This window comes from Terrabacter sp. 05T424, from assembly GCF_056396225.1.
Map to the genome: position 1 here is coordinate 1 of NZ_JBFTLB010000005.1, position 56,529 is coordinate 56,529.

At 71.1% G+C, this 56,529-nt stretch carries 47 protein-coding genes (1 of these 47 only partly in view); 22 read left to right on the plus strand and 25 right to left on the minus strand.

Going from position 1 to position 56,529, the window contains the following annotated elements; genetic code table 11:
* Positions 1 to 183 precede the first annotated feature (183 nt).
* The 7 genes from galE to AC1DE0_RS12240 are packed head-to-tail and all read right to left on the minus strand — an operon-like array spanning position 184 to position 8,566.
* Complete coding sequence (gene galE, locus AC1DE0_RS12210; protein ID WP_478100804.1) at positions 184 to 1,197, minus strand: UDP-glucose 4-epimerase GalE; 1,014 nt, start codon at positions 1,195 to 1,197, stop codon at positions 184 to 186.
* A gap of 33 nt (positions 1,198 to 1,230) precedes the next feature.
* Positions 1,231 to 2,127 carry a M56 family metallopeptidase gene (locus AC1DE0_RS12215; protein WP_478100806.1) on the minus strand — a complete coding sequence of 299 codons (897 nt, stop codon included), beginning with the start codon at positions 2,125 to 2,127 and terminating at the stop codon, positions 1,231 to 1,233.
* A 3-nt stretch (positions 2,128 to 2,130) separates the two neighbouring features.
* The gene (locus AC1DE0_RS12220) at positions 2,131 to 2,544 is read right to left on the minus strand and encodes a BlaI/MecI/CopY family transcriptional regulator (RefSeq protein ID WP_478100808.1); all 414 of its coding nucleotides are present in this window, start codon (positions 2,542 to 2,544) and stop codon (positions 2,131 to 2,133) included.
* Between the two features lie 12 nt (positions 2,545 to 2,556).
* Positions 2,557 to 4,329, minus strand: coding sequence for a thiol reductant ABC exporter subunit CydC (cydC, locus tag AC1DE0_RS12225; protein WP_478100810.1), 1,773 nt, complete (start codon positions 4,327 to 4,329; stop codon positions 2,557 to 2,559).
* Positions 4,326 to 6,005, minus strand: a complete 1,680-nt coding sequence (cydD, locus tag AC1DE0_RS12230; protein WP_478100812.1) for a thiol reductant ABC exporter subunit CydD — start codon at positions 6,003 to 6,005, stop codon at positions 4,326 to 4,328. Before cydD ends, cydC begins: the two co-directional genes overlap by 4 nt.
* Before the next feature lie 19 nt (positions 6,006 to 6,024).
* Positions 6,025 to 7,074: a cytochrome d ubiquinol oxidase subunit II gene (gene cydB, locus AC1DE0_RS12235; protein ID WP_478100816.1), complete on the minus strand. Its 1,050-nt coding sequence runs from the start codon at positions 7,072 to 7,074 to the stop codon at positions 6,025 to 6,027.
* A 16-nt stretch (positions 7,075 to 7,090) separates the two neighbouring features.
* Positions 7,091 to 8,566, minus strand: a complete 1,476-nt coding sequence (locus AC1DE0_RS12240) for a cytochrome ubiquinol oxidase subunit I (protein ID WP_478100819.1) — start codon at positions 8,564 to 8,566, stop codon at positions 7,091 to 7,093.
* A gap of 129 nt (positions 8,567 to 8,695) precedes the next feature.
* On the opposite strand from AC1DE0_RS12240, the gene AC1DE0_RS12245 reads away from it, so the two are divergent.
* Positions 8,696 to 9,088, plus strand: coding sequence for a GntR family transcriptional regulator (locus AC1DE0_RS12245; RefSeq protein WP_478100821.1), 393 nt, complete (start codon positions 8,696 to 8,698; stop codon positions 9,086 to 9,088).
* 547 nt (positions 9,089 to 9,635) lie between these two features.
* On the opposite strand, the gene AC1DE0_RS12250 is transcribed toward AC1DE0_RS12245, so the two are convergent.
* The 5 genes from AC1DE0_RS12250 to AC1DE0_RS12270 all read right to left on the minus strand — a co-directional run bounded on the left by AC1DE0_RS12250 (position 9,636) and on the right by AC1DE0_RS12270 (position 14,368).
* Positions 9,636 to 10,070: a nitroreductase/quinone reductase family protein gene (locus tag AC1DE0_RS12250; RefSeq protein ID WP_478100823.1), complete on the minus strand. Its 435-nt coding sequence runs from the start codon at positions 10,068 to 10,070 to the stop codon at positions 9,636 to 9,638.
* Between the two features lie 116 nt (positions 10,071 to 10,186).
* Positions 10,187 to 11,491 carry a phenylacetate--CoA ligase PaaK gene (gene paaK, locus AC1DE0_RS12255; RefSeq protein WP_478100825.1) on the minus strand — a complete coding sequence of 435 codons (1,305 nt, stop codon included), beginning with the start codon at positions 11,489 to 11,491 and terminating at the stop codon, positions 10,187 to 10,189.
* 110 nt (positions 11,492 to 11,601) lie between these two features.
* A complete protein-coding gene (locus AC1DE0_RS12260; RefSeq protein WP_478100827.1) occupies positions 11,602 to 12,480 on the minus strand; it encodes an amino acid ABC transporter ATP-binding protein in 879 nt (292 codons plus the stop codon).
* A complete protein-coding gene (locus AC1DE0_RS12265) occupies positions 12,480 to 13,454 on the minus strand; it encodes an amino acid ABC transporter permease (protein ID WP_478100829.1) in 975 nt (324 codons plus the stop codon). Before AC1DE0_RS12265 ends, AC1DE0_RS12260 begins: the two co-directional genes overlap by 1 nt.
* The gene (locus AC1DE0_RS12270; RefSeq protein ID WP_478100831.1) at positions 13,454 to 14,368 is read right to left on the minus strand and encodes an ABC transporter substrate-binding protein; all 915 of its coding nucleotides are present in this window, start codon (positions 14,366 to 14,368) and stop codon (positions 13,454 to 13,456) included. Before AC1DE0_RS12270 ends, AC1DE0_RS12265 begins: the two co-directional genes overlap by 1 nt.
* 336 nt (positions 14,369 to 14,704) lie before the next feature.
* On the opposite strand from AC1DE0_RS12270, the gene AC1DE0_RS12275 reads away from it, so the two are divergent.
* The gene (locus AC1DE0_RS12275) at positions 14,705 to 16,342 is read left to right on the plus strand and encodes a DEAD/DEAH box helicase (RefSeq protein ID WP_478100833.1); all 1,638 of its coding nucleotides are present in this window, start codon (positions 14,705 to 14,707) and stop codon (positions 16,340 to 16,342) included.
* A gap of 132 nt (positions 16,343 to 16,474) precedes the next feature.
* Here the strand turns inward: AC1DE0_RS12275 and paaI are convergent, their stop codons facing one another.
* Both paaI and AC1DE0_RS12285 read right to left on the minus strand, forming a co-directional pair.
* The gene (gene paaI / locus AC1DE0_RS12280; protein ID WP_478100836.1) at positions 16,475 to 16,966 is read right to left on the minus strand and encodes a hydroxyphenylacetyl-CoA thioesterase PaaI; all 492 of its coding nucleotides are present in this window, start codon (positions 16,964 to 16,966) and stop codon (positions 16,475 to 16,477) included.
* Positions 16,963 to 18,195 carry a 3-hydroxyacyl-CoA dehydrogenase NAD-binding domain-containing protein gene (locus tag AC1DE0_RS12285; protein ID WP_478100839.1) on the minus strand — a complete coding sequence of 411 codons (1,233 nt, stop codon included), beginning with the start codon at positions 18,193 to 18,195 and terminating at the stop codon, positions 16,963 to 16,965. The genes paaI and AC1DE0_RS12285 overlap by 4 nt, the downstream gene beginning before the upstream one ends.
* 81 nt (positions 18,196 to 18,276) lie before the next feature.
* Between AC1DE0_RS12285 and paaN the strand changes: the two genes are divergently transcribed.
* On the plus strand, positions 18,277 to 20,001 hold the full coding sequence (gene paaN, locus AC1DE0_RS12290) for a phenylacetic acid degradation protein PaaN (protein ID WP_478100841.1): 1,725 nt from the start codon (positions 18,277 to 18,279) through the stop codon (positions 19,999 to 20,001).
* A gap of 54 nt (positions 20,002 to 20,055) precedes the next feature.
* Entirely contained in the window at positions 20,056 to 21,366 is a 1,311-nt protein-coding gene (locus tag AC1DE0_RS12295) for an MFS transporter (protein ID WP_478100843.1), read from the plus strand.
* 14 nt (positions 21,367 to 21,380) lie between these two features.
* Here the strand turns inward: AC1DE0_RS12295 and AC1DE0_RS12300 are convergent, their stop codons facing one another.
* The 5 genes from AC1DE0_RS12300 to AC1DE0_RS12320 form a co-directional block, all read right to left on the minus strand.
* Positions 21,381 to 21,677 (minus strand): DUF1304 domain-containing protein, encoded by a 297-nt coding sequence (locus AC1DE0_RS12300; RefSeq protein ID WP_478100845.1) that lies wholly within the window; start codon positions 21,675 to 21,677, stop codon positions 21,381 to 21,383.
* Positions 21,678 to 21,774: 97 nt separating this feature from the next.
* On the minus strand, positions 21,775 to 24,768 hold the full coding sequence (locus AC1DE0_RS12305) for an AAA family ATPase (RefSeq protein WP_478100847.1): 2,994 nt from the start codon (positions 24,766 to 24,768) through the stop codon (positions 21,775 to 21,777).
* Between the two features lies 1 nt (position 24,769).
* Positions 24,770 to 25,966, minus strand: coding sequence for an exonuclease SbcCD subunit D (locus AC1DE0_RS12310; protein ID WP_478100849.1), 1,197 nt, complete (start codon positions 25,964 to 25,966; stop codon positions 24,770 to 24,772).
* Between the two features lie 144 nt (positions 25,967 to 26,110).
* A complete protein-coding gene (locus tag AC1DE0_RS12315) occupies positions 26,111 to 26,488 on the minus strand; it encodes a phage holin family protein (RefSeq protein ID WP_478100851.1) in 378 nt (125 codons plus the stop codon).
* A 4-nt stretch (positions 26,489 to 26,492) separates the two neighbouring features.
* The gene (locus AC1DE0_RS12320) at positions 26,493 to 27,581 is read right to left on the minus strand and encodes a 6-phosphofructokinase (RefSeq protein ID WP_478100853.1); all 1,089 of its coding nucleotides are present in this window, start codon (positions 27,579 to 27,581) and stop codon (positions 26,493 to 26,495) included.
* A 148-nt stretch (positions 27,582 to 27,729) separates the two neighbouring features.
* On the opposite strand from AC1DE0_RS12320, the gene hisC reads away from it, so the two are divergent.
* From hisC to AC1DE0_RS12350, 6 genes are all read left to right on the plus strand, one after another.
* Positions 27,730 to 28,818, plus strand: coding sequence for a histidinol-phosphate transaminase (gene hisC / locus AC1DE0_RS12325; protein WP_478100855.1), 1,089 nt, complete (start codon positions 27,730 to 27,732; stop codon positions 28,816 to 28,818).
* A 51-nt stretch (positions 28,819 to 28,869) separates the two neighbouring features.
* Positions 28,870 to 29,598, plus strand: a complete 729-nt coding sequence (locus AC1DE0_RS12330; RefSeq protein ID WP_478100857.1) for a hypothetical protein — start codon at positions 28,870 to 28,872, stop codon at positions 29,596 to 29,598.
* Positions 29,595 to 30,416 (plus strand): hypothetical protein, encoded by an 822-nt coding sequence (locus tag AC1DE0_RS12335; RefSeq protein WP_478100859.1) that lies wholly within the window; start codon positions 29,595 to 29,597, stop codon positions 30,414 to 30,416. The genes AC1DE0_RS12330 and AC1DE0_RS12335 overlap by 4 nt, the downstream gene beginning before the upstream one ends.
* A complete protein-coding gene (locus AC1DE0_RS12340) occupies positions 30,413 to 31,093 on the plus strand; it encodes a hypothetical protein (RefSeq protein ID WP_478100861.1) in 681 nt (226 codons plus the stop codon). Before AC1DE0_RS12335 ends, AC1DE0_RS12340 begins: the two co-directional genes overlap by 4 nt.
* A gap of 58 nt (positions 31,094 to 31,151) precedes the next feature.
* Positions 31,152 to 31,565, plus strand: coding sequence for a VOC family protein (locus AC1DE0_RS12345; RefSeq protein ID WP_478100863.1), 414 nt, complete (start codon positions 31,152 to 31,154; stop codon positions 31,563 to 31,565).
* Positions 31,566 to 31,726: 161 nt separating this feature from the next.
* Positions 31,727 to 33,124: an AAA family ATPase gene (locus AC1DE0_RS12350; protein WP_478100865.1), complete on the plus strand. Its 1,398-nt coding sequence runs from the start codon at positions 31,727 to 31,729 to the stop codon at positions 33,122 to 33,124.
* Positions 33,125 to 33,183: 59 nt separating this feature from the next.
* Here the strand turns inward: AC1DE0_RS12350 and AC1DE0_RS12355 are convergent, their stop codons facing one another.
* A complete protein-coding gene (locus AC1DE0_RS12355; protein ID WP_478100867.1) occupies positions 33,184 to 33,693 on the minus strand; it encodes an SRPBCC family protein in 510 nt (169 codons plus the stop codon).
* A gap of 96 nt (positions 33,694 to 33,789) precedes the next feature.
* Between AC1DE0_RS12355 and AC1DE0_RS12360 the strand changes: the two genes are divergently transcribed.
* The 4 genes from AC1DE0_RS12360 (at position 33,790) to AC1DE0_RS12375 (ending at position 38,108) form a co-directional block, all read left to right on the plus strand.
* On the plus strand, positions 33,790 to 34,272 hold the full coding sequence (locus AC1DE0_RS12360; RefSeq protein WP_478100869.1) for a winged helix-turn-helix transcriptional regulator: 483 nt from the start codon (positions 33,790 to 33,792) through the stop codon (positions 34,270 to 34,272).
* 237 nt (positions 34,273 to 34,509) lie between these two features.
* Positions 34,510 to 35,664, plus strand: coding sequence for a pyruvate dehydrogenase (acetyl-transferring) E1 component subunit alpha (gene pdhA, locus AC1DE0_RS12365; RefSeq protein WP_478100871.1), 1,155 nt, complete (start codon positions 34,510 to 34,512; stop codon positions 35,662 to 35,664).
* On the plus strand, positions 35,664 to 36,650 hold the full coding sequence (locus AC1DE0_RS12370) for an alpha-ketoacid dehydrogenase subunit beta (RefSeq protein ID WP_478100873.1): 987 nt from the start codon (positions 35,664 to 35,666) through the stop codon (positions 36,648 to 36,650). Before pdhA ends, AC1DE0_RS12370 begins: the two co-directional genes overlap by 1 nt.
* Before the next feature lie 15 nt (positions 36,651 to 36,665).
* Positions 36,666 to 38,108 carry a dihydrolipoamide acetyltransferase family protein gene (locus AC1DE0_RS12375; RefSeq protein WP_478100875.1) on the plus strand — a complete coding sequence of 481 codons (1,443 nt, stop codon included), beginning with the start codon at positions 36,666 to 36,668 and terminating at the stop codon, positions 38,106 to 38,108.
* A 138-nt stretch (positions 38,109 to 38,246) separates the two neighbouring features.
* On the opposite strand, the gene AC1DE0_RS12380 is transcribed toward AC1DE0_RS12375, so the two are convergent.
* A complete protein-coding gene (locus tag AC1DE0_RS12380; protein ID WP_478100877.1) occupies positions 38,247 to 39,068 on the minus strand; it encodes an oxidoreductase in 822 nt (273 codons plus the stop codon).
* A 154-nt stretch (positions 39,069 to 39,222) separates the two neighbouring features.
* Positions 39,223 to 41,346: an MDR family MFS transporter gene (locus AC1DE0_RS12385; RefSeq protein WP_478100879.1), complete on the minus strand. Its 2,124-nt coding sequence runs from the start codon at positions 41,344 to 41,346 to the stop codon at positions 39,223 to 39,225.
* A gap of 73 nt (positions 41,347 to 41,419) precedes the next feature.
* Here AC1DE0_RS12385 and AC1DE0_RS12390 point away from each other — a divergent pair, with 73 nt between their 5' ends.
* Positions 41,420 to 42,028, plus strand: a complete 609-nt coding sequence (locus AC1DE0_RS12390) for a TetR family transcriptional regulator (protein ID WP_478100881.1) — start codon at positions 41,420 to 41,422, stop codon at positions 42,026 to 42,028.
* A 42-nt stretch (positions 42,029 to 42,070) separates the two neighbouring features.
* On the opposite strand, the gene AC1DE0_RS12395 is transcribed toward AC1DE0_RS12390, so the two are convergent.
* On the minus strand, positions 42,071 to 42,427 hold the full coding sequence (locus AC1DE0_RS12395) for an AsnC family transcriptional regulator (protein ID WP_478100883.1): 357 nt from the start codon (positions 42,425 to 42,427) through the stop codon (positions 42,071 to 42,073).
* Between the two features lie 303 nt (positions 42,428 to 42,730).
* Here AC1DE0_RS12395 and AC1DE0_RS12400 point away from each other — a divergent pair, with 303 nt between their 5' ends.
* Complete coding sequence (locus AC1DE0_RS12400) at positions 42,731 to 47,437, plus strand: multicopper oxidase domain-containing protein (RefSeq protein ID WP_478100885.1); 4,707 nt, start codon at positions 42,731 to 42,733, stop codon at positions 47,435 to 47,437.
* An 89-nt stretch (positions 47,438 to 47,526) separates the two neighbouring features.
* Here AC1DE0_RS12400 and AC1DE0_RS12405 read toward each other — a convergent pair whose 3' ends face one another.
* Positions 47,527 to 47,886 (minus strand): TraR/DksA family transcriptional regulator, encoded by a 360-nt coding sequence (locus tag AC1DE0_RS12405; protein ID WP_478100887.1) that lies wholly within the window; start codon positions 47,884 to 47,886, stop codon positions 47,527 to 47,529.
* A 73-nt stretch (positions 47,887 to 47,959) separates the two neighbouring features.
* Here AC1DE0_RS12405 and AC1DE0_RS12410 point away from each other — a divergent pair, with 73 nt between their 5' ends.
* Positions 47,960 to 49,423 (plus strand): hypothetical protein, encoded by a 1,464-nt coding sequence (locus AC1DE0_RS12410; protein ID WP_478100889.1) that lies wholly within the window; start codon positions 47,960 to 47,962, stop codon positions 49,421 to 49,423.
* 101 nt (positions 49,424 to 49,524) lie between these two features.
* Complete coding sequence (locus tag AC1DE0_RS12415; protein ID WP_478100891.1) at positions 49,525 to 50,784, plus strand: Nramp family divalent metal transporter; 1,260 nt, start codon at positions 49,525 to 49,527, stop codon at positions 50,782 to 50,784.
* Positions 50,785 to 51,256: 472 nt separating this feature from the next.
* Here AC1DE0_RS12415 and AC1DE0_RS12420 read toward each other — a convergent pair whose 3' ends face one another.
* Positions 51,257 to 52,288, minus strand: coding sequence for a phytanoyl-CoA dioxygenase family protein (locus AC1DE0_RS12420; RefSeq protein WP_478100893.1), 1,032 nt, complete (start codon positions 52,286 to 52,288; stop codon positions 51,257 to 51,259).
* 219 nt (positions 52,289 to 52,507) lie between these two features.
* On the opposite strand from AC1DE0_RS12420, the gene AC1DE0_RS12425 reads away from it, so the two are divergent.
* The 4 genes from AC1DE0_RS12425 to AC1DE0_RS12440 all read left to right on the plus strand — a co-directional run.
* A complete protein-coding gene (locus AC1DE0_RS12425) occupies positions 52,508 to 53,656 on the plus strand; it encodes an acyl-CoA dehydrogenase family protein (protein WP_478100895.1) in 1,149 nt (382 codons plus the stop codon).
* On the plus strand, positions 53,656 to 54,765 hold the full coding sequence (locus tag AC1DE0_RS12430; protein WP_478100897.1) for an acyl-CoA dehydrogenase family protein: 1,110 nt from the start codon (positions 53,656 to 53,658) through the stop codon (positions 54,763 to 54,765). Before AC1DE0_RS12425 ends, AC1DE0_RS12430 begins: the two co-directional genes overlap by 1 nt.
* Positions 54,762 to 55,499, plus strand: coding sequence for an enoyl-CoA hydratase-related protein (locus AC1DE0_RS12435; protein ID WP_478100899.1), 738 nt, complete (start codon positions 54,762 to 54,764; stop codon positions 55,497 to 55,499). Before AC1DE0_RS12430 ends, AC1DE0_RS12435 begins: the two co-directional genes overlap by 4 nt.
* A 94-nt stretch (positions 55,500 to 55,593) precedes the next feature.
* On the plus strand, positions 55,594 to 56,529 hold the 5' portion of the coding sequence (locus tag AC1DE0_RS12440) for an MFS transporter (RefSeq protein WP_478100901.1). It continues 264 nt past the right edge of the window; 936 of the gene's 1,200 nt are visible here — the first part of the coding sequence; it begins with the start codon at positions 55,594 to 55,596; its stop codon lies beyond the right edge, outside the window.

Below are 56,529 nucleotides of genomic sequence, written 5' to 3' on the forward strand. Positions count from 1 at the left end.
GTCGAGTGCCCACTTTCCGATGCCCCTGCCTTGGTCGAGTGCCCAGTTCCCGACGGGGTGGGTGCGGGAAAGTGAGCACTCGACGGGAGGTTGCGTCGGGCTGTTCCCGTCGAGTGCCCACTTCCCGACGGGCCTGCCTTGGTCGAGTGCCCASTTCCCGACGGGGTGGGCTGGGCTGGGCGGTCAGTCGGGGTAGCCGGTGGGGTTGGCCTGCTGCCAGCGCCACGTGTCGGCGCACATGTCGTCGATGGTGCGTGTCGCGGCCCAGCCGAGCTCACGGTTCGCCTTGGCCGGGTCGGCGAACGAGACCGCCACGTCACCCGGTCGGCGGTCGACGACGCGGTAGGGCAGCTCGCGACCCACGGCGCGCTCGAACGCGTGCAGCATCTCGAGCACGGACGTGCCCTGGCCGGTGCCGAGGTTCCACGTGCCGACGGGCTCGTCCATGGTGCCGAGGCGGGTGAGGGCGGCGAGGTGGCCGGCGGCGAGGTCCTCGACGTGGATGTAGTCGCGCTGGCCGGTGCCGTCGGGGGTGGGGTAGTCGTCGCCGTAGACCGACAGGAACTCACGGCGACCGACGGCGACCTGCGCGATGTAGGGCACGAGGTTGTTCGGGATGCCCTGCGGGTCCTCGCCGATGGTGCCCGACGCGTGGGCGCCGATCGGGTTGAAGTAGCGCAGCAGCGCGACGCGGATGGACGGGTCGGCGACGGCGACATCGCGCAGGATCTGCTCCTGCATCACCTTGGTCCAGCCGTACGGGTTGGTCGCGAAGGTCGGGCGCTCCTCGGTCGCAGCCTCCTGGTCGGTGCCGTAGACGGTGGCCGACGAGCTGAAGACGAGCTTGGTCACGCCGTGGCGGCGCATCGCACGCACGAGCGAGAAGGTCGACCCGAGGTTGTTCTCGTAGTACTCCAGGGGCAGCTCGACGCTCTCGCCGACGGCCTTGAGGCCCGCGAAGTGGATGACCGCGTCGATCGGCTCGTTCGCGAAGAGGTGCTCGGTCTTGTCGTGGTCGGTGAGGTCGAACGAGTGCACCGGCAGGTGCCGGCCGGTGAGGGCCTCGAGGCGGTTGACGACGCTCGGCTTGCTGTTGCCGAAGTTGTCGACGATGAGCACGTCGTGCCCCGCCGCGACGAGCTGGACCACGGTGTGCGAGCCGATGTAACCGGTTCCGCCACTGACGAGTACGCGCATGCGCTCACCCTATCGAGGGCGGCGCCGGGGGCGTCACACGAGCGACAGCTCGGTGATCGCGAGTCCGTAGAGCACGAGGGGAGCGGCGACGAGGAGGGTCGACACGGCATACATGGCTGCGGCGACGACGGCGATGGGCAGGCCTGCGATGCGTTGGGCGTCGAGCAGCTGGATGCGGGCGCTCGCGACCCGGGTGCTGTCGGCCATCGCCATGGCGCCGACCGGCTTGGGGCCGCCGGCCATCGCGACGATCGCGCGCCCTGTGTTGACCGCGCCGGCACGGCGCACGGCGGCCCGGTCGGCGAGCACCTCGATGAGCAGGTGCACCTCGCGCAGCGCGGCCTCGGAGCGCAGGAACGGCGGCATCGCCTCATGCACGACCGTGAAGAACTCCATGACGAGGTCGTGGCGGGCAGCGAGGTGGGCGCGTTCGTGGGCGAGCACGGCGGTCAGCTCGTCGGGACCGAGGCGGTCGAGGGTGCCCTGGGTGAGCACGACGCGGCGTCGCACGCCGGGCACGCAGTATGCCGTCGGGGTCGTGTGCTCGAGGACGCGCATGTGGCGGTCGGCGCCCTCTCCGGGCGTGCCGAGCAGGTCGACGAGGTCGCGGTGGCGGCGCCGGGCGGCGCGCAGGTTGCGGCCGACGCGGTCGCCGGACAGCAGGAGCCGGATCGCGACGACGGCGCTGAGGAGAGCGGCGACGGTCACGGTCGGCCAGCTCTGCGACAGCCGCACCTGCTGCCCGAGCAGTGCCGGCAGGGCTGCAGGCGCGGCGAGGAGGGCGGCGAGCACTGCGGCCACGGCGGTGGACTGCCAGAGCACGAGCGCTGCCCGGGGGGCGCGTCGCAGGCTGGTCACCCGGGCGAGGGCGCGGGGGACCGGCCAAGCCAGCAGGACCGCCAGGGCGACGAGTCCCGCGACGACGAGCACGGGTCAGGCTCTGCGGTCGTCGGGTCGGCGGGCCTCGAGCTCGGCGAGCGCTGCCTTGAGCTCGTCGATCTCCTGCGGTGTGGACTCGCCGAGGAAGTGCAGCAGCGCCGACCGGCGGGTGTCACCGGCGAGCTCGCCGAGCGTGTGGTGGAGCGACTCGGACGTCAGCTCGGCGCGGCTCGACGCGGGCCGGTAGCGCCAGGCGCGGCCGTCGCGCTCCCGCTCCACGAGGTCCTTCTTCGCCATGCGGTCGAGCACTGTCATGAGGGTCGTGTAGGCGAGGCCCCGCTCGACACCGATGGAGTCGTGGACCTCACGCACCGTGCGGCCCTCCGGGTGGGCGTCGGCGGTGCCCCAGAGCTCCTCCATGACGGCGCGCTCGAGATCGCCGAGGCGGTTGCGTGGTGTGCTGGGCATGGCAGTTCCAATCTATCGGCCCTGCCGACGCTGTCGGCCGGCTTCGTGCGTGCGGTCGTCCGGCTGGGTGACCGCGGTGGGAGCCATCGTCGCCGATGGCCGGCGCCGCACCTCGACGACACGGTCGAACAGGTCGGCCCCGTCGTCGCGGTGCGTCACCATGATGATCGTCCGGGCGTTGCCGTTGGTGCCCGTCCCGTCGGTGAGTGACGTGAGGTCCTCGACGACGGCGCGCGCCGTGGGTGGGTCGAGGTGGGCGACCGGCTCGTCGAGGAGCACGAGCGGCCGCGCGCTGAGGTGCGCCCGGGCGATGCCGAGACGGGCGCGCTCCCCACCGGAGAGGCCACGGCCGCCGGCGCCGAGAACCGTGTCGAGGCCTTCGGTGAGCTCCTGTCGGAAGTCGCCCAGGCCAGCCGCCACGAGCGCGCGGTCGACGGCGTCGTCGGGGGCCTCGGGGCTGGCCAGGACGAGGTTGTTGCGCAGGCTGGTGGCGAGAACATGCGTCTCGTCGTCGACGACCGCCACCTGCGAACGTGCCTGCGACAGAGGAAGGTCGAGGGCATCGTCGCCGTTCAGGTGGTAGCTCCCGTTGGTGGGGTCGAGGTGCCTGGCGAGCACGGCCAGCAGGGTCGACTTGCCGCTCCCGTTCGCGCCGGTGACGGCGATCGCGGTGCCGGGCTCGACGGTGAGGTCGGTGGGCGAGAGGTCGGTGCGCTCCCCGGTCCACGACGCCGTGACGTCGCGCAGGTCGACGACACCGCAGGCGTATGCCGTCGGGCCGGGGCGCGCGCTTGCAGCGGGCTGGGTGCCGCGCTCGTCGGTGGTCTCCGTGGCTGCGGGCCGATCGGCGACGGCCGGGATCAGGCCGAGCAGGGCGTCGATGCGGCGCTCGCTGCCGTTGGCCCGCGCCAGCGCGCGCATCGCGTCGACGAGTGGGGTGACGGCGTCCGAGACGGCGACCGGCGTCAGCACGAGCAGGGCCTTGACCGGTGTGGCGACGTCGAGGTCGCGCGCGATGACCGCGGTGGCCGCGACGGCGGCTCCCACGGCGACGAGGTAGAGCGATGCCGCCACGGAGCGCCCTGCGCTGATGCGGCGCGTGCTGCGGGCGAGGGTGGCGTGGGCGCCGTCCAGCCAGGTCATGGCCGTCGCCCAGCCGCCGACAGCACGCAGCTCGGTGGCCTGGCTCGCGACGAGCTCACTCACCCGGTTCACCTCGGCTCGCGCAGCGAGCAGCTCTGGGAGGGAGCGGGACTCGAGCCTCGCGGCAAGGGCGCTGACCAGGGTGACGGCGACGCCCAGGGCGAGCATGACGAGGCCGACCGGCATCGAGAGGGCCATCGTCAGGGCGATCACGAGGCTGCCGGCGATAGCGGTGGAGATGACGGGCACGGTGACGCGCACCTGCGCGTCGACGGCGTCCGTCAGGTCGTCGACGACTCCGGTCAGCACGTCCGACCGACGCCGCCGGCCGAGCCGCGCGGGCGTCAGGGGGATGAGGGACTCGTACGTCGAGGCCCTGCGACCGGCGAGCAGGCGCAGGGCGGCGTCGTGGCTGACGAGGCGCTCCCAGTAGCGGAACACCGGCCGGGCGATGCCGAACGCGCGGACCAGGACGATCGCCGTCAGCAGGGTGAGGATGACCGGGCGCTCCGCCGCGCGGACGATGAGCCAGCCCGACGTCGCGGTGAGGGCCATGCCGGAGGCGGTCGCGACGCCACCGAGCAGGCCGCCACGCAGGGTGCCCGAGGTGGGCCACCAGACGGGACGGGTGTCGGCGCTCATCGCACGGCCTCCTCGACGTCGTGGGCGCTCGAGCCGGAGGCGGCTGGGCGACGCACCTCGACGTGCTGGTCGGCGTAGGCCAGCAGCTCGTCACGGTGGGTGACCGCGATGACGGTGCGTCGCTCGGCGAGCTCGGCGACGACGTGGGCGACGTGTGCGGCCCCCTCGGGGTCGAGGTGCGCGGTCGGCTCGTCCAGGAGCAGGACGGTCTCGGGGGCGAGCCACGCCCGGGCGAGCGCGAGGCGCTGCCGCTGGCCGGCCGAGAGGCCGAAGCCGTCGTCGCCGAGGTCGGCTGACAGCCCGCTCGGCAGGGAGGCGACGACGCCGTCGACACCGATGGCGCGCAGTGCCTCCCAGAGCTGCTCGTCCGTGGCCGGGTGGCCGATGGTCAGAGCCTCGCGCACCGATCCGGTGGCGAGGAAGGGTCGCTGGGTCACGTAGTGGGCGGCGGGCGCCGTCGCGGTGCCCGATGCCGGGCGCCGGAGACCCGCGACGAGATCGAGCACGGTGGACTTGCCGGCACCCGACGGGCCGGTCACCACGGTGAGCCCGGGCCCGGCCGCGAGCGTGAGGTCACGGATCACGGGAACGGGCGATCCGGCATACGCGTACGTGACGCCATCGAGCCGAACCTCCCCACCCAGCCGTCCCGACTCACCCGCACCGAACGCGGCGTTCGATCGCGAACTCAGTGTTCTAACAGCGCGTTCGGCGTCGAACGCGGCGTTCGGTGGCGGAGAGGGGTGGTCGAGCTCGGCGAGGATCGCGTCGAGGGCGACGGCCCCGTCGGCCGCGGAGTGGTACTCGGCGCCGACCCGACGCACGGGCCAGTACGCCTCGGGCGCGAGGAGGATCGCGACGAGCCCGGCGCCCAGCGCCATCGACCCGTGCGACAGGCGGAGCCCGACCGTCACGGCCACGATGGCGACCGAGATCGTGGCGAGCAGCTCGAGCGCGGCCGACGACAGGAAGGCGATCTTCAGCGTCTCCATCGTCGCGCGGCGGTGTCGGTCGCTCACCGCCCGCACCGTCTCGACCTGACGGCGGGCTCGGTCGTAGGTGACGAGCGTGGGCAGGCCGCGCACGACGTCGAGGAAGTGGCCGGAGAGCGCGGCCAAGGCGGCCCAGCGGCGCTCGGTCGAGTCCTCGGTGGCGCGCCCGATGAGGGCAGCGAAGACCGGGAGGAGAGGCAGGGTGAGGGCTACGACAAGAGCACTCGGCCAGTCGACGACCACGAGCGTGCCGATGGCGAGGGCCGGCACCACCGCGGCGTGCACGAGCGTCGGGAGGTAACGCGCGGCATACGGCTCGACGGCGGATGCGCCCGCCGTGGCGAGCGACACGGCCGTGCCGGGGTCGGGGCGCGAGTCAGCGTCGCGGGCTCCCCATGTCCGCAGCAGCCCGGCGCGCAGCGCCGATGAGACGGAGACTCCAGCCCAGGCGCCCACCCACTCGGTGGTGGCGGCGAGGACCGCCCTGAAGGCGAAGAGTACGAGGAGCCACAGAGCCGGCCGCGTGAGGTCGCCGCGCTCGACCACTGCCACGACCACCGCCGACAGCGCGAACGCCGTGGCGATGGTCGCGACGCCCGTCAGCACGCCAGTGGCAGCGAGCACGCCGACGGGCCTCCGGGCGGCGGGGACCGTCCGGAGGAGTCGTGGGTCGAAGGGCTTCATCGGGTGGCCTCGGGCATCGTCAGCGGTGGGCGGTCTCGAGTGGCGAGTCGTCGGGGATGTGCTTGGTGCCCAGACGCTTCCGGAACACCCAGTACGTCCAGCCCTGGTAGAGCAGGACGATCGGTGTGAAGACGAGCGCGACGATCGTCATGACCTTGAGCGTGTAGTCGGTGCTCGACGCGTTGTCGACGGTGAGGCTCCACGCCGGGTTGGTCGACGACGGCATGACGTTCGGGAAGAGCACGAGGAAGTACGTCGCGACGGCCATGCCGATCGTGATCGCGGTCCCGATGAACGCCCAGCCCTCTCGGCCGGCGCGGTTGGCCGCGAGCCCACCAAGGAGGGCGACGGCCGCGACGGCCGTCGTGACCCACGACGCCGCCTTTCCGTCGGTGAACCCGAGCCAGAGCAGCAGGGCCACGGCGAGCACTGCGGCCAGGGTGCCCACACGCTCGGCGATGGCGCGGGCCTCCAAGCGGATCCGGCCCTCGGTCTTCAGGGCGACGAAGATGGCGCCGTGCGTGAGGAAGAGCGCGACGAAGACGAATCCACCGAGCAGCCCGGCCGGGTTGAGCAGGGTGAAGACGTTCCCGGTGAACTCCTTGCTCGCGTCGATCGGCACGCCCCGCACGATGTTGGTCAGGGCCACGCCCCAGAGGAACGCCGGCACGACCGACCCCCAGAAGATCGCGAGGTCCCACCGCGCCTTCCACGATGCCTCGGGACGCTTGTGGCGGTACTCGAAGCCGAGGTTGCGCAGGATGAGGGCGACGAGGATGACGAGCAGCGGCAGGTAGAAACCGCTGAAGAGCGTTGCGTACCAGTGCGGGAACGCCGCGAACGTGGCGCCGCCGGCGGTGAGCACCCACACCTCGTTGCCGTCCCAGACGGGGCCGATCGTGTTGAGCAGCACGCGACGACGCTTCTCGGCGTCCGCTGCGTCGGTGGCGTACCGCTTGCCGCCGAGGACGGGCAGCAGCATGCCGACTCCGAAGTCGAAGCCCTCGAGCACGAAGTACCCCGTCCACAGGATGCCGAGGACGATGAACCAGAACGTTGCGAGATCCATTGCGGTCCAGTGCCTTTCAGTAGGCGAAGGCGAGGGGGGCGTCCTCGTCACGGTCGGCGGGGTCCTGCGGCTGCTCGAAGAGCTCGGCGCCCTTGCGCACGTAGTGCAGGAAGAGCTTGATCTCGACGACGGCGAGCGCGCCGTAGAGCAGGGTGAAGACCGTCATCGAGGTGATGACCTCCCCGATCGAGACGCTGGGCGAGACGCCGCTGGCGGTGGTCATGAGGCCGAAGACGAGCCAGGGTTGGCGGCCGACCTCGGTGAAGATCCAGCCGAAGCTGTTGGCGAAGATCGGCAGGAACGGGGCGAGGATTGCGGCCCAGAGCAGCCAGCGTGCCGTCGGGGTGCGGCCCTTACGGGTCAGCCAGAGCACGGCGATCGAGATGGCGGCGCCGGCCATGCCGAGCCCGATCATGAGACGGAAGGTCCAGTAGGTGGTCGGGATGTTCGGCGCGTATCCCGTCGCCGAGGCGACGAGCGGGTTGCCGCTCGCGCCGTACGTGTCGGCGTACAGGGCCTTGAGGTCGTTGATGCCCTTGACCGCGCCGTCGAAGTTGCCGGTCGCGAGGAAGCTGAGCAGGCCGGGGACCTCGATGATGGCGTTCGCGTGCGAGCCGTCCAGGGAGCCGACCGACAGCACCGAGAAGGGGGCGCCCTCGCCGGCGGGGACCGACTCGTAGAGGGCCTCGGCGGCGGCCATCTTCATCGGCTGGACCTCGGTCATGATCTTGCCCTGGACATCACCGGTGACGGAGACGCCGAGCGCTGCGACGAGCGTCACGAGGGCGGCGATGCGGGTCGCGCGACGGTACATCGGGGCGTCGCTGCGTGCGAGGTCTTCACCGGCGTCCTTGGCGCGCAAGGCTTCTCGTCTCATGCACCACAGCGCGACACCCATGACGACGGCGCCGCCCGCCATGTAGGCGGCGAGGAGGACGTGGGGGAACGTGACGAGCTGCACCTTGTTGGTCAGCACGGCGAAGAAGTCGGTGAGCTCGGCGCGGCCGGTCGCCTTGTTGTACGTGAAGCCGACGGGGTGCTGCATGAACGAGTTGGCCGACAGGATGAAGTACGCCGACAGGATCGTCCCGATGTGCACGATCCACATCGTCGCGGCGTGGAGCTTCTCCGGTATGCGTCCCCACCCGAAGATCCAAAGGCCGAGGAAGGTGGACTCGAGGAAGAAGGCGAGCAGGGCCTCGATCGCGAGCGGCGCCCCGAAGATGTCGCCGACGAAGCGCGAGTAGTCGCTCCAGTTCATGCCGAACTGAAACTCCTGCACGATGCCGGTCACGAGGCCGAGCGCGAAGTTGATGAGGAAGAGCTTGCCGAAGAACTTGGCCAGCCGGAGCCACTGCTCGTTGTGCGTGCGCACCCAGGCGGTGTGGAAGTAGGCGACGATCGCGGACATGCCGATCGTGATCGGCACGAAGAGGTAGTGGTACACCGTGGTGATGGCGAACTGCCACCGGGCCAGGTCCGTCGCGTCCATCGAGGCTCCCGGAAGGGTCAGCGGAACTACAGGTCGTAGTAGATACTACACGATGTAGTTGACGCTGCTTCCCGGGGCCGCCGGGCCGTGCGCATTGACAGCCGTGACGTCCGATGGGTCAATCGCGGGATGACCGACCATCCGCGCGTCGTCGACGTCGCCGGCGACCTCGTCGTGCACCACGACTCGGGCGAGTCGCCCTTCGAGCAGGTGCGCGCGCAGCTCGAGGCGCGTATCCGTGACGGTCGGCTCCTGCCGGGAGACAAGCTGCCCACCGTTCGTGGCCTGGCCGGAGAGCTCGGGCTCGCGGCCAACACGGTCGCGCGTGCCTACAAGATGCTCGAGGCCGCGGGGCTTGTCGAGGCGCACAGCCGCGCCGGTACGACCGTCGCGTCGGGTGCCCACGCGGCCGAGGCGGCGCTCGCGGCGCTCGCCGCCCGGTTCGTGGAGGAGTCCCGTCAGGCCGGCCTCGACGACACGGACGCCGTGGCGCTCGTGCGGGAGGCCCAGCGCGCCGGCTGAAGCACGACGCCGACGCCGCGCCGCGACCGGTCGCGACGCTGGGTCGCCGCCTCGGTCGACGGCGCCGGTGCCCACCGTCCTGCGTGGACCGGCCAGGTGCCGGCGAGGCGGGCTGCGTGCGGAGGAATGCCCATGGCGTGCTCCTCGTGCTCTCTCGGGTCTCAGGACCGTTTCGGCCCATGGTTCAGAGGCCCTCGCCGCACCGCTGATACGTCGAACCACGCGGACGGCCGGGCGTCGCGCAGGTCCGGCACCGTCCACGACGAGTCGGGCCGCCACCGCGTCCACGCCTGCTCGAAGGGCCAGTCACGGGCAGCGAAGGACGCTCGCCCGTGCTCGGCGTTGAGCCGGATCGCGGACATCTGGTCGCCGACGAACTCTCAGGCGTCCTGGTTGGACGGGTCGGCCGGGTCGAGGCCGCCGGGCACGTCCCAGAACAGCCACACGGACGGCATACGGCGCCGGCACGGGCGACCCGGTGGGCGGCGGGGCATCGGGCATCAGCAGGGCCTCCGGCATCGGGCCACCTGATGGCGCCGGGGGGGCCTCAGCCTGTGGGTGTCAGTCTGGCGACGGCGATGCGGCGACCCGACTTCGTCTCGTAGGCCGCGAAGAACGGGGCGCTCGCCACGACGAGATCTCGCCAGATGCTGTCGCGCTCGCCGCCCCTGAGGACCTCGACGGTGACCGGGTGCTGCGTGCGGCCGATCTGCACCGTCGCCGTCGCGCTGGAGCGGAGATTGCGGATCCACTGCGGCTCCTTGGGTTGCCCGCCCGCCGAGGCCGCGAGGTAGTAGGCGCCACCCTGTTCGAAGTAGCCGACCGGAGTCGTGTGCATCGCGCCGGTCCGGCGCCCGGCGACGGTGAGGAGCAGGACGGGGACGCCCCGCACCCGTCCACCCAGCTTGCCGCCGGTTCCCCGGTAGACCCACACCGACGCCATGTTGCCGGCCTTCCACAGGCGCTGCCCGATCGATGCCATGAAGTGCTCCCTCGCATGCGGCATGTCCGGTCGCGGCCGGACCCAACGCTCCGAGTCAAGCACTCACTGGCCACAGGGGACCGCGGAACGGCCGGGACGGCGTACGCCTGCGGGCCCTAGGCCTTGGGGCGCTCGTCGACGATGCGGCGGGCCTTGCCGATGGATCGCTCGATCGACCCGGGTCCGCGCACCTCGACCCGGCACGACGTGCCGATGCGCCGCTTGATCGTCGCCTCGAGCGCCCGGGCGATCTGGTCGGCCTCGCCGGCGCCGAGCGGGGCCAGCGGCTCGACGAGCACGGTGAGCTCGACCATGCGGCCAGGCTGCGTCAGCACGCACTGGAAGTACGGAGACAGGCGCGGCTCGGCGAGCACGTGCTCCTCGATCTGGGTCGGGAAGACGTTGACGCCGCGGATGATCATCATGTCGTCCGTGCGACCGGTGATCTTCTCCATCCGCCGCATCGACGGGACAGCCGTGCCAGGCAGGAGGCGCGTGAGATCCCTTGTGCGGTAACGGATCACGGGCATGGCCTGCTTCGTCAGGGAGGTGAAGACGAGCTCGCCGACCTCCCCGTCGGGCAGCACCTCCTCGGTGACCGGGTCGATGATCTCGGGGTAGAAGTGGTCCTCCCAGATGTGCAGCCCGTCCTTCGTCGTGGCCGCCTCCTGCGCGACGCCGGGGCCCATCACCTCGGACAGGCCGTAGATGTCGACGGCGTCCATGCCGGTGCGCCGCTCGATCTCCTGGCGCATCGACTCGGTCCACGGCTCGGCGCCGAAGATCCCGACCTTGAGGGTCGTCGTGGCCGGGTCGACCCCCGAGCGCTCCATCTCGTCGAGCAGGCTGAGGAAGTAGGACGGCGTCACCATGATGACCCGCGGCCCGAAGTCCTGGATGAGCTGGACCTGCCGCTCGGTCATGCCGCCGCTCACGGGCACCACTGTGGCGCCGAGCCGCTCGACGCCGTAGTGCGCGCCCAGGCCTCCGGTGAACAGGCCGTAGCCGTACGCCACGTGGACGATGTCGCCGGGGCGGCCGCCCGCGAGCCGGATCGAGCGCGCCATGAGGTCGGCCCACGTGTCGATGTCGTCCTTCGTGTAGCCGACCACGGTCGGCCGGCCCGTGGTCCCCGAGCTGGCGTGCACGCGTACGACCTGCTCGCGGGGCACCGCGAACATCCCGAACGGGTAGTTGGCGCGCAGGTCCGCCTTGGTCGTGAACGGCATACGGCCCACGTCGTCGAGCGACTGCAGGTCGTCGGGGTGGAAGCCCTTCGCGTCGAACGCCTCGCGGTAGTGAGGGACGTGGTCGTATGCCGCCCGCACCGTCCGCTGGAGCCGCTCGAGCTGCGTCGCCCGCAGCTCGTCGACCTCGATGGTCGGGATCTCGTGGTCGGGCAGCCGTGACTCCGTCGTCATGGGCCCATCATGCCCGCACGCCCCGGGCCACGAGTGTGGGCCGGGGCGTGCGGGGACGTGCTGGGGGTGGCGCGGCTGGTGGGCGAGCGTCGCCCGCAGCACACTCCCGGTCAGGCGGTCGGCGCTCCGTCGGGTTCGACCTGGACCGGCTCCGACGCGCGGGACTGTTCCTGCTCCTCCTGGCGCATCCGACGCAGGAACGACCTGGTGCGTTCTTGCTGGGGGTTGCCGATGACGTCGGCGGGCTTGCCCTCCTCGACGACGACCCCGCCGTCCATGAAGACGACGTGGTCGGCGACCTCGCGCGCGAAGCTCATCTCGTGCGTCACCACGATCATCGTCATCCCGCCCTCGGCGAGCTCGCGCATGACGCGAAGCACCTCGCCGACGAGCTCGGGGTCGAGCGCCGACGTCGGCTCGTCGAAGAGCATCAGCTTCGGATCCATCGCCAACGCCCTCGCGATGGCCACTCGCTGCTGCTGGCCACCCGAGAGCGCGCCGGGGTAGGCACTCGGCTTGTCGCCGAGCCCGACCTGCTGGAGCAGGGCGAGCGCCCGCTCGCGGGCCTCCTTCTTCCCGACGCCCTTGACCTGGGTCGGCGCCTCCATGATGTTCTCGAGCGCGGTCTTGTGCGGGAAGAGGTTGAAGCGCTGGAAGACCATGCCGATCTCGCGCCGCTGGGCGGCGACCTGCTTGTCGGTCAGGTGGTGCAGCGTTCCGTTGGCGTCCTCGCGGTAGCCGACGAGGTCGCTGTCGACCCAGATGCGTCCGCCGTCGATCGACTCGAGCTGGTTGATGCAGCGCAGGAACGTCGTCTTGCCCGATCCGGAGGGGCCGAGGAGCACGACGACCTCACCGCGGTGCACCTCGAGGTCGATCCCCTTGAGCACCTCGTTGCCGTGGAAGCTCTTGCCCACGTTGAGCGCTCGGACCAGGGGCTGCGTCTCACCCGTGCGCGAGCGGGACGTGTTGTCCGTCGTGGTGGTCATCAGGCTCCTCCCATCCCGCCGTCTCGGGCGAAGCGCTTGTTCTTGGCGCCCTTGGCCTGGTTGCGTGGCTGGCCGAAGCCCCGGCCGAAGTACCGCTCGAGGTAGAACTGCCCGACCATGAGCACCGAGCAGACCACGAGGTACCAGCCGACCGCGGCGATGAGCGACGGCATGATCTGCAGCGTGCGCGTGCCGACGATGCGGGTCTGGTTGAACAGCTCCACCTGCACCGGGATGGCCGTCAGGAGCGAGGTGTCCTTGACCATCGCGATCGTCTCGTTGCCGGTCGGCGGCACGATGACGCGCATCGCCTGGGGCAGCACGATGCGGCGCATCGTCTTGCCCGAGCTCATGCCCAGGGCCTGTGCGGCCTCCGCCTGACCCTTGTCGACCGACAGGATGCCGGCTCGCGCGATCTCGGCCATGTACGCCGCCTCGGACAGTCCGAGGCCGAGGATGCCGAGGATCAGGGCTGAGGTGACACCCGTGCTGATCCGGTTGATGTCGAGGGTCGCGAACGTCAGGTCGGTGCTCAGGCCGAGCGCCCCCGCGAGCTGCTGGCCGAAGGGCAGGCCCAGGGCCAGCTGCGGGTAGAGGTAGCCGATGCTGCCCATCAGGACGAGCAGGACGTAGCGGGGCATGGCCCGGAAGAACCACGTGTAGACGAACGAGACCCCCCGCAGCACGGGGTTCGACGACAGGCGCATGACCGCGACGAGCACACCGAGCCCGATGCCGAGCACCATGGCGCCCAGGGTGCCGATGAGCGTGCCCTTGATGAGCCCCTCGAGCACGGGGTTGAACCGCATGACCCGCAGGGCCTGCGGGAAGTTCCAGCTCGGGTTCGTGATGAACGAGCTCACGACCATCGCGACGACGACGGCGATGACGGCGAGCGCGACCCAACGCCAAGGGTGCCGGACGGGCCGGGCGCTGATGGCGCCCGGCCGCTCAGTGGTGCCCGGGCTGGACATCAGGGGTTGACGGCGAAGGAGCTGATGCCGCCACTCTCGTTGCCCCACTTCGTGAGAGCTGCGTCGTAGGCGCCGTCGGCCTTGATCGCGGTGAGGGCGTCGGCGATGGCCTGCGCGAAGTCGGCCTGCTTCTTGGGCACGACGAAGCCGTACGGCGCGGCGTCGTAGATCTTGCCGATGGCCTCGAGCTGCCCACTCGTCTGCTTGACCGCGTAGAGGCCGATGGGCGAGTCGGCGAGCATGGCGTCGGTCTTGCCGGACACGAGGTCGGCGGTGACCTGGTCCTGCTTCTCCTGCGCGACGGAGGTGATCGGCGCCTTGCCGGCGTCGGTGCACTTCTTGGAGCGGGCGGGCAGGTCGTCGGTGTCCTGCACCGTGCCCTTCTGCACGCCGATGGTGAGGCCGCACGCGTTGTCGGGGTCGACCTTCTTCGGGTTGCCGGCCTTGGCGACCCACTGCGTGCCCGCGTTGAAGTAGCTGACCATGTTGACCTCGGCCTTGCGCTTCGGGTTGATCGTGAAGCTCGAGACGCCGATGTCGTACTTGCCGCCGTTGACGCCCAGGATGATCGTGTCGAAGCCGGCGTTCTGGTAGTCGACCGTGAGGCCGAACTTGGCCGCGACCGCGTTGAACAGGTCGACGTCCATGCCTTCGACCGTCTTGCCGTCGGTCGCGACGAACTCGTTCGGCGCGTAGCTCGCGTCGACGCCGACGACGAGCTTGCCGGCGGCCTTGATCTTTGCCGGGACCTTGGCGACGAGTGCCGGGTCAGCGGCACCAGTGGTCTGCGAGCCGGCGCTGCTGCTCGAGGAGCCGGACGACGAGCCGGGTTCCAAGGTGTCGGAGCCGCACGCGGTGAGCGTGAGTCCGAGGACGACGGCGCCGCTGACGGCGACGAGGGACATGCGACGCATGTTGCTGGGTCCTTCCGGGCGTTCAAACGATCGGGCGCAACGGTGCGCCGGGCTGATTCGCCGATCCTGCCATCTTTCGCCACGGGTGCCCACGACAACGACGGAACCGTTAGCGAGGTGTGGCCAAGGCCTCCGCGAACCGCACGTTTAGGGGTTGACGGCACCTCTCCGGTAGTCTGTCCGCAGTGGCCCGCCCAGTTCTGCCTCGGGCCGCTTCTTCTTGGCCTGGCAGTCGCTCGCCGGCCCCGTCGATTCGCTCTTGCGCCGCGACCCCTCGCCGTTGAGGCCCCTCGCGCCGGGCAGAACGACCGCATCCACTTTTTGGAGTACCCACCTGTGTCCACTGACACGAACTTCGCCGTTCTCGGTGTGCCCGCCGACCTCGTCACGATCCTCGAGGGCCTCGGCATCACCACCCCGACCCCCATCCAGGCCGCGACGCTGCCCGATTCCATCGCCGGGCGCGACGTCCTCGGCCGTGGCCGCACCGGCTCCGGCAAGACGTACGCCTTCCTGCTCCCGCTGCTGACCCGGTTGTCGCAGTCGCGCCGGAGCCGTCTGGCCCGCCGCCCGCGCGCCCTGATCCTGGCCCCGACCCGCGAGCTCGTCACGCAGATCGACACCGCGATGGCCCCGCTCGCCAAGGCGCTCGGCCTCAACTCGCAGACCATCTTCGGCGGCGTCGGCCAGAACCCGCAGGTCCAGGGCCTCCGGGGCGGCGTCGACGTCGTGGTCGCCTGCCCGGGTCGCCTCGAGGACCTCATGCAGCAGGGCCACGTCAACCTCGACAGCATCGAGGTGACGATCCTCGACGAGGCCGACCACATGGCCGACCTCGGCTTCTTGCCCGGTGTGCGCCGCATCATGGAGAAGACGCCCCGCGACAGCCAGCGCCTGCTCTTCTCGGCGACGCTCGACGGCGCCATCAACGTGCTCGTCAACAAGTTCCTGCACCAGCCCGTGACGCACGAGGCCGACTCGGCGCAGTCGCCCGTCTCGACGATGAGCCACCACGTGCTCCACGTCGACAACGGCTCGCACCTGTCCGTCATCCTCGACCTCACCGCGGCCCCCGGCCGCAAGGTCGTCTTCACGCGGACCAAGCACCGCGCCAAGAAGCTTGCCAAGCAGCTCAACGCCTCGGGAGTTCCGGCCGTCGAGCTGCACGGCAACCTCAGCCAGAACGCGCGCACGCGCAACATGGACGACTTCCACTCGGGCCGCGCTCAGACGCTCGTCGCGACCGACATCGCCGCCCGCGGCATCCACGTCGACGACGTCGCGCTCGTCATCCACGCCGACCCGCCCGTCGAGCACAAGGCCTACCTCCACCGATCGGGCCGCACCGCCCGCGCCGGCAACGACGGCATCGTCGTCACGATGATGCTCGACGAGCAGGTGCGCGACGTCCGCGACCTGACCCGCAAGGCCGGTATCAAGCCGACGACGACGCGCGTCCAGATCGGGCACCCCCTCCTGACCGAGCTCGCCCCCGGCGAGAGGTCGTATGCCGGTGGCCTCGTCCGCGAGGACGTCCCGGCTCGCTCGGGCTCCGGCTCGAACTCCGCGTCCGGCGGCTCCGGCCGTGGTCGCGGTCGTGGAGGCAGCGGTGGCGCTTCCGGCGGTGGCCGGGGTGCCGGCGCCGCTCGCCCGGCTGCGGAGCACGGTCGCGGGCCGGGTGACGGTGGTCGCGGTCGAGGCCGCGGCGACCAGGGATCGGACGCGCAGGGCGGTGGCGCCCGTGGCGCCGGCCGCTCCGGTGGTCGCGGCTCCGGCCGCCGTCGCTCAGCCCAGGGCGCCGAGGCCCAGACCACCGGTCGTCGCAACAGCGGTGCGGCTGGTTCGGGCCGGTCCGGCGGCTCCGGCGGCTCGGGCCGTCGCGGTGGCTCGTCGACCGTCTACTCCACGAGCAGCAGCGGCAGCGCCGCGTCGTTCTCCGCCGGCACCCGTGCCGGCAGCCGCCGCGCCCGCTGACCCAAAACCCTCCTCAACCGTCGAGAGGCCAACGTTTGCGGCCTCTGACACGTCGAGAGGCCAACATTCGTGACGAACGTTGGCCTCTCGACGGTGAGCACCCGCAAACGTTGGCCTCTCGACGGTGCAGGGTCAGCCGCGCTTGAGGGAGCGGCTGCGGCCGCGGAACTCTGCGATGATCTGGCCATCGGACTCGCGCTTGACCGTCACGTCGGTGATGCCGCTGCGCCCGAACGCCGAGCGCACCCGTGCCTCGGCGACCAGGACGTCACCGAGCCGGCCCGGCGCGGTGAAGGAGATGTCGGCCCCGGCCGCCACCGTGAGGCGCCCCCGCGAATTGCAGGCGAGCGCGAAGCACGAGTCGGCCAGGGTGAAGATGTAGCCGCCGTGGCAGATGGCGTGGCCGTTGACCATGTCGTCGCGGATCTCCATCCGCACGACCGCGTGGTCCTGCTCGATCACGGTGGCGCCCATGCCGAGCCGGCGCGAGGCCTCGTCGTCGGCCCACATCTGCCGAGCGAACGCGACGCCCTCCTCGGTCGGGCCGGCCTCGTGGCCCAAGGCAGCGGCGTCCTCGCCACCGACGGCATACCTTCCCATCTGCGGCTCGTCGGTGTCGCTCACGCGAGGCTCCCGTCGGTGAGGGCCGGGCTCGGTCGATAGCGCCCACCGGGGTAGGCGGCGTCGAGCTCGGCGAGCTGCGCGGCCACCACGTCGAAGCCGATGTCGCGGCCCCACTCGATGGGTCCGCGCGGGTAGCGGGTGCCCAGACGCATGGCGGTGTCGACGTCCTCCGCGCTCGCTTCGCCGCGTGCCACGAGGTCGACGGCTTCGTTCACGAGCATCGCCAGCGTGCGGGCCAACGGGTCGGTCTCGACCGGCCCGCCCACGAGCCGCTCGGCGAGTCCGAGGTCGGGCTCGGCCCCCTCGGCCTCGCCGTCAGCGGCATACGCGAAGACACCCGAGCCCGACTTGCGGCCCAGCCGGCCCGCCTCGACGAGGCTGCGCTGGAAGTCGGTCGGCGCGTACCGCTCGTCGTGGTCGGTCTGCTCCCACACCGACGTGCCKACGGCGAGGTTGACGTCCTGGCCGATGAAGTCGGTGAGCTCGAGCGGCCCCATCGGGAAGCCGCCCTTCTCGCGGAGGATCCAGTCGACCGTGGCGGCGTCGGCGATCCCGGCCTCGACGATGCGCTGCGCCTCTCCGTAGAACGGGCGGGCCACCCGGTTGACGATGAAGCCCGGCGTCGAGCTGCACCGCACCGGGGTCTTGCCCCAGGCCTCCATGAGCGTGGTCGCGTGCTCGACGTACGCCTTCGCGGTGCGCTTGCCGTGCACCACCTCGACGAGGGCCATGACGGGCGGCGGGTTGAAGAAGTGCAGCCCGAGCACGCGCTCCGGGTCGGCCACGTCGTCGGCGATCTCGTCGATGTCGATGCTCGACGTGTTCGTGGCGAGGACCGTCGTCGAGGGCTGGTGATCGGCGAGCTCGGCGAAGATCCCCCGCTTGATCGCGAGGTTCTCGGGCACGGCCTCGATGACGAGACCGCACCCGGGCAGCTCGTCGAGGGCCTCCGCCGGCGTGATGCGGGCGAGAGCGGCGGACGCGTCGTCCTGCGACAGGCGGCCCTTCTCGACCAGGCGGGTCAGGGCGGTGCCGATCTTCTCGATGGCGGCCGCTGCCGCACCCGCCACGGGGTCGACGATCGTCACTCCGTGGCCAGCGGTCGCCGCCACTTGCGCGATCCCGGCGCCCATCGCGCCTGCGCCGACGATGCCGACGGGTCCGAACGTCGACTCGCCCGCGCCCTCGTCGCGTGGTGCTGCACCGGCCTCGGGGGTGTCCGTGTCCATGCCCGCCATCCTGCCGGGTCGGGGCGCCCGCGTGCTCACCGGGCGGTCAAGGAGCACCTCCGCCGGGGCTAGCATCGTTGCGTGACTGCACCGGCAACGACGCCCACCCACGCCCTCCTCGACGCGCACGCCGGGGTCCTCGACGAGATCCGTCAGGCCCTCACGACGCGTTCCTGGTACTCCCGCTACCCCGAGTCGCCCAGCCCGCGCGTCTACGGCGAGACGGCTGCGGCGGAGGGCCTGACCGCCTACGAAGCGCATCTCGGGCAGCCGTATGCCGCCCTGTCGAGCCAGCCGACCGACGGCACCTTCGTCGGCAGTGAGGTGTCGCCCTACGGGCCGACGCTCGGTGCGACCTACCCGGCTCTCGACGTCGACGCCGCGTTCGAGGCGGCCCGGGCGGCCATCCCCGCCTGGCGCGACGCCGGTCCGCAGGTGCGCGCCGCGGTGTGCGTCGAGATCGTCGACCGCATCAACAAGCGCAGCTTCGAGATCGCCAACGCCGTGATGCACACGTCGGGGCAGCCGTTCGTCATGTCGTTCCAGGCCGGCGGTCCGCACGCGCAGGACCGCGCCGTCGAGGCGGTTGCCGCTGCGCTCGTCGAGCAGGAGCGCGTGCCGGCCTCGGTCGTGTGGGAGAAGCCGGGGCGCGACCGCGAGGGCAACCCCGCGCCGACCCGGATGCAGAAGGACTACCGCATCGTCCCTCGGGGCATCGCGCTCGTCATCGGCTGCAACACGTTCCCGACGTGGAATGCCTACCCGGGCATCTTCGCCTCGCTCGCCACGGGCAACCCGGTCGTCGTGAAGCCGCACCCGCGTGCCGTGCTGCCGCTCGCGATCTCCGTCGAGGTGGCCCGCGAGGTGCTCGTCGAGGCGGGTTTCGACGCCGCGCTCGTGCAGCTCGCCGCCGAAGGTGACGGTCAGGGCCTCGCGAAGACGCTCGCCGAGCGTGACGACGTCGCGATCATCGACTACACGGGCGGCCCGACGTTCGGTTCCTGGCTCGAGCAGCAGGCCGGCGCCCACGGCGCCCTCGTCTACACCGAGAAGGCCGGCATCAACTCGATCGTCATCGACTCGACCGACAACCTCAAGGGCATGCTCGGCAACCTCGCCTTCAGCCTGACCCTCTACTCGGGGCAGATGTGCACGGCCCCGCAGAACCTCTACGTGCCGGCCGACGGCATCGACACCGACCAGGGCCACCTCTCCTTCGACGACTTCGGCGACAAGCTCGCGGGCGCCGTGGGCCGGCTCACCGGAGACGACGCCAAGGCCGTCGAGCTGCTCGGCGCGACCGTCAACGACCAGGTCCGCACGAACGCCGACTCGCTGGGCCAGCTCGCCTCCGACGCGGACGGCCGGGTCGTGCTCGACTCGCGTCGCGTCACCCACCCGGCGTACGCCGACGCGGTCGTCCGCGCCCCCGGCCTCGTCGCGCTCGACGTCGCCCGCGAGGACGTCTACACGCAGGAGTGCTTCGGGCCGGTCGGCTTCCTCATCCGCACCGCCTCGACCGAGCAGTCCCTGGCCCAGCTCGCCGACACCGTGCACGAGCACGGCGCCATGACGGCTGCCGTCTACTCGACGAGCGACGACGTGCTCGATGCGGCGCGTGACGCGGCGGCCACGGGCGGGGTCGCCCTGTCCGAGAACCTCACCGGCCAGATCTTCGTCAACCAGACGGCTGCGTTCTCCGACCTGCACGGCACCGGCGCCAACCCCGCGGCCAACGCGGCCTACACCGACGCCGCGTTCGTCGCGAACCGCTTCCGCGTCATCACGTCACGCCGTCACGTCTGACGTCTCGTGGTCCTCGCTCCAGCCACACTTGACCGGGATGCCCTGCAGCGCAGGGTGATTCGCACGCTCGTCGGCTCACAGGTGCTCGGCGGTGTCGGCATGGCCTGCGGCATCGCGGTGGGCGCGCTGCTCGCCGAGGACCTCAGCGGCACCGAGGCCCTCGCCGGCGTCGGCACCACCGCGCAGGTCCTCGGCACGGCCCTCATCACCATCCCGGTGGCGCGGGCGACGGCCGCGCGCGGACGTCGGGTGGGGCTCCGCCTCGGCCTGGCTCTCGCCTTCGTCGGCGCGGCGGTCGTCCTCGTCGCGGCGGTGGTGCGCTCGTTCCCGCTCTTCGTCGTCGGCATGTTCCTCTTCGGCGGCGGCACCACCGCCAACAACCAGACGAGGTATGCCGCCGCCGACCTCGCGATCCCAGCCCGCCGCGGGCGCGACCTGAGCATCGTCGTCTGGGCGACGACCATCGGGTCGGTCGCCGGTCCCAACCTCGTCGGGCCGGGCAAGGCCGTGGCACACAATCTCGGAGTGCCGGAGCTGTCGGGCGTCTTCGTCTTCTCACTCGCCGGCTTCGTGCTGGCGTGGGTCGTCGTCGACCGGCTGTTGCGGCCAGACCCGCTCCTCGCGGCGCGAGCCCTGGACGCTCAGGACCGGCAGGTCGCTGTCGAGCAGCGACGGGCAGATGCCGTCGCCGCGGGCTCCGGTGGCGACGACGCGATATCCGGGTCGGTCGCCGACGCCCCCAACCACGACGGCTCGATGCGGCGCGGCCTGGCAGTCGTGCGCTCGAACCCGGCTGCGCTGCAAGGAATGCTCATCATGGCGCTCGGCCACCTCGTGATGGTGAGTGTCATGGTGATGACCCCGATCCACATGAAGCACGGCCACGCCGAGCTCGAGGTGATCGGCTTCGTCATCTCGGTCCACATCATGGGGATGTTCGCGCTGTCGCCCCTCGTCGGCATGGCCGTCGACCGCTGGGGAGGGCAGGCCGTGGGGACGACCGGTGGGGCGGTGCTGGCGTTCGCCGCCGTGCTCGCCTCCCGCTCGCAGGCCGGCTGGTCGGGGCTGCTCCTCGTCGCGCTCTTCCTCCTCGGAGTCGGCTGGTCGTGCACGCTCGTCTCCGGGTCGACCCTGCTCACCTCGGCGGTCTCCACCGACGAGCGACCCGCCACCCAGGGCCTCGCCGACGTGGTGATGGGCCTCGCCGGTGCGGGCGGTGGCGTCGCCGCTGGAGTCGTCGTCGGGACCTCCGGCTACGGCATGCTCGCGCTCGGTTCGGCCGTCGTCGGTGTGGTCGTGCTCGTCATCGGCGCCACTCGCGGACCTGGTCGCGGCAGCGACGCGGACCTCGCCACCCCAGCCTGACGCTCCTCCGCCGCCTACTCCTCCCTGTCGAGTGGGCACTTTGCTGACGGCAAAGTGCCCATGAGGGTCTTGCCGACCTCGTGGTGTCCCGTCCACCAGAGCACGATGCCGAGCGCCGCGCCGAGGCCGAGGAAGAGGTTGTAGAAGCCCTGGTTGTACGCCATCGGCTTCGTCACGTCGGCCGCGGCCTGGTCGGCCACCCCGAAGCGACGCCAGATGTCGGGTCGGGTCCAGCCGACGCTCTCCATCCAGAAGATGTAGACGTGGAGGAGGGCGGCCAGACCGACGAACACGCTCGCGACGACGCTCATGCCCGGATCCTAGGGCGCGCCCATCGACTGCGCGCGAGAGCAGACCCGACGGAGTGTTCTCTCGATCGACGGGAGGCCGTTTGGCGCCGCTCGCTGGTCAGGCGGTGATGCGGAGGGTGCTGGTGCGGTCGGGCCTGACGAGCACCTCGATGCGGTCGGCGACGCGTGACTTCAGCTCGGTGACGTGGCTGACGATGCCGACGGTGCGCCCGCCCTCGCGCAGCCCCTCGAGCGTGTGCATGACGTCGTCGAGCACGTCGGGGTCGAGGGTGCCGAAACCCTCGTCGACGAAGAGCGTGCCGAGGTCGACGCCACCGGACTCGGCGCGCACGACCTCGGCCAGCGCCAGCGCCAGCGACAGGGACACGTAGAAGGTCTCACCGCCAGACAGTGTGCCGACGTCACGGACCTGGTTGGTGTGCATGTCATGGACGCGCACGCCGAGGCCCGACTTCGCGTTGCCCTTCTTCGCGTCGGTGTGCTCGAGCGTGTAGCGGCCACCGGAGAAGCGGCCGAGCTCGGTGTTGGCGGCGGACAGCACCTCGGTGAACCGGCGGATGAGGACGTACTTCGCGAGGTCGAGGTTGAGCTGGTTGTCGCCGTTGCCCGCGACGAGCTGGCCGACCCGCACGGCGTCGGCGGTCTCGGCGATCACGGCGGCGTTGCGTGACAGGGCGTCACGGATGTCGCCGGCGCGCCGCTTGGTGCGGGTCACCTGGTCGCGCAGGCTGCCGTGCTCGTGCGCTGCGGCTTCCATGTCTTTCTTGGCGGCGACCGCAAGAGCCTCGAGCTGGTCGATGTCGTCGAAGAGGGCGTCGAGCTGGACGTCGGCGAGCTCTGGGCCGGTGAGGCCCGCCCGCACCTGAGTGCAGGCGCGCTCGAAGTCGTCGATCTCCTTGGTGCGAGCGCTGATCCACTCTGCGCCGCGGTCGGCGGCCATCCACTCGGCGACGCCGGTGAAGCCGAACTGGGCGAGGTCGGAGTCTCGGGCAGCGGTGTCCTCGGCGACGGCTGCCGCGGCGACGTCGCGCTGGGTGATGGCGTCGACGAGGGCGTCGATGCGACCGGCGGCCGCGACGAGCTCGTCACGCCTGGCCGCGACGCTCGGGTGACCGTCGCGTGCCTGCGCGACGAGGGCGGTCTCTTCGGCGATGCGCGCGTCGAGGTCGGTGACGGACTGCTCGGTGCGGGCGAGCTCGGCGCCGAGCGCTGCGGCCTCGGCCGACAGGGCGTCGACGCGGCCACGCAGCTCGGCGAGGCGCGTCACCCCGGCCTCGACGTCGGACCGGGCGCGGACCGACTCGGCCAGCTCGCGGGCCGCCGCCTCTGCACGGCTGCGCGCTGTCGCCACGTCGACGCCCTCGGCGCGGGCGGCCAGCTCACGCACCTCGGAACGCAGGGCACCCAGGGCCTCGGCAGCGACCGTCGCACGCCGCCGCAGCTCGACGACACGCACCTCCTCGGTCTCGATCTGCTCAGGAGTGACGGCATCTATAGTCGGGTGTGCCGGCGACGGGTGCTCGGTCGACCCGCACACCGGGCACGGGTCGCCGGGGCTGAGTGACAGGCCGAGCTCGCCGGCGATGCCCTCGATGCGTGCCCGCCGCAGCCCGGCAAGGGTCGTCTCGGCAGAGGCCACCACAGACAGGGCCTCGGCGGCTGCGGCCTCGGAGCCCGGGACCCTGGCTGCCGCCGCGGTGTGGCCCAGCGCCGACTCGAGTCGCTCCTTCGCGCGCTGGCCCTCGGCCGTGCGTCCGTCGACGAGGGCGCCCAGCCGCCGGGCTTCGGTGAGGGCCGCCTCGTGCGTGCGGATGGTCACCGGCAGAGCCTCGAGCTCGGTGGTCACTGCGGCGACCGAGCGCCAGAGGCCGTCGCGCATCTCGGCCAGACGTTGCTGCTCACCCAGGCGCGCACCGAGCCTGGCTTCGACGGCGATCGCGCCCGTGAGCGACCCCACCGCCTCTCGAGCCTGCGACGCGGCCTCGCGCAGGGCGGCCGGGCCTCGGTCGCGCAGTGCCGCATCGACCTGCTCGCGGGCCTTCGCGAGCGCCGCGGCGGCCCGCTTGAGAGCTGCCTCGGACAGGGCGAGGGTGCGCACGGCCCCGGCGACGGGTCGGGCCTGCTGCGCTCGCGACACCTCCTCGCGCAGCTCGCTGAAGCGCACGGCCTGCTTGCCGAGGTCGTGCTCCTGCTGCTGCAGGACGAGCAGGCGCTCGCGGCGCTGCATGCGCAGCTTGGCGTCACTGACCATGTCGGCCATCTGCTTGTGGGTCTCGATGGCCTCGCGGCTGGTCTTGCCGGCGTGGCGCTCGCGGGTGGTCAGCTCGTCGACGACCTGAGCCAGCTCGGCGTCGATCGCGGTGGGCTCGGTGCGGCTCAACGCCTCGAGCAGGTCACGACGCTCGGTCTCGAGGCCGGCCGACACGGCGAGCGCGTGCACGGCGAGGCGGATCTCGTCGACGGCGGACTGTCGGCGAGCCTGGGCCGCGCGGCCGGCCTCGACGATCTCGTCCTGGACCCGGCGGAAGAAGGCCGTGCCGAAGACCTTCTCGAGGAGCTTGCCCTTGTCTTCGGACCGGGCACGCAGGAACGTCGCGAACTCGCCCTGCGGCAGGATGACCGTCTGCACGAACTGGTCGCGGGTGAGCCCGACGGCACGGGTGATCTCGTCGTCGCAGTCGCCGATGTTGGTCGAGAGCAGCTCGCCGCCGGTGAGGTCGTCGGGGGTCTGGAGCCGCCACAGCTTGATCGTCGGCTGCTGCACCGTCGAGCCGGTGCCGCGCGACTTCGGTCGCTCGAAGCGCGGCGTGCGCTGCACGCGGTAGAGGCCCGACTGGGTCTCGAAGACGAGCACGACCACCGGGACCGTGCGCGGGTCGGCGTGGTGCGAGTGGATGCGCTCGACGTCGGCGGAGGCCTGGGCGACCTTGCCGTAGAGCGCGAAGGTGATGGCGTCGATGATGGTCGACTTGCCCGACCCCGTGGGGCCCTCGAGCAGGAAGAGACCGGCGCGCCCGACGGTGGTGAAGTCGATGACCTCGGTGCCGGCATACGGCCCGATGGCCGTCATCGAGAGGTGGTGCAGCTGCACGTCAGGCCACCTCCTGAGCCTCGGCCTTGTGCTGGGCGACCACGGCGGCCTCGTAGCCGGCCTCGAAGACGTCGACCTCGCCGCCGCTCGCCTCGGTCTTGGTGACGTAGGCGATGAAGTCGGAGCCGAGCTCGCGGGGGTCGCGCTCGCTGACCACGGTGGTGCCCGAGCGCCCGCGGTCGATGGCGCCCTCGGGCTCGTGGAAGACCTGGAGCGCGTGCGGGAAGCGCGACTTGAGGCGGTCCATGAGCGAGTCGGGCCGCACCCGGTCGGTTACGGTCACGCGCACCCACGCGCTCTCGGCGTCGGCGAACGACGGCGACTCGAGCAACTCGTCGAGACGGCCACGCAGGGTGGTCATCGCCCGCGGCTGCGGGATCTCGACGGACGTGACCCGAGCCGGGCCGGTCGCGTCGAGATCGACGAGCAGCACCACCTTGTCCTGGTCCTGCTCGGAGAAGGAGTAGCGCAACGGCGACCCCGAGTAGCGCACCACGGACCCCTTGGCCGACTCGGGCGCCTGCGGCCCGTGCAGGTGGCCGAGCGCCGCGTAGTCGATGCCGGTGAACACGGTGCCGGCCACCCGGTCGACGCCGCCGACCATGATCGACCGCTCGGAGTCGCTCGGCTCGGCCCCGGCGACGAACGCGTGGGCCAGCACGACCGAGCGCACGCCCGGGCGGTCGGCGAGGTCGGCCCGGATGCGGTCGACGGCGGCCCCGACGACGGCCTGGTGCGATCGCGGCAACGGCTCGCCACCACCCGCCAGCGCAACTCGCGCATGGTCGGGGTCGAGGTAGGGGATCCCGTAGACCGCGGCGCGCACGCCGTCGCTGCCCTCGAGCAGCACCGGCAGGTCGAGCTGCCCGAGGTCGGTGACCATGCGGATGCGGTCACGGAAGAGCCCGGAGCCGTAGCCGAGGCGGATGGCCGAGTCGTGGTTGCCGGACGTGACGACGACGGCCGTGACCGCCGAGAGCCGCGACAGCGTCCACTCGAACAGCTGCACCGACTCGACGGGCGGGACGCCGCGGTCGTAGACGTCGCCGGCGACGAGCACCGCGTCGACGGGGATGCCGTCGGGGGGCGACTCGACGAGCTCGCAGATGCGCTCCAGGACAGCCGTCTGCGCCTCGTGGAGGTTCACGCCGTGGAGCGTGCGCCCGAGGTGCCAGTCGGAGGTGTGGAGCAACCGCATGCCACGACGGTAGGACCCCGCGCCGACACCCTCCGCACCGACACCCCGGCCGGCCGGCAGGTGGCCGAACCCGGGGCGTATGCCGTGAGCCCGCCTTCCGGTCGGAAGGCGGGCTCACGCGTACTGACTGGGGTGAGTCGTGACTCAGTCGGTCCTGATGAAGCTGAGGATCATCGACACGAAGGTGACGATGAGCGCCCCGAAGATGGCGTCCCAGAAGAAGTGGTCGATGTGGAACGCCAGGTTGAGCTTGCCCGCGAGCCACGACGTGAGCTCGAGCATCAGCGCGTTGACGATGAAGACGAAGAGCCCCAGCGTCAGGATGATGAACGGCAGCGAGAGCGCCTTCGCGACGGGCCGGATGAACGCGTTCACGACGCCGAAGATCAGGGCGACGAGGACGACCGTCCAGAAGATGTTGCCGGTGCGGCCCTCGCCGAAGGTGATGCCGGGGATGGCCCACGCGGCGATCCACAGGGCGACGGCGTTGATGACCGTCTGCAGCGCGAAGTTGATGAGCATCCGCTCAGTGTTCCACGGCGGCAGGCGAATCGGCAGGCAGACCAGGGTGCTCGTCACCGGGGATGCGCGGCTGGAACATCGAGTTGAGCCGGAGCAGGTCGGGCTCGACCATCTTGAGCGAGCCGATGGCGTCGGCGACGGCAACCCGCTCGATCTTGCCCTTCTGCAGGGCCACCATCTGGCCCCACGCGCCGTCGAGCGCGGCCTCGACCGCGGCGACGCCGAAGCGGGTGCCGAGCACCCGGTCGAACGCGACCGGCGAGCCACCGCGCTGGATGTGGCCGAGCGCCGTCATGCGGCTCTCGATGCCGGTGCGGCCCTGGATCTCGCGCGCGAGGATCGAGCCGATGCCGCCGAGGATCTGGTGGCCGTACTTGTCGACCTCGGGCGCAGGGATCTCGATCGTGCCCTCCTTGGGCAGGGCGCCCTCGGCGACGACCACGATGGTCGCGAAGCGGCCCTTCTTGTGGCGGTGGACGATCCGCTCGCACACCTCGTCGATGTCGAACGGCTCCTCTGGCACGAGCGTGATCGCCGCGCCGCCGGCGAGGCCCGACCAGATCGCGATGTGGCCGACGTGGCGGCCCATCACCTCGACGACGAGCACGCGGTGGTGGCTCTCGGCGGTGGTGTGCAGCCGGTCGATCGCGTCGGTGCAGATCTGCACGGCGGTCTGGAAGCCGAACGTCATCTCGGTCAGGGAGATGTCGTTGTCGATGGTCTTGGGCACGCCGATGACCGGGAAGCCGTTCTCGTGCAGGCGGTTGACGACGCCCATCGAGCCCTCGCCGCCGATGCCGATGATCGCGTCGAGGCCGTGCCGGTCGTACGCCTTGCGCACGCGCTTGAGGCCGTCCTCGTGGGCGAACGGCTGGTCGCGTGACGTGCCCAGGATCGTGCCGCCGAGCGGGAGGATGCCGCGGCAGCGGTCGACGTCGAGGATCTCGTAGTCGTTGTCCATGACACCGCGCCACGCGTTGCGGAAGCCGATGACGGTGCTGTCGTAGGTGACCTCGGCGGCGCGGGTCGCGCCGCGGATGACGGCGTTGAGGCCGGGACAGTCCCCGCCCCCGGTGAGGATGCCGATGCGCATTGAGTGGACTTTCGTCAGAGTGGGCAGCAAACAGGGTGTCGTGGCGGCGCTGACGCGACGATGTGAGCCTAGCCACACCGGGGCCGCAACGTCAGTCCTACGTCCATGGGCCGGTCGCCGCCGTGGACAGTGCCTCTACAGTTCGGGTATGAGCGACACGGCCGAGACCCCCGTCCGTCTGCGTCAGGTGCTGGCGCAGATGCCCGACTACAAGCCGGGCAAGCCGGCGGCGGCACCCGCGGGCGTGACGGCCTACAAGCTGTCGTCCAACGAGAACCCCTACGGTCCGCTGCCGTCGGTGCTCTCGGCCATCGACGACGCCGCGGCGACCGTCAACCGCTACCCCGACATGGCCGTCACGGCCCTGACGCAGCGGCTCGCGAAGGCGCTCGACGTGCCCGCCGAGTGCATCGCGACCGGCACCGGCTCGGTCGCCGTCCTGGCCCAGATCGTCAACGCGGCCTGCGACGCGGGCGACGAGGTCGTCTTCGCGTGGCGTTCCTTCGAGGCCTACCCCATCGTCGCCCAGCTCGCCGGCGCCAAGCCCGTCATGGTCGGCCTCGACGAGCAGGCGCGGCACCGCCTCGACGCGATGTTCGCAGCGATCACCGACCGCACCCGGGTCGTGCTCGTCTGCACCCCCAACAACCCGACCGGCCCGTGCGTGCACCAGACCGAGCTCGAAGCCTTCCTCGACAAGGTGCCGAGCGACGTCATCGTCGTGGTCGACGAGGCGTACGTCGAGTTCGTCCGCGACCCCGAGGCCGTGCGCGGTCTCGACGTCTGGCGCCACCACCCCAACGTCGTCGTGCTGCGCACCTTCTCCAAGGCGTACGGCCTCGCGGGCCTTCGCATCGGGTATGCCGTCGCCCACCCTCCCGTCGCCGCTGCCCTTCGCAAGACGGCGACGCCCTTCGGCGTGAACTCCATCGCGCAGGCAGCCGCGATCGCCTCGCTCGACGCCTTCGACGAGCTCACCGAGCGGGTCGAGACGCTCGTCGCCGAGCGCGACCGGGTGGTCCGGGCGCTGAGCGACCAGGGCTGGAAGCTGCCGCAGTCCGACGCGAACTTCGTGTGGTTCCCTCTCGGCGCCGACTCGACCTCGTTCTCGCAGGCGTGCGAGGAGGCCGGCCTCATGGTGCGCCAGTACGGCGACGACGGTGTGCGGGTCACGATCGGCGAGCCGGAGGCGAACTCCCGGCTCGTCGAGGTCGCGGGACGTTTCGGGGCGCGCTGATCAAGGCGACAATGGGGTGAGCCGCGACGGGCGCGGCACCGAGAGGAAGCGATGGCGCTCCTGCGCGAGCGGGTCCCGGCCGGTGTGGCCGCTCTCGTCGGCGTGGCGCTCGCGGCCCCCTCCGTCGTCGCCCCCACGTGGCGGCTGACGACGCTCGACAGCGAGCGCGGTCTCGTGCTCTTCGACCAGCAGGACTGGGGTTGGGGCCGGTCGCAGGTGCTCGGCCCCGGCGGAGCCGTCGTGCAGGACCTCCAGAACCCGTTCGGGCTGGTGCTGCTCGTCGGTCTGCTGGCGCTCACCGCCGCGGGGGCGGTCGCCTGGGTCCTGACCAGGGCGCCCTGGGCTGCCGCTGTCGCGCCCGTGGCGTCGGCCGCGCTGCTGGGCCGGCTCGCCACGACCGTCTCGGAGCGTCACGGTCGTGCGGTTCGCGACGACGTGCACGGGCTCGCGGCCACGGGCAGCTCGACCGTCGCTGGTGCGCTCGAGTCGGTGGCAGCCCTCGCGCTCGTCGCCGCGGTCGTGCTGATGGTGCTCTCGCTCGCCGGATGGCGTATGCCGTCCGCCTGGGTCGCGCGGCTGCGCCGGCTCCGCGACGGGCGACCGGAGGAGGGTGCCGCGACCGACGAAGCAATGGGGACCGGCCCGAGCGCGGCGGCTGACGGGGCTGGGGCGGTCGGCACGGCAGGGGGAGCTCGTCCCACGATCACCAGCCGCCCGGCCGGCGAGCACCTCTCGGGACCGGCCGTCGGGCTGGGCGACCCCGATCGGGAGCGGCGATGACGGGGCCGGCCCTCGTGCGGGGCCGCCTCGTCGGGACGTTGCTCGTCCTCGGCGGTGTCGTCTGCGCCGCGCCGGCGGCGTTCTGGCCGACCGACACGCTCACCCTCACCCCGACGCCTGGCCAGGTGGCGCAGGGCATCCAGGCGCAGCGCATCGCCTTCTGGTCGTGGGGGCGGGTCGCCGATGGCAGTCCCGGTGCCACCGACCCGACCCTCGACTTCGGCAACCCGTGGGGTCTGACGCTGCTCGGCGTGGCCCTGCTCGCGGGCGTCGTCGCAGCCGCGAGCCACGCGTTCCGCCGTGGCTCCGCGGGCCTGCTGCTGGGAGTCGCCGGCACGTCGTGGCTCGCGGCGAGCCTGGCCGCCGGCATCGGACAGACGGCAGGGCGCATGGAGGCCTACTTCTTCGGCCTCAGCGAAGGCCTCAGCGCCGCCAGGACTCTCGCCGGTGTGCTCCAGCTCGCCGGCACGGCCCTGCTGCTCGCCGCCCTCGGGTGGATGGTGCGAGGGCCCGTGGCCTCCCTTGCGACGGCCGCGTGGTCCCGGGGCTCGGCGCTCGCCGAGGCGTCGCGACGTCGCTCATCGGCGGCCGGTCCCGGCGGCGAAGGGGAGACGGCCCCGCCCCGGGTCGGCATCGCGACGATCCGCGACGTCGGGCCGGGGGCGCACGCCGGTTGGGGCGGGCGGGCCATGGGCTCGACGCCCGGCACCGGCGGCCGGGCTGACGGACGGTCCACCGTCGGCTTCTCCGACGACGACAACCGAGACCGCACGAGCGCGCCGGCCCCCGACCCGGAGCGGTTCCGGCCACCGCGATGACCGGCCTGCGCGCCCCTGGTGCGGCACCGGACGACCCGGTCGGCCGTACGCGTGTGGTGGCCGTCGCCGGGGCGGTGGCGGGGCTCGCCGGGGCGCTACTTGCGGCCTCCACGACGATCTGGCCGACACTCGTCCTGTCGGTCCGGATGCCCGAGGTCGGTGACTTCACGCGCGGCTCGGAGCGCAGCTTCTGGGCATGGGGCCGCGACGTCATCAGCTACACGTCCAACGGCCTCGTGCTCGACGACGACCTCGGGCCGCACCCGGTGCCGCGCCTGGTGCTGCTCGTGCTGGTCCTGGTCCTCGCGGTGGCTGGGTTCGCCGTCGTGCTCGCCCGGCCCGGTCGACGCGGTGAGCTGTTCGCCGTCACGTGCACGGCGCTCGCCTCGGGAGCTGTGGCGTCGTCGGCCGTCTGGCGGTGGTCCTTCGACGACCGGACGGCACTGCTCCAGCCCGGAGTTCGCACCGTGACGACCGCCGCGGGCTGGTTCGAGACGGTCGCCGTGGCTCTGCTCGTCGTCGCCCTCGTGCTGCTCCTCGGGCCGACGCTCTTCCCGCGTGCCAGCGGAGCCGTCGTCGCCCGGGTCGTCGACTCCTGGAGGCACCTGCGCGAGGTCGAGGAGCCGACGCGCTCGCAGGTCGGGTTCAGCGACGACCTCGACCCCGAGCGGCGCTGACCGGACGCGTAGGCGGCTCGGGCCCCGGAGTGTGGGTGCTGCGCCGTACCGTCTGGTCATGGACATGAAGCTCGAGCTGGTGGCCGTGCCCGTGACCGATGTCGACCGGGCCAAGGAGTTCTACGTCGAAAGGGTCGGCTTCAACGCCGACCACGACTACACCGTGAGTGACGAGATCCGTTTCGTGCAGCTGACGCCGCCCGGGTCGGCCTGCTCCATCGCGATCGGCAAGGGCCTGACCGAGATCGTCCCCGGCGGCCTGGACAACCTGCAGATGGTCGTCGCCGACGCAGACACCGCGCGCGCCGACCTCGTCGGCCGTGGTGTCGAGGCCTCCGAGGTCGACCAGCAGCCGTGGGGGCGCTTCGTCTACTTCTCCGACCCCGACGGCAACAAGTGGTCGCTCCAGGAGCTGCCCGCCTGGTCGGCCGGGGCCGGCGGCGACGGCGTCGACCCGCAGGCCAGCGCCTGAACGTGGTGACGGTGCTCCGGCGGGCAGCAGCGGTGCTGGCCGGGCGGGCCGGGACTGAACCCCCTCAGGGACTCGGATCTTGCTCCGCTCAGGGGAGCAAGATGCCAGCGGACAGGCAGGGGAGCGGTCCGGATGTCGGCCCGGCGGCATACCTTCGGGGCATGCTCACAGCTGTCGCCGTCTCGGGCTACCGGTCGCTGCGCGACGTCGTCGTGCCGCTGCACGGGCTCGATGTCGTCACCGGCGCCAACGGCAGCGGCAAGTCGAGCCTCTACCGTTCCCTGCGCCTGCTCGCGGGCTGCGGGCGCGGCGACGTCATCGGCACGCTCGCGCGCGAAGGCGGGCTCCAGTCGGCGCTGTGGGCCGGCCCGGCGACTCTCGGCGGGGCACGCGACCGGGGCCACGCCGTCCAGGGCACGCGGCGCAAGGGGCCGATCAGCCTCCAGCTCGGTTTCGCCTCCGACGACTTCGGCTACCTCGTCGACCTCGGCCTGCCGCAGCAGGCCTCGGGCGCGGATGCCGGGTCGGCGTCCGCCTTTCTGCGCGACCCCGAGATCAAGCGCGAGGTCGTGTGGTCCGGCCCCGTCATGCGGCCGGGTGCGGTGCTCGTGCGCCGACGGTGGGGAGTCGTCGAGACCCGTGCCGCCGCCGGCGGGGACGACGCGTGGGGTTCCGACTGGGGCGGAGACGACGGCGACGAGTCCGAGTGGGAGTCCGACCCGGTCGAGGCGCCGGGCTCGCGCACCGGGTCCCGCGCTGCCTACCGCGATCCCGCACCCGCGGAGGGGGCGGTCGCGCGGGCTGCCAGCAGCAGCCGGCGGGCCCGCCCGGGCTGGACCGAGCTGAGCCGATCGCTGCGACCGTGGGAGAGCATGCTCACGGAGCTCGCCGACCCCGAGCGGGCGCCGGAGCTGCTGCGCGTCCGTCGCCTGATGAGGGGCTGGCGCTTCTACGACGGCTTCCGCGCGGACTCCGGCGCCCCGTCGCGAACGCCACAGGTCGGCACCCGCACGCCCGTCCTCGCCGACGACGGACGTGACCTCGCGGCGGCTCTCCAGACCATCCGCGAGCAGGGTGGCCGCGAGCTCGACCGGGCTGTCGCCGACGCCTTCGACGGGGCGATCCTCGACGTCACGATCGAGGGTGGGCGCTTCGACGTGGCCCTGCACCAGCCCGGCATGCTCCGGCCGCTCTCGGGTGCCGAGCTGTCCGACGGCACGCTGCGCTACCTCCTGCTCGTCGCCGCCTTGCTCACGCCCGACCCGCCACCCCTCATGGTCCTGAACGAGCCCGAGACGTCGCTGCATCCCGAGCTGCTCGCGCCGCTCGCGCGCCTCATTCGTTCGGCGGCCGAGCGCAGCCAGGTCATGGTCGTCTCGCACTCCCGGGCGCTCATCGCCGAGCTGGCGGTGGTCGACCCCGACGACGAGGACGAACTCCCCGTCGGCCTCGGGTCACCTGCGCGCGGCATCACCCTGGCCAAGGACCTCGGCGAGACCTTCGTGCAGGGTCAGGGCCTGCTCACGACGCCGGCATGGTCGTGGGGCTCGCGCCGTTGACTGTGCCGTTGCCCCTGCCCTGCGCCGGCCAACGGCGGCCAACGGCGGCATCGAGGCGGTCAGGATGCTGACGGCACCTGCGCCGTGCCGGCGAGAGCCGCGTCCAGCGACTCCTGGTTGCTGAACTCACCGGGCCGCCCCGCCCCTGACCGGACCAGGTCACGCAGACTGCCCACGACGTACTGCCCCCAGGCCGTCTGGCACACGTCGTGGCACTCCGCCTCGTTCGTCAGACCGACGTGGGTGAAGCCGAGCCGGGTGCGACCCTGCGGACCGTCCGGCTGGGTGATCTCGAAGCGGATCGTGGTGCCGGTCCACTCCTCCTTGTCGTCGGTGAAGCTGAGGTGGCTGTCGACGACGAGCCACTCGACCCGCTCGCCCGGCACGAGGACGGTGGTGCGCTGCTTGGAGAAGTGGATGTCCGGAGTCACGTAGACCCACTCCGCCCCGACGGTCCGGGTGTCGCCCACGACGTTGTCGGACCACCAGTGACGGACGTCGTTGACCGCGTCGAACACCTGCTGCGGGGTCTGCTCGACGGTGAAGCTGTGGGTCAGGTCGGTGCTCATGTCGTGCCTTCCGTGGTTGCTGCGGTGACTTGCATGATGCAAGCAACGATAGGTGGCGGACTTTCATGATGCAAGTGTTTCTTCTATGCTCTCCCCATGCTCGGCAGGACGTACGACAGCCAGGTCTGCTCCATCGCCCGCGCCCTCGAGGTCGTCGGCGAGCGCTGGAGCCTGTTGATCCTGCGCGACGCCGTCTTCGCGGGAGTCACCCGCTTCGGCGACTTCCAGCACAACCTCGGCATTGCGACCAACGTGCTCCAGGCACGCCTCGACGCGTTCGTCGACGGGGGTCTCATGGAGCGGCGGGAGGTGGCGGCCCACGGGAGGCTGAGCGAGTACGTCGTCACCGAGATGGGCCGCGACCTCGTCCCGACCCTCGTCGCGCTGACCGAGTGGGGGGACCGGTGGGCCGCCCCGGGCGAGCCGCCGATCCTCTATCGGCACGACGGCTGCGACGAGTCCGTCCACGCCCACGTCGTGTGCGACGCCCACGGCCCTGTGAACCCCCGCGACGTCGCCGTCACGCTCGGACCCGGGATGCCGCCGGCCTACGTCGCCGACCGCCGACCCCGCCGCTGACGCCACTGCGCTCGGGATCCCACCCGCCGGCATACGTGCTCGGCCACAGTCCACGGCGACCACCGAACCGTCCCGCATTGTGAGATTCGCAGGCCTCTCCGGTAAGTTCCGGGTCGAGGACCAAGCACGTGTCCGTCGTCACGAACGGCGGTCCTGCGCCCCCCAGAAGCCGACAGCGGGTGACCCCCGTATGCGGGCCGAACGAGTAGGCCGGTCTCACCGGCGAAGGAGCCCCACGTGAGCGACAAGGTTGTCGCGGAGCTGCAGGAGCCGACCCCCGCGGTCGGCGACGGCGGCCCGGACATGATCCAGTTGCTGACCCCCGAAGGTCAGCGCGTGTCCCATCCCGACTACGACAAGTACGTCGCGGACCTGACACCCGAGGACCTGCGGAGCTTCTACCGCGACCTCGTCCTGATCCGTCGTCTCGACGCCGAGGGCTACGCCCTCCAGCGTCAGGGCGAGCTCGGCCTGTGGCCCAGCCTGCTCGGCCAGGAGGCCGCCCAGGTCGGCTCCGGCCGCGCGCTGAGGCCGCACGACTTCGTCTTCCCGACCTACCGCGAGCACGGCGTCGGCTTCGTGCGCGGCATGGACCCGCAGAGCTCGCTGCAGCTCTTCCGCGGCGTCAGCCAGGGCGGCTGGGACCCGCAGGAGAACAACTTCCACCTCTACACGATCGTCATCGGCGCCCAGGCGCTGCACGCGACCGGCTACGCCATGGGCGTGCGGATGGACGGCAACGTCGGCACCGGCGACCCCGACCGCGACACCGCCGTCATCTGCTACTTCGGCGACGGCGCCTCCTCGCAGGGCGACGTCAACGAGGCGTTCGTCTACGCGGCGAGCTTCGATGCCCCGGTGGTCTTCTTCTGCCAGAACAACCAGTGGGCGATCTCCGAGCCCGTCGAGAAGCAGACCCGCATCCCGCTGTTCCAGCGTGCCCGCGGCTTCGGCTTCCCCGGCGTGCGCGTCGACGGCAACGACATCCTCGCCACGTATGCCGTGACGCAGCACTGTCTCGACGAGGCGCGCAACGGCAACGGCCCGCTACTCATCGAGGCCTACACCTACCGCATGGGTGCCCACACGACGGCCGACGACCCGACGAAGTACCGCGTCTCGGCCGAGGTCGAGGAGTGGAAGTTCCGCGACCCGATCCTGCGCCTCAAGACGCTCCTCGCCCACGAGGGAATGGCCGACGAGGCCTTCTTCACGCGGGTCGACGAGGAGGCCGACCAGTTCGCCGCCGAGCTGCGCGAGGGCTGCGTCACGATGGAGACGATGCCCGGCGCGACGATGTGGGACCACGTCTACGCCGAGGACCACCCCGTCATGGAGGCGGAGCGTGCCGCCTACGTCGCCTACAAGGCCAGCTTCGAGGAGGCGAACTGATGGCACTCGAGAAGGTCACTCTCGGCAAGAGCATCACCAACGGCCTGCGCAAGGCCATGGAGGCCGACCCCAAGGTCGTGCTCATCGGTGAGGACATCGGCAAGCTCGGCGGCGTCTTCCGCATCACCGAGGGCCTCCAGAAGGACTTCGGTGAGGAGCGCGTCATCGACTCGCCGCTCGCCGAGTCCGGCATCGTCGGCACCGCCGTCGGCATGGCGCTGCGCGGCTACCGCCCCGTCTGCGAGATCCAGTTCGACGGCTTCGTCTACCCGGCCTTCGACCAGATCGTCAGCCAGGTCGCCAAGATGCACGCGCGCGCCCTAGGCGCCGTCAAGATCCCGATGGTCATCCGCATCCCGTTCGGCGGCGGCATCGGCAGCCCGGAGCACCACTCCGAGAGCCCCGAGGCCTACTTCGCCCACACCGCGGGCCTGCGCGTCGTCGCGTGCAGCAACCCCGAGGACGCCCACTGGATGATCCAGCAGGCCGTGGCCTGTGACGACCCGGTGATCTTCTTCGAGCCGAAGCGCCGCTACCACGACCGCGCCGAGTACGACACGGCCGCGCCGTCGTCGCCGCGAGGCCTCTTCGAGGCCAACGTGCTCCGCGAGGGCACCGACGTGACGCTCGTCGGCTACGGGCCAGTCGTCAAGACGATGCTCGAGTCGGCCGCCGCCGCAGAGGCGGAGGGCACGAGCATCGAGGTCATCGACCTGCGCTCGCTCTCGCCATTGCCCATCGAGACGGTCGTCGCGTCGGTCCGCAAGACCGGCCGGCTCGTCGTCGTGCACGAGGCGAGCAGCTTCCTCGGCATGGCGTCGGAGATCTCGGCGCAGGTCACCGAGCAGTGCTTCTACGAGCTCGAGGCGCCCGTCATCCGCGTCAACGGCGCGAACATCCCCTACCCGCCGAGCCGGATGGAGGAGGAGTTCCTCCCCGACCTCGACCGCATCCTCGACGGCGTCGACCGCGCGCTCGCGTACTGAGAAGGGCTGCCACACATGGCAATCAAGACGTTCAACCTGCCCGACCCCGGTGAAGGACTCGTCGAGGCCGAGATCGTCGAGTGGAAGGTCTCGCCCGGCGACTCCGTCAAGGTCAACGACATGGTGCTCGAGATCGAGACGGCCAAGTCGCTCGTCGAGCTGCCCATCCCGTGGGCCGGCACCGTCAAGGAGCTGCTCGTCGAGGTCGGCCAGACCATCGACGTCGGCACGCCGATCATCTCGATCGACGACGGCAAGGGCGGCGACGAGGCTCCCGCGGCCGGACCCTCGACCCCCGGGGAGAAGGTTGCTCCGGAAGGTGCCTCCGAGGCCATCCTCGTCGGCTACGGCGCCAAGGCCGGTGCGACGGCCCGTCGGGCCCGCAAGGGCGTGGCCGCGGCTCCCGTGGCTGCAGCCCGCACGGAGACCGAGCAGATCGCCGCCGCCGCGCCGATCGCCGAACCCGCTGCTCCTGCCGCTCGTGTCGAGTCGCCGGCTCCCGCCGTCCACCCGGGCGCTGCTGCTGGTGGTCGTCCGAAGGCGAAGCCGCCCGTGCGCAAGCTCGCCAAGGACCTCGGCATCGACCTCGCGTCGGTCACCCCGACCGGTGTCGACGGGATCATCACCCGCGACGACGTGACGAACCACCAGAGTGGCGCGTCCGTGAACGACGCTGCAGCGCAGGCGGACTCGACCACGAGCCCTGCCGTGGCGGCATACCGTATGCCGTTCGGTGCAGGTGAGCGCGAGGAGCGCATCCCGATCAAGGGCGTGCGCAAGATGACGGCGCAGGCGATGGTCGGATCGGCGTTCACCGCGCCGCACGTCACCGAGTGGATCACCATCGACGTCACCAAGACGATGGAGCTCGTCGACCGCCTCAAGGGCAGCCGTGAGTTCAAGGACGTCAAGGTCACGCCGTTGCTCGTGCTCGCCAAGGCGCTCGTCCTCGCGGTGAAGCGCAACCCGGGCATGAACGCGACGTGGGACGACGCCGCCCAGGAGATCGTCCAGAAGAACTACGTCAACCTCGGCATTGCCGCGGCCACGCCGCGTGGCCTGATCGTCCCCAACATCAAGGACGCCCACGGCATGTCGATGCTCGAGCTGGCGCAGGCCATCGGCTCGCTCACGGCCACGGCTCGCGAGGGTCGCACCCAGCCGGCCGAGATGTCGGGCGGCACGATGACGATCACCAACGTCGGCGTCTTCGGCGTCGACAGCGGCACCCCGATCATCAACCCGGGTGAGTCGGCCATCGTCTGCTTCGGCGCGATCCGCAAGCAGCCGTGGGTCGTCACCGACGCCGACGGCAACGACGAGATCGCGATCCGTCACGTCACGCAGCTCGCGGTCAGCTTCGACCACCGGCTCATCGACGGCGAGCTCGGCTCGAGGTTCCTCAGCGATCTCGCGGCGATCCTGGCCGACCCGGCCCAGGCCCTCGTCTGGGGCTGAGCCCCCACCCCCTCCTCCGTCGAAAGGCCAGAGTTCGCGGCCTGGTCACAGTCGAAAGGCCAGTTCTCGTCACGAGAACTGGCCTTTCGACGTGTCGGAGGCGACGAACTTTGGCCTCTCGACGGTGAAGGGGGCGGGTCAGGCGCCGGCGACGCGGCGCATGACCACGTCCATGAGGCGGTCGGGGAGCAGGCGCCGCGCCGTGAGGATGGTCCGAGCCCCGCGCCCGGCCGGGTAGCGGGCGGACGGGTTTGCGGCCTCGAGGGCGACGAGCACCTTCTCCGCCACGGCGTCGGGGCTCGAGATCCGCGCCGGGTCGTAGGTGCGGGCGTACATCGCGGCCATCCGGGTCGCGGCCTTCTCGTAGACGGTGCCGCGCGACCGGGCGAGCATGCTCTCGCGGGCGATCGCGTCCCACTCAGAGACGATCGGGCCCGGCTCGACGAGCACGACGTCGATGCCGAAGGGCGCGAGCTCGAGCCGCAGGCTGTCGCTCCAGCCCTCGACCGCGAACTTCGTCGCGTGGTACCAGGCGCCGAACGGCTCGTAGATCTTGCCGCCGATGCTCGACATGTTGATGACGGTCCCTGACTGCTGGCGCCGCATCGGCGGGATGACGAGCTGCGTGAGCCGGGCCAGCCCGAAGACGTTGACCTCGAACTGCCGTCGCGCCTCGTCGAGGGGCACGGTCTCGACGGGGCCGTAGGAACCGTAGCCCGCGTTGTTGACCAGGGCGTCGATGCGGCCCTGCTCGTCGAGGACGCGGCGCACGCCGGCGACCATCGAGTCGTCGTCGGTGACGTCCATCGCGAAGGTCATGACCCCGCGCGCGTCGAGCGTCGCCATGCGCTCGGCGCGGCGGGCGACGGCATAGACCGTCCAACCGGCCTCGACGAGGTGGACGGCGATGGACTCGCCGATGCCGGCGGACGCTCCGGTGACGAGGGCAACCTTGCTCATCCCGACACCGTATGCGGCCCTCCCGGTCCAACCCGTCGAGAGGCCATTTCGTGCGGCTCGGTGACAGTCGAAAGGCCAGTCCTCGTCACGAGAACTGGCCTCTCGACCTGCGCGAAGCCACAAACATCGGCCTCTCGACGGTTGGAGCGGGGTGTCAGTGGGTGGCGGCGGCTTGCTGCTCGGCGACGCGCGCGTTCTGCCGGTCGACGAGGTAGGCAGCGCCGAGGTCGTCACCGACCGACGAGAGCAGTCGGATGTCGACGGCCTCGTGCCGCTCGGCGACGGTCGGCTCGACGGTCGTCATGACCGTGCGGGCGTCGCGCTCTGCCACGGCCGTCACGAGCTCCCGCTTCAGCGCGTCGTCGAGCACCCCACCCAGCGCCTTGGTCCGGGCCGCGACCTCGACGGCGAAACGCTCGGTGTCGGCGGCGAGCGCCGGGTCCTCGGTGGTCAGCATCCGCGCCGTGCGGTGCAGCAGCGCCGCACCGGCGTCGAGGTCGCCGTCACCGAGCCGGGACACGGCCCGCGTCAGCAGCGGCCGGTCACCCCGCAGGGCGGAGTCGGCGAGCAGGCCCAGCCGCAGTCCGAGCAGTCGCTCGTGGGTGCGGGTGTTGCCGGCCTCGCGGCCGAGGGGGACCTTCAGCTCGTCGTCGGGCGCCGACTGCGACAGGGTGTCGAGGATCTCGATGCCGGCCTCGTCGGGCGTGTGCACGGTGTCACGCAGCGGCACCTCCTTGATGAACAAGGCGGCGAGCAGCGCGAGGGCGAAGGGCACCAGGCCCCAGACGAACACCGTGTGGAGCGAGTCGGCGAGACCCTGCTGGACGCCGGTGGCGACCTGCGGAGGCAGCTTGGCGAGGGCCGACGGGTCGAGCACCGAGCCGGCGCTGACCTGCTGGCCCGAGGCCTGCATCTGCTTGACGACCGAGGAGGGCAGGTGCGAGGCGATGTTGCCGGCGAGGCCGCTGGTCATGATCGTGCCGAACACGGCGGTGCCGACGGTCGAGCCGACGTTGCGGAAGAACTGCGTCGACGCCGTGGCGACGCCGAGGTCCTTGCGCTGCGCGGAGTTCTGGATGATCAGGGTGAAGACCTGCAGCGCCATGCCGAGGCCGACGCCGAAGACGACCATCGAGAGGGTCAGCTCGGTCTGGCTCGAGCCGTAGTGCAGCTGGGTGAGCAGCCAGAAGCCGACGCCCATGATGAGGATGCCCGCGATCGTCTGCAGCTTGTAGCGGCCGGTCTTGGTGATGACGAGGCCCGAGACGATCGAGAGGCCGATCATCGCGACCGACATCGGCATGAGGATGAGGCCGGAGTTCGTCGCCGAGGCGCCGAGCACGCCCTGCGCGTAGACCGGGAGGTAGATCATCGCGCCGAACATCATGACCGAGACCATGAAGGCCGCGATGTTGGAGAGCGTGAAGAGCGGGCTCTTGAAGAGGCGCAGCGGCAGCACCGGCTCGGCGGCCTTGCGCTCGATGGCGATGAAGACGCCGAGCATGACGATGCCTGCGGCATACATGGCGATGATGGCGGGGGAGCCCCACGCGAGCGTCGTGCCGCCCAGGGAGGTGGGCACGAGCAGCAGGATGAGGGTCATCGAGAGCGCGGCGATGCCGGCCTTGTCGACCACGGTCTCACGCGGCGTGTGCTCGAGGTGCAGGAAGCGGCTGATGCCGAAGAAGGCGAAGACGCCGACCGGCAGCGTGATGAAGAAGAGGTAGCGCCAGCCCCAGTTGTCGGTGACGAAGCCGCCGACGAGCGGGCCGAGGATCGAGGCGAGGCCGAAGACGCCGCCCATCAGGCCCTGGTACTTGCCGCGCTGACGCGGCGGGATGATGTCGCCGATGATGGTCTGCGACAACGGCATCAGGGTGCCCATGCCGGCGCCCTGGATGGCGCGGGCGGCGATGAGCCACCAGAAGTTCTGCGCGAAGCCGGAGAGGATCGAGCCGGCCATGAAGACGACGAGACCGCCGAGGTAGAAGCCGCGCCGGCCGTAGAGGTCGCTCATCTTGCCGACGATCGGCACGGTGATCGCGCTGACGAGCATCGCGGCCGTGGCGAGCCACGAGTAGTGGTCGATGCCGCCGAGCTCGGCGACGATGCGCGGCATCGCAGGGCCGACGATCGTCTGGCTGATCGACGCGACGAGCATGCCGAGCATGAGCGCGATGAAGATGTTGCGGGTCGAGCGGTCGAGTCCGGCGGGCTTGGTGTCGCCGGTCGTAGCGGTCGCGGAGTTCGTGGCTACCCCCTGGGTCGTCTGTGGCATGACGACTACGGTACGCCGATTGTGCAGTGACTGCAAAATTGCAGTCCATGCACTGTCGTGACACCATGAGGGCATGAGCACGACCACGCTGACCGACGACGGCTGCGGCCTGCGCGAGCGCAAGAAGCGTGAGACCCGCCGCGCGATCAACCTCGCCGCACTCGACCTCGTCGAGGAGAAGGGCTTCGCGTCCGTCACGACCGACGAGATCGCCGCCCGGGCCGGTGTCAGCGCCCGCACCTTCTTCAACTACTTCCCCTCGAAGGAGGCTGCCGTCATCGGCACCACTCCCGAGGAGCTCGAGGCGTATGCCGCCTCGCTCGAGCACGCGACCGAGGGGGAGTCGCCGCTCGCGTCCCTCCGACGGATCATCGCCGAGATGCTCGCGCCCGGCACGATCGACAAGCAGCTGCGCGCCAAGCGCCGTCGCATCCTGCTCGGCGAGCCCTCGCTCGCCCCGGCGCTCGTCGGCAACAACATCCGCATCGAGAACGCCCTCACCGCGGCCCTCGAGCGCCGCCTCGGCGTGGCGCCGGGCGCTTCGCTGGAGCCCCGCCTGACAGTGACCGTCGCGCTCGCGGCGGTGCGCGCGTGCATCGAGCACCAGCAGCAGGGTGGGTCCGGGCGGCTCGAGCGCAACATCGACCAGGCGTTCGACAGCATCGCCGCCGGGATGCGCTGAGCGGCCGAGCGCCCTCGCGCCGCCGCCTGCAGCAGCGGCCGGTCAGAGCGCGTCGCGCTCGAGGTCGTCGACCTCGCCGGCAGGCCGACCCCACTGCCCGGTGAGCTGCCGCAGGCGCGGTCGCCTGCGCGCCATGTCGAGGAACTCGCCGACCCGCAGGCCCGCCTCCAGGGGGTGCCGGAACCGGACGTCTCGACGCACGGCGTAGCGGTTGCGCCGCCCCTCCTTGTGACGCGTGATCACGTGGGCGCCCTCGAGGTCGGCGATGATCTGCTGGACCGCGCGCTCGGTGATCCCGATGCTCGCCGCCATGTCCTTGAGCCGCATGTCCGGGTCGTCAGCCAGACAGACGAGCACGTGTCCGTGGTTGGAGAGGAAGGCCCATCCTTTCCTTCTCATAACTCGAGGCTAGAGCGCTCGCGGGCGCGATCGGACCAAAGGCGAAGAGTGCTTCGTCACATGCCCCATCGCGTATGCCGTCTTTGCCTTCTCTCGTCCGGGACGAGTGTCGTGTATGTCCGTTTATGCAGGTCAGAGGCATTGAATGCATGCTGGAAGTGCATTTCGTAAATTCCTTAACGCGCAAAAGATGTCTGCATTTCGATTCCCATGATTCGGCAATCCTGGGGCTTTCTTGGGTGCTTAGTTTCTAGGAAGAGCACTCAATTTGGGGGGTGCTCCATCGAAAGCAGGTGGGGGTAGATGTCACGCAGCAGTTCCACACGATGGTTCACGGCCGCGGTGGCCGGCGTCGCCATGACGCTGGCGCTCGGCGTGCAGGCCGGGATGGCCCCGCAGAGCGCGTCGGCGTCACCGCCGGCGTCGGTCACGGACGCCACCAAGGTGCCGCACTACTTCGGCCCCTGGCCCAACTGGGCGAACAGCCCGCTCACACTGCCGACCGCCACGGTCAGCATCACCGACGCCGGTGGAGGGGCCGGCGCCACCGCCGTCGCACAGGTCGATCCGGGGACGGGTGGCATCGGGAAGATCGACGTCACGGCTCCAGGGCACGACTACACCTCACCCTCGGTGACCATCACGTCGCCGACGGGGACTGGCGCACAGGCGACCGCGGTCATACGCAGCAGCGCCGCCGTCGTGTCGGCGACGCTCGGGGCCGCCGGGGGCGGTTACTCGACCCTGGCCGCCGCCGTCACCGGTGACGGGACCGGCGCCTCGGTCGTCGCCTCGGGCAGCGTGGACGCCGTCACCCTGACGCAGGGGGGCTCGGGCTACACGATGCCGACCGTCATGTTCGACCTGCCCGACGACCCGAACGGCACGCGTGCCACGGGCCACGTCGATCCGGCCGACCTCGTCGGCGGGGTGGTCCAGAAGGTGAGCGTCGACGAGGCGGGGACCGGCTACTCGAAGGCACCGGGCGTCACCATCCTCAACGGGACCCTCTCCGACCCGATCGCGGGCGCCACCCCGGCCGCCGCGACCGCGACCCTCAAGCTCACCGGTCTGTCCGTGGGTGCCCCCGGGAGCGGCTACACGTCGGCGACGCTCACCATCAGCGACCCCAACGGCACCGGAAGCGGCGCCAACGGAACGCTGACCACCGATGTCGGCTCCATCGGGTCGATCAGCGTCACAGCCCCCGGCACCGGCTACCTGACGGCCGGCATGAAGAAGTTCCAGGACGAGCTGCCCGTCGCCTGCAACCCCGGCACGAGTGGCGCCGGCTGCCCTGCGGTGCAACAGCAGCTCGGCACGGACGTCGGGATGGGCGCTGCCAACAAGTTCATCCCGCTCGCGGTCCCGGAGGCCAAGACCTACAACGGCAAGGCCGCCGACGAGTACGTGATCGGCCTCGTGCAGTACCGCACGAAGTTCTCGCGCGACCTGCCGGCGACCCTCGTCCGCGGCTACGTCCAGCTCTCGACGACGGCGGTCCCCGGCCAGCACGTCACTCTCTTCAACGAGCTCCAGGACGGGACGACCCAGCCGATCACCGGCTACACGGGCGTCACCGCGCCGCAGTGGCTCGGCCCGATCATCTCGGCCACCAAGGACCGGCCGGTGCGGATCGTCTTCCGCAACCTGCTGCCGAAGGGCGCGGACGGTGACCTGTTCCTGCCCACCGACAGCACGATGATGGGCTCGGGCATGGGCCCGATGACCATGGCCGCCCCGACCGACACAGGCTCCGTGACGGACCAGGTGCGCAATCCCGACTGCACGCAGGAGCCCAAGCCCTCCGGGTGCTTCAAGGACAACCGCGCCACCCTGCACCTGCACGGCGGCACCACCCCGTGGATCAGCGACGGCACGCCGCACCAGTGGATCACCCCGGCCGGCGAGAACACGTCCTGGCCCGAGGGCGTCAGCGTGCAGAACGTCCCGGACATGCTGTCCGACCCGGCAGTCCCGACCTCGCCGGCGGTGTGCGCCGCCAAGGACGACGGCTGCTCGACGTTCTACTACACCAACCAGCAGAGCGCGCGACTGATGTTCTACCACGACCACTCGTGGGGCATCACGCGTCTCAACGTGTATGCCGGTGAGGCAGCGGGATACACCATCACCGACAACACCGAGAAGGCTCTCGTCAACGGCGGACTCATCCCGCCGGCTGCCGAGACCCTGCCGCTCATCGTGCAGGACCGCACCTTCGTTCCCGACGACGCCCAGCTCAAGGACACCGTCGATGCGAACGGCAAGGTGACGGCATACGGCCAGGACCCGACCTGGGACGCGAAGAGGTGGGGCACCAAGGGCAGCTTCTGGTACCACCACGTCTACATGCCCGCCCAGAACCCGGGTGACCCCGGTGGCATGAGCGCCTACGGTCGTTGGATGTACGGCCCGTGGTTCTGGCCGCCGGCGACGGGCACGACGTACGGGCCGATCGCGAACCCGTACTACGACCCGAGCTGCAACCTCGACGACCCGTCGACGTGGCAGTACCAGACCGACCCGTTCTGCGAGCCGGAGCAGATCCCCGGGACGCCCAACGTCTCGGCCGGCATGGAGCAGTTCAACGACACCCCGATCGTCAACGGTGTCGCCTACCCGACCGTGACCCTGCAGCCGAAGTCCTACCGCATGCGGATGCTCAACGCCGCGAACGACCGGTTCTTCAACTTCCAGTGGTACACGGCCGACCCTGACCCGGCCAACGGCAACGGGCAGACCGAGGTCAAGCTGAAGGCCTCGGAACTGGCTGCGGCACAGACGGACCCGACCGTCTCACCCACTCCTCAGGGTGCGAACAACGACGCCTACGGGCCCGACTGGGTGCAGATCGCGAGCGAGGGCGGCTTCCTGCCCGCGCCGGCGGTCATCGACGGCCAGCAGCCGACGACGTGGATCACCGACCCGACCCGCTTCGACTTCGGCAACGTCGACAAGCACTCGCTCCTGCTGGCACCGGCCGAGCGGGCCGACGTCATCGTCGACTTCTCGAAGTTTGCGGGGAAGACGCTGATCCTCTACAACGACGCTCCCGCGGCCTTCCCGGCGCGCGTGCCGTCGTACGACTACTACACCGGCGCGCCCGACCTGAGCCCTGCCGGTGCCCCGAAGATCCTGCCTGGCTACGGGCCGAACTCCCGGACCATCATGCAGGTGAAGGTCGCGGCGACGCCGCCGGCTCAGCCGTTCAACATGACGGGCCTCGTGAACGCGTTCAAGCACCAGGCGAACGGCTCGGGTGTCTTCGAGTCCGGCCAGCACCCGGTCATCGTCGGCCAAGCGGCCTACAACTCGGCCTACGGGACGAGCTTCGCGGCGAGCAGCAACTGCAACGTCAAGACCGCCAACGTCACCAAGTGTGACGGTCTCGTGCGAGTGAACGACACCGGCACCTTCGGCTTCAACACCCTCGCGGCACCCACCGCGAAGATGACGATGCCGTTGGAGCCCAAGGCGATCCATGACGAGATGAACTCGACGACCTTCGACGAGTACGGACGCATGCAGGCAAACCTCGGCGTCGAGGCACAACCCCCGACACCGGGCGCGCAGAACGTGACGCTCTACCCGTACATCAACCCGGCCACCGAGCTCATCGACGGCACGAACCTGCCTGCGGCGGACGTGAAGGTCACCCCGATCACGGACGCGAAGGACGGGACGCAGATCTGGCGCTTCACCCACAACGGCGTGGACACTCACCCGATCCACTTCCACCTCTACGACGTGCAGGTGCTGGGCAGGGTCACGTGGGACAACATCGTCATCCCACCTGACGCGAACGAGCTCGGGTGGAAGGACACCGTGCGGATGAGCCCGCTCGAGGACACCATCGTCGCGCTGCGGCCGGTGATCCCGCAGGTGCCCTTCGAGGTGCCCAACGCAGTTCGGCCGCTCAACCCGATGATGCCGCTGGGTGACCAGAGCGGGTTCAACAACATCGACCCGCAGGGCAACCCGACCGGCGCCATCGTCAACTCCCTCGTCAACATGGGCTGGGAGTACGTCATCCACTGCCACATCCTCAGCCACGAGGAGATGGACATGATGCGTCCGGAGTCGGTGGCCCTGCCGCCGAGGAAGCCAGATGGCCTGGTGTCCTCGTTCGTCAACATCCTCGGTAAGAACGGCAAGGTCATCGGCCAGAACGTCAAGCTGACCTGGAACGACAACTCGATCAACGAGACGTCGTTCGTGGTGCAGCGCTCGACGAACAGCACCACGTGGATCGATCGCAAGACGATCGAGTCACCGCTCGACCAGCCCAACGTGCACGGCACCCGCACCTACACGGATGACGCATCCGATGGGACGACGCCCTACCTCTACCGGGTCGTGGCTCTGAACACGGTCGGGTACGGAAACGGGTTCCCGAGTCTCACGGCGCAGTCGATCTCGGACACTCTCGGGGTCAACGCGCCGGCGGCGCCGACGACGCTGACGGCGACGGTGGCGGCCGGCCCGCAGGTGAATCTCTCGTGGCGGGACAACGCGACGAACGAGGCCGGGTTCGTCATCGAGCGGTCGGACAACGGGGCACCGTTCGCCCAGATCGCAACGCCGGCCGCACGAGTGGGCACGGGCACCGTGACCGCGGCCGACGGCAACGTCCTCGTCGGGCACACGTATCAGTACCAGGTCGCGGCGGTTAACGTCGCCGGGCGCTCGGCCTTGAGCAACATGGCCACCGCAGCCGTCCTGCTCCCCGGTCAGCCGCTGATCGGCACGGCGACCGCGGCCCGCTCGGGCAACAACGAGCGGATCACGGTCACTTGGGCGGACGTGACCAACGAGACGAGCTACGTCGTCCAGTGGAGCGCGTCCAGCACCTTCGCCACGGTCGCCGGGCAGTCCACGGTCGCGGCCAACGCGACCACCTTCACCACGGGCAACATCGCGAGGCAGGCCTGGTTCGTCCGGGTCCGCGCGGTGAACGTGGTCGGCACCGTCGACTCGGCCGGGAGGAGCGTGCCGGTGGCTCCGTGACGCTGATCCCCCTACGGGGGTTGCCGGTACTGAAGGTGGGGACTCGCGCCGTGCGGGCCCCCACCGCTGTGCCCCGAGGCTGTTCGGGTTCAGCGGGAGCGCGCGTGGCCGGCGTGCAGGACGCACGTGCGCGCCGTCGGCCGCGCCTCGAGACGCTCTGCCGGGATCGCCGATCCGCACACCTCGCACCGCCCGTACGCGCCCGCCTCGAGCCGTGCCAGCGCGGCGTCGACCTCGTCGAGGTGTTCGCGCGTCTGGTCGACGAGAGCGCCCAGCTGTGAGCGTTCGTACGCAATGGTCGAGCCCTCCGGGTCGTGCTCGTCGTCGGCGTTCGACCCTTCGGCGGCGTCGACGACGAGGTCGTAGCCGCGTCGCAGCGCCTCGAGCCTCTCGACTGCCGTCCTCCGGTCGTCCTCCAACCGGTCGCGGGCCTCCCCGTGTTCGTCCATGCCGCCATTGTGGGCCGCCTGCGCGAGCAAGGGGGCGCCCGCCGACGAGTCGGCCTCCGACATGATGGGGCGCATGAGCGACCCCAGTGGAGTGGTCTTTCCCGTCGACCCGTCGTCCGGACGGCGCAGCACCACGGCGACCGGCCGGGCGGTCGTGGCCGACGCGCTGAGCCGTGTCGACGCCGTCGGAGCCGGCTCGGCCGAACGGGAGACGAACTGGCGCCAGGGCTACCTCCCGCACTTTCGCCGACTGGTGGAGGCGGGCCTGACCTCGCCGGAGGCGGCGCACGCGATCGCCGAGGACGGCCTGGCTTCGCTGCACGAGCGCATGCGGTGGGCCGGGCCCGACGGCGACCACCCGCTCGGGGACGTGTTCGCCGACGAGGGCCGGGCCCACGCCCTGGGCTCCGAGACCATCCGCGGGGCCGGCGTGCCCGACCGCACCCTCTCCCTGCCGTATGCCGGCGAGCGACTCTCGGGCGACGCGCTCCGTCGGCGCCTCGACGCGTGGGTCGAGGCCGGCACCATCGAGCCCACCTGTGCCGAGGCCGTCGGCCTCGTCATCGACAACCCCGACTGGCTGGACCTGTCCGACCGCACCGTCGTGGTGCTGGGCGCCGCTGCCGAGATGGGCCCCCTGCGCTCGTTGCTGCGTTGGGGCGCCCATGTCGCCGCAGTCGACCTGCCGCGAAAGGACTTGTGGGACAAGCTGATCGGTGACACGCACCGACTGGCCGGTTCGATCACGGTTCCGGTGCGTCCGGGGCCGGAGCCGGTGAGCCAGCGAGCTGGTGGTGACCTCGTCCACGACCTCGCCGCCGTCACCGGTTGGGTCGCCGGCCTCGAGGGCCGCCTCGTCATCGGCAACTACGTCTATGCCGACGGCGAGACCAACGTGCGCGTGTCGATGGCGGTCGATGCCCTCACCCGCCACGTCGTCGATGCGAAGGGCCGGGACGACGTCGGCCTCGCCTTCCTCGCGACACCGACCGATGTCTTCGCCGTGCCCGGGGAGGCTGTCGCCCACTCGGTCGACAGCTATGCCCGGCGCCGCACCTCCAAGGTGCTGCGCGTGCCGCTGCGGACCGTCAGCGGGGGCCGGCTGCTCCGGCGCAACTACCTGCCCGGGCAGGACCCCGGCATCAACGACAGCGTGGTGCTCCAGCAGGGACCCAACTACCTGCTGGCCAAGCGGCTCCAGCGGTGGCGGGCGACGGCATACCGCGGCAAGGGAGGGCTCGTGTCGTTCAAGGTGGCACCGCCCACGCGCACCCGGTCGGTCGTCAAGAACCGGGCGCTCGCGGCCGCGTACGCCGGCGCGCACCGTTTCGGCATCGAGGTCTTCGAGCCCGGCACCGCCAACACCCTCATGGCCGCGCTGCTCGTCCACGACCTGCGCACCGGGTCGCCGGCGCGCCCGACGCCCTGGCAGGACGAGGCGTATGCCGCGGCCCACGGGGGCCTGTGGACCTCGGCCTACGACCCGCGCAGTGCGCTCGGCCTCGCCGCCCTCCTCGGTCTCGCATCGGCCCGCTGACCCCCGCGGGCGGCACCACGTCCGGGGGCGGCGTTGATGAATGTGTCTCAATCCGGTCCCGGACTTGGCCTCCACGGGTGCGAGGCTCGATGCTGTCTCCCATGGAAGAGCAGGTCGCGCAGCGACCGCGGGTGAGTGAACGGTCGCCGGAACGTGGCCTCGGTGGCACCATCAGCGCGCCGCGCACCCTGGTGCCGGCGCTGCTGGCCGCCATCGCGTACGTCGACCCCGGCAACTTCGGCGTCAACATCACGTCCGGCGCCGAGCACGGCTACGCGCTCGTCTGGGTCGTCGTCTTCGCGAGCTGCTCGGCCATGGTCATCCAGTACATCGCGGCCAAGCTCGGCATGGTTACCGGCAAGAGCCTCGCCGAGCACAGCTCCGAGCGCTTCCCGGGGGTCGGCCGCCTGCTGCTCTGGGCCCAGGCCGAGCTCGTCGTCATCATGACCGACCTCGCCGAGATCGTCGGCGGCGCCATCGCCCTGAGGCTCCTCTTCGGTATGCCGCTCATGGCCGGGGCCGTGTGCGTCACCCTCTTCAGCCTGGTCGTGCTGGCGCTCAAGGTGCGCGGTCGCAGTCACTTCGACTCCGTCGTGCTCGTGCTCCTCAGCGTCATCATCGGCTCGCTCGTGTGGCAGGTCTTCATCGCCGACGTCGACCGGGTGGCGCTGCTGCGGTCGGTGGTGCCGAGCTCCCTCGACTCGTCCGCGGCGCTGCTCGCGGTCGGCATCGTCGGCGCGACGGTGATGCCGCACGCGCTCCACTTCCACTCCGCAGCCTCTCGCGGCCACGACGACGGCAGCGCCGAGGTGAGCCAGGCCGAGCGCGTGCGAGCCGGCCGGCGCACCGTGCGCAGCGTCGTCATCGCCATGACGGTGGCGGGGGTGGCTAACGTCAGCCTCGTCATCTTCTCGGCCGCGCTGCCGTCGGAGGCCGGGGCGAGCATCGAGACCGCGTATGCCGCGCTCGGTGCCAACGCGGGTCAGATCGCTGCGACCATGCTGGCCGTCGCGCTCCTCGCCTCGGGCCTCGCCTCGACCCTCGTCGGCGTGCAGACGGGCGACGTGGTCATGCAGGGCTTCGGCCGTCGGCCCATCGCCCCGCTCCTGCGCCGCATGGTCGCCGTCGTGCCGGCCCTCGTCATCCTCGGCATGGGGGTCGAGCCGACCAACGCCCTGGTCTGGAGCCAGGTCGTGCTGTCGTTCGCCCTGCCGGGCACGCTCGTGCCGCTGCTGCTCTTCACCCGCGACCGCCGCCTCATGGGGGCGCTCGTCAACCACCGGCTCACCACGGTCGTGGCCTCGCTCATCACCGCCGTGATCGTGGGGCTCTGCGGCTACCTCGTGCTCACCGGCCTCTGACCGGCTCGCGGCCACCGCGCCCTTCGCGTGGCTGCCGGCGGTCCGGCAGTCTTCCCCCGCGGCGGCTACGTCACTGTTGCACGGGGCGCAGCAGTGACGTACGCGATTCGTCTAGTCACCTGGCGGGGGACGCCTCCCGGCGGCTACGTCACTGTTACACGGGGCGCAGCAGTGACGTACGCGATTCGTCTAGTCACCTGGCGGGGGACGCCTCCCGGCGGCTACGTCACTGTTGCACGGGGCGCAGCAGTGACGTACGCGATTCGTCTAGTCACCTGGCGGGGGACGCCTCCCGGCGGCTACGTCACTGTTGCACGGGGCGCAGCAGTGACGGACGCGGCACAGGCGGGGACACGGCATACGGCATCGGCGAGGTCCGGACACGACGAAGGGCGGAGTCCGTCGGACTCCGCCCCTCGTCGTATTTCGTTCGGCGGTCACGTGGTCCCGAAGGACCCGAGCGCCGGATGCCTCAGCGGCTGGCGCGCCAGCCGTCGCGGGCACCCTTGGCGCCCGCGCGGGCCGCGCGGTAGGCGCGACGCAGCGTCGCCTTGGCGATCGCCTTCGCGTCGGGCGAGCTCGCCGCCGGGGCTGCCACCGGTGCGGCGGCCGGCTTGGCTGCCGGCTTGGCTGCCGGAGCGGGTGCCTTCTTCTGGCCCTCGTAGGGGAAGGGCTGCCACAGCTCGTTCAGCCCGGCAGTGGGGTCGTCCATGACCTCGGCCGGCATGTCGCGCAGGTTGAGGCCGGCGTCCTTGGCCGCCTGCCGTGCCTCGTCGTCGTAGGGGCGCTTGCGCCACGCGTCGACGAGGTACTTGCGGGTCTTCGTGTAGTCGGCGTAGCGCTTCGCGTGCTTGTCGTCGGCACCGATGTGCACGAACAGGGCGATGCGGTCGCCGTCGGCCTCGGCCACCTCTTCGGGCTTGAAGCGGTCGTGCTCGTTGGGCATCGGGAACGGAGCCTCGGGGTCCTTGAGCAGCATGCCGTTGCCGGAGTGGGTGATGCGCATGCTCCAGACGGCGAGGTCGCCGGGCTTGGTCTTGACGTAGAGGTTCTCGCCCTCGGTCGTGTTGCGCAGGTCGTGCGAGCCGATGCGGAGGTTGAGGCCGCCCGTGTGCTCGGAGTGGTCCTGGCAGTAGACGCCGAAGCGGAGCTGGGTGTAGCGGTCGGCCCAGTCGGGGGCGTCGGGGTCGACGCGGTCGGCGTTGTCCTTGTGCCAACCCTTCTGCGTGCCGTTGATGGTGAAGGAGCTGTCACCGCTGTAGAACAGCTCGTCGGTGCCAAGGAGCTTGCGGGCGACGGCGGCCATGCGTCCGTCGGTGATGACGTTGCGCAGGCGGGGGTTGGCGAGCAGGTCGCCGCCGTAGCCGCGTGAGGCGTAGGCCGCCTGGCGGAAGGCCTCGATCTCCTCGGGCGTGTAGACCCCCGGGAGGATCGCGTAGCCGCGCTCCCAGAACTTTTCGACGTCGAGGGCGTCGACGGCCCTTTCGATGGCTGGTGCCGACATTGAGCTGTCCTCCTGCATTCGGCGGCCGCGTGCCGCACTGCTGTTGATGACGTTGGAGGCTATCAGCGGAGTCCCTTCCACAGGCCTCCCGGACGCGTGGGCGAGACGCCGCGACCGGGCGCTGAGACGTGGCTGGGGGGCCGACGGGGCCGGCGTCGCGCTGCCCGCCGTGTGGGAGAGTGGCGCACGAACCTGCGACGTCGCACGAGGAAGGTGAGCATGTCGGCCCGTCTCGTCCCGCCGGGAGCCCGCGAGCTGCCGGGCCTGACCGAGCTTCGCCTCGAGGTGCGTGACTTCCTCGCCGAGCAGGTCGCCGCCGGCGCCTTCGTCCCGCATGTCGACACCTGGCTGACCCGCTGGGACCGGGACTTCACGCGCGAGCTCGGTCGCCGCGGTTGGCTCGGCATGGTCATCCCGCCCGAGTACGGCGGGCAGGGGCGCACCTACCTCGAACGGTTCGTCGTCACCGAGGAGCTGCTCGTCGTCGGCGCCCCTGTCGCCGCCCACTGGGTGGCCGAGCGCCAGATCGGCCCGTCGCTGCTGCGCTACGGCACCGAGGAGCAGAAGCAGACCTACCTGCCGGGCATCAGCCGCGGCGAGGTCGTCTTCGGCATCGGCATGAGCGAGCCCGACTCCGGGTCCGACCTCGCGAGCGTGCGCACCCGCGCCGAGCGCGTCGACGGCGGTTGGCGGCTCACGGGCACCAAGGTGTGGACGAGCGGCGCCCACGAGGCCGACGCGTTCTTTGCCCTCGCCCGCTCGGCCCCGCTCGACCCGCAACACCGGCACGCCGGCCTCACGCAGTTCATCGTCGACCTGAGGGCGCCCGGGGTGACGATCCGGCCCATCGTCTCGATGAGCGGTGACCACCACTTCAACGAGGTGCACCTCGACGGGGTCCTCATCCCCGACGACCGGGTCCTCGGCGACGTGGGGGAGGGGTGGGCGCAGGTCACGTCCGAGCTCGCCTACGAACGCAGCGGCCCCGAACGGGTCCTGTCCACCTTCCAGCTGCTCGCGGCGGCGGCGCAGGCGATGGACGACGGCCGGTTGCCCCTCGACCCCGGCCTGGGGCGCCACGTGGCGCGGGTGGCCGCGTTGCACCACATGTCGTTCGCCGTGTCGGTCGCGCTGGAGAAGCACGACGACGCCGACACGGCCGCTGCCGTGGTCAAGGTGCTCGGCACCACGGAGGAGGGCGACATCGCCGACTACGCCGACACCCTGACGGCCACCGGGTGGGCCCTCGACGAGGAGCTCGACACGCTCCTGCACGCTGCGATCCTGCAGCGGCCCGGGTTCACGCTCCGCGGGGGCACCAACGAGATCCTGCGCGGCGTCATCGCCCGCGGGCTGGGGCTGCGCTGATGGTCGGCCCACACGGCTCCTCCGGCGTCGACCGGCTCGCGGCCTCGACGACTCCCGACCCCGACCTCGTCGAGGTGCTGGGCGACCTCTTCGCCGACTACCGTGCCTCCCGCACGACGCCCACCGCCGTCGTCGACCTCGACCGCAGTCTGTGGCAGCGGCTCGAAGACCTCGGCATGACCCGTCTCACCGGCTCCGAGTCCTCCGGTGGCAGCGGTGGCGGCTGGGTCGACGCCGCAGCGCTGCTCGGACTGGCCGCGGCCGCGGCGGCGCCCGTGCCGCTCGCCGAGCACGACGTGCTCGGCGGCTGGCTGCTCGAGGCGGCCGGCCTGCCCAACGACGGAGGCCTGCGCACCGTATGCCGTCCCGACCCCTCAGGTGTCGCCCTCAACGTCACGTGGGCGCGCGACGCGAGCCGGGTCGTGGCGCTCTGGGAGGACCGCGACGAGTGGCGCGTGGCCGACGTCCCCGCCGACCGCATCGGCATCGAGGAACGCCGCAACCTCGCGGGCGAGCCCAGCGACACGGTGGAGTTCGACGTCGACGACCTCGAGGCGGGCACGCTCGTGCCGCACGAGATCGGCGAGCAGTTCCACCTCCGCGGTGCCCTGGCCCGGTCGGCGCAGGTCGTCGGCGCGATGGAGCGGGTCGTCGAGATCGTGCTGACGCACGTGCGCGAACGACACCAGTTCGGCCGGCCGATCGGCCGCTTCCAGGCCGTCCAGCACCTCGTGGCCGACATCGCCTCCGAGACCGCCCTCGCCCGCGCCGCCACCGACGCCGCCGTCTCGCGGGCCGCCGCCTCCGACTGGCAGGACCCCGGCATGCTCTTCGCCGTCGGCGTCGCCAAGTCGTGCGTGGGCCACGCGGCCTCGGTCGTCGTCCGGGGCTCGCACCAGGTGCTGGGGGCCATCGGCACCACCCTCGAGCACGAGCTGCACACCCTGACCAGGCCGATCCTGGCCCGCCGCAGCGAGTACGGCTCGCTGCACGACTGGGACGAGACCCTCACGACGCTCGCCTCGTCGGCGGGCCACGACCGCCTCTGGACGCTCGTCACCACGGGCCGGGCCAAGCCCTCCCACGACCACAGGAGCCACGCACCATGACCGAGGTCCGCTACGACGTGAGCGACGGCGTCGCGCTCATCACCCTCGACGCCCCCGACCGGCGCAACGCGCTCTCCGTCGAGATGGCCCACCAGCTCGTCGACGCCGCTCGCACCGCCGAGTCCGACGACTCGGTCGGGGCGGTCGTGGTGACCGGCGGCCGGCACTTCTGCGCCGGCGCGGTGCGCGGCGTCCTCGCCGACACCGGCCGCGACCCGGTCGAGGACGAGGCATACCGCAACCTCGAGACGGTCTACTCCGCCTTCACCACGATCGGCTCGATCGGCCTGCCCACCGTGGCCGCCGTGCGCGGCGCCGCGGTCGGGGCCGGCCTCAACCTCGCGCTCGCCACCGACCTGCGCATCGTCTCGCGCACCGCCCGGCTGCTGCCTGGCTTCTCGCAGATCGGCATCCACCCCGGCGGCGGCCACTTCACGCTGCTCAACCGTGTCGCCGGCCGTGAGGCCGCCGCCGCCCTCGGGCTCTTCGGCGACGAGGTCGACGGCGACCGCGCCGTGGCCCTCGGACTCGCGTGGGCGGCATACGAGGACGACCACGTCGAGCCGCAGGCGATGGCGCTCGCGTCACGCATCGCGAAGGACCCCGCGCTGGCCCGGCGACTGGTCGCCAGCTTCCGCCGCGAGACGGCTCCCGGAGGGGTCCCGTGGGACGTCGCCGTCGAGCTCGAGCGCTCGCCGCAGATGTGGTCGCTGAGGCGCAAGCACGGGTCCTGACGGGCGTCCTACCCACCTTCGACGATTCGCGCTCTCCCGGGGACGTGGTGCAAGGATGGGGAGGTTCGCCGTCCCCCATCGACAAGGAGCTGCTGTGCTGGCCTCCTATCGACCTCTCTTCGAGGTACCGGGGGCGCGCACCTTCATCGCAGGGGGGATGGTGGCCCGCACCGCGGGCTCGATGTTCGGCGTGGCCGTCGTCGCCATGGTCGCCGCGCGGTCCGGCTCGTACGAGCTCGCCGGGGCCGTCGTCGCCGTCGGCATGGTGGCCCTCGCGCTCTTCGCGCCCTTCCTCGGCCGGCTCGTCGACCGCTACGGGCAGCGGCGGATCGCGATCCCGTTCTTCCTCTGGTCGGGCGTCTGGGCGGTGCTGACCATCCTCACGTCGGTCAACGGCTGGCCGTCGTGGCTGCTCTTCATCACCTTCCCGATGTGTGGGGCGATCCCGAACATGGGGACCATGGCCCGCGCCAGGTGGACGCACATCTTCGCCCACGACCCGCGCTCGCTCCACTCGGCGATGTCGTTCGAGCAGGTGATGGAGGAGCTGACCTTCGTCATCGGGCCGGTCGTCGCGATCTGGCTCTCCACGACCTGGTTCCCCGAGGCCGGGTTCGTCGTCGCGACCGTCGCCTACGGCATCGGCGTGCTCGTCTTCCTCTCGGCGCGTTCGACCGAGCCTCCGGTCGTGCCGCACCACGAGCGTCCCGAGGGCCACGCGCACCACAACCCCGGCCTCATCCCGCTCGCCTTCATCATGGTGATGACCGGCGCGATCTTCGGCGTCAACGAGGTCGTCACGCTGGCCGTCGCGCAGGACCACGACGCCCAGGCAGCCGCCGGCGCCATCCTCGCCCTGTATGCCGTCGGGTCGGGTGTCGCGGGCCTCGTCTTCGGTCACGTGTCGCACGGGCGCAACCTGGTCAAGCTGCTCATCGTGGGCACGCTGGGCATGGGCCTGCTCGCCGCACCGCTCGTGTTCGCGCCGAACCTCTGGGCGCTCGCCGCCCTCATGGTCGTCGCCGGCATG

Excerpts from the sequence above, each read along its gene's own strand:
- AC1DE0_RS12360 (WP_478100869.1), top strand. The coding sequence starts at position 33,790 with ATGCTCGGCAGGACGTACGACAGCCAGGTCTGCTCCATCGCCCGCGCC.
- AC1DE0_RS12250 (WP_478100823.1), bottom strand. The coding sequence starts at position 10,070 with ATGGCATCGATCGGGCAGCGCCTGTGGAAGGCCGGCAACATGGCGTCG.
- AC1DE0_RS12380 (WP_478100877.1), bottom strand. The coding sequence starts at position 39,068 with ATGAGCAAGGTTGCCCTCGTCACCGGAGCGTCCGCCGGCATCGGCGAG.
- hisC (WP_478100855.1), top strand. The coding sequence starts at position 27,730 with ATGAGCGACACGGCCGAGACCCCCGTCCGTCTGCGTCAGGTGCTGGCG.
- AC1DE0_RS12345 (WP_478100863.1), top strand. The coding sequence starts at position 31,152 with ATGGACATGAAGCTCGAGCTGGTGGCCGTGCCCGTGACCGATGTCGAC.
- AC1DE0_RS12245 (WP_478100821.1), top strand. The coding sequence starts at position 8,696 with ATGACCGACCATCCGCGCGTCGTCGACGTCGCCGGCGACCTCGTCGTG.
- AC1DE0_RS12375 (WP_478100875.1), top strand. The coding sequence starts at position 36,666 with ATGGCAATCAAGACGTTCAACCTGCCCGACCCCGGTGAAGGACTCGTC.
- AC1DE0_RS12395 (WP_478100883.1), bottom strand. The coding sequence starts at position 42,427 with ATGAGAAGGAAAGGATGGGCCTTCCTCTCCAACCACGGACACGTGCTC.
- AC1DE0_RS12310 (WP_478100849.1), bottom strand. The coding sequence starts at position 25,966 with ATGCGGTTGCTCCACACCTCCGACTGGCACCTCGGGCGCACGCTCCAC.
- AC1DE0_RS12340 (WP_478100861.1), top strand. The coding sequence starts at position 30,413 with ATGACCGGCCTGCGCGCCCCTGGTGCGGCACCGGACGACCCGGTCGGC.
- AC1DE0_RS12370 (WP_478100873.1), top strand. The coding sequence starts at position 35,664 with ATGGCACTCGAGAAGGTCACTCTCGGCAAGAGCATCACCAACGGCCTG.
- AC1DE0_RS12400 (WP_478100885.1), top strand. The coding sequence starts at position 42,731 with ATGTCACGCAGCAGTTCCACACGATGGTTCACGGCCGCGGTGGCCGGC.
- AC1DE0_RS12390 (WP_478100881.1), top strand. The coding sequence starts at position 41,420 with ATGAGCACGACCACGCTGACCGACGACGGCTGCGGCCTGCGCGAGCGC.
- AC1DE0_RS12220 (WP_478100808.1), bottom strand. The coding sequence starts at position 2,544 with ATGCCCAGCACACCACGCAACCGCCTCGGCGATCTCGAGCGCGCCGTC.
- AC1DE0_RS12435 (WP_478100899.1), top strand. The coding sequence starts at position 54,762 with ATGACCGAGGTCCGCTACGACGTGAGCGACGGCGTCGCGCTCATCACC.
- AC1DE0_RS12315 (WP_478100851.1), bottom strand. The coding sequence starts at position 26,488 with ATGCTCATCAACTTCGCGCTGCAGACGGTCATCAACGCCGTCGCCCTG.
- galE (WP_478100804.1), bottom strand. The coding sequence starts at position 1,197 with ATGCGCGTACTCGTCAGTGGCGGAACCGGTTACATCGGCTCGCACACC.
- AC1DE0_RS12260 (WP_478100827.1), bottom strand. The coding sequence starts at position 12,480 with ATGACCACCACGACGGACAACACGTCCCGCTCGCGCACGGGTGAGACG.
- AC1DE0_RS12355 (WP_478100867.1), bottom strand. The coding sequence starts at position 33,693 with ATGAGCACCGACCTGACCCACAGCTTCACCGTCGAGCAGACCCCGCAG.
- AC1DE0_RS12420 (WP_478100893.1), bottom strand. The coding sequence starts at position 52,288 with ATGTCGGCACCAGCCATCGAAAGGGCCGTCGACGCCCTCGACGTCGAA.
- AC1DE0_RS12405 (WP_478100887.1), bottom strand. The coding sequence starts at position 47,886 with ATGGACGAACACGGGGAGGCCCGCGACCGGTTGGAGGACGACCGGAGG.
- AC1DE0_RS12385 (WP_478100879.1), bottom strand. The coding sequence starts at position 41,346 with ATGCCACAGACGACCCAGGGGGTAGCCACGAACTCCGCGACCGCTACG.
- cydC (WP_478100810.1), bottom strand. The coding sequence starts at position 4,329 with ATGAGCGCCGACACCCGTCCCGTCTGGTGGCCCACCTCGGGCACCCTG.
- AC1DE0_RS12240 (WP_478100819.1), bottom strand. The coding sequence starts at position 8,566 with ATGGACGCGACGGACCTGGCCCGGTGGCAGTTCGCCATCACCACGGTG.
- AC1DE0_RS12410 (WP_478100889.1), top strand. The coding sequence starts at position 47,960 with ATGAGCGACCCCAGTGGAGTGGTCTTTCCCGTCGACCCGTCGTCCGGA.
- AC1DE0_RS12320 (WP_478100853.1), bottom strand. The coding sequence starts at position 27,581 with ATGCGCATCGGCATCCTCACCGGGGGCGGGGACTGTCCCGGCCTCAAC.
- AC1DE0_RS12350 (WP_478100865.1), top strand. The coding sequence starts at position 31,727 with ATGCTCACAGCTGTCGCCGTCTCGGGCTACCGGTCGCTGCGCGACGTC.
- AC1DE0_RS12335 (WP_478100859.1), top strand. The coding sequence starts at position 29,595 with ATGACGGGGCCGGCCCTCGTGCGGGGCCGCCTCGTCGGGACGTTGCTC.
- cydD (WP_478100812.1), bottom strand. The coding sequence starts at position 6,005 with ATGAAGCCCTTCGACCCACGACTCCTCCGGACGGTCCCCGCCGCCCGG.
- AC1DE0_RS12430 (WP_478100897.1), top strand. The coding sequence starts at position 53,656 with ATGGTCGGCCCACACGGCTCCTCCGGCGTCGACCGGCTCGCGGCCTCG.
- AC1DE0_RS12425 (WP_478100895.1), top strand. The coding sequence starts at position 52,508 with ATGTCGGCCCGTCTCGTCCCGCCGGGAGCCCGCGAGCTGCCGGGCCTG.
- paaK (WP_478100825.1), bottom strand. The coding sequence starts at position 11,491 with ATGACGACGGAGTCACGGCTGCCCGACCACGAGATCCCGACCATCGAG.
- AC1DE0_RS12265 (WP_478100829.1), bottom strand. The coding sequence starts at position 13,454 with ATGTCCAGCCCGGGCACCACTGAGCGGCCGGGCGCCATCAGCGCCCGG.
- AC1DE0_RS12415 (WP_478100891.1), top strand. The coding sequence starts at position 49,525 with ATGGAAGAGCAGGTCGCGCAGCGACCGCGGGTGAGTGAACGGTCGCCG.
- AC1DE0_RS12270 (WP_478100831.1), bottom strand. The coding sequence starts at position 14,368 with ATGCGTCGCATGTCCCTCGTCGCCGTCAGCGGCGCCGTCGTCCTCGGA.
- AC1DE0_RS12300 (WP_478100845.1), bottom strand. The coding sequence starts at position 21,677 with ATGAGCGTCGTCGCGAGCGTGTTCGTCGGTCTGGCCGCCCTCCTCCAC.
- AC1DE0_RS12330 (WP_478100857.1), top strand. The coding sequence starts at position 28,870 with ATGGCGCTCCTGCGCGAGCGGGTCCCGGCCGGTGTGGCCGCTCTCGTC.
- cydB (WP_478100816.1), bottom strand. The coding sequence starts at position 7,074 with ATGGATCTCGCAACGTTCTGGTTCATCGTCCTCGGCATCCTGTGGACG.